Annotated in this window: 55 protein-coding genes (1 of these 55 running past the window's edge); 35 read left to right on the top strand and 20 right to left on the bottom strand. The window is 70.0% G+C overall.

Going from position 1 to position 57,671, the window contains the following annotated elements:
- Window positions 1-497: the 5' portion of an NADPH-dependent FMN reductase gene (locus C4V41_RS51025; protein ID WP_103963324.1), read on the bottom strand. Its footprint begins 94 nt before the window's first position; only the first 497 of its 591 coding nucleotides appear in the window; its start codon is at window positions 495-497; its stop codon lies off the left edge, out of view.
- Window positions 498-607: 110 nt separating this feature from the next.
- Here C4V41_RS51025 and C4V41_RS51020 point away from each other — a divergent pair, with 110 nt between their 5' ends.
- From C4V41_RS51020 to C4V41_RS50995, 6 genes are all read left to right on the top strand, one after another.
- Entirely contained in the window at window positions 608-1,327 is a 720-nt protein-coding gene (locus tag C4V41_RS51020) for a TetR/AcrR family transcriptional regulator (protein ID WP_103963323.1), read from the top strand.
- An 88-nt stretch (window positions 1,328-1,415) separates the two neighbouring features.
- The gene (locus tag C4V41_RS51015) at window positions 1,416-1,853 is read left to right on the top strand and encodes a YciI family protein (protein WP_103963322.1); all 438 of its coding nucleotides are present in this window, start codon (window positions 1,416-1,418) and stop codon (window positions 1,851-1,853) included.
- Between the two features lie 37 nt (window positions 1,854-1,890).
- A complete protein-coding gene (locus C4V41_RS51010) occupies window positions 1,891-3,126 on the top strand; it encodes an RNA polymerase sigma factor (protein WP_200824817.1) in 1,236 nt (411 codons plus the stop codon).
- A 453-nt stretch (window positions 3,127-3,579) separates the two neighbouring features.
- Window positions 3,580-5,178, top strand: a complete 1,599-nt coding sequence (locus C4V41_RS51005; RefSeq protein ID WP_200824816.1) for a phospholipase A2 — start codon at window positions 3,580-3,582, stop codon at window positions 5,176-5,178.
- A 101-nt stretch (window positions 5,179-5,279) separates the two neighbouring features.
- Window positions 5,280-7,322, top strand: a complete 2,043-nt coding sequence (locus C4V41_RS51000) for a S8 family serine peptidase (RefSeq protein ID WP_103963320.1) — start codon at window positions 5,280-5,282, stop codon at window positions 7,320-7,322.
- Window positions 7,323-7,375: 53 nt separating this feature from the next.
- Window positions 7,376-7,867, top strand: a complete 492-nt coding sequence (locus C4V41_RS50995; RefSeq protein WP_235030900.1) for a hypothetical protein — start codon at window positions 7,376-7,378, stop codon at window positions 7,865-7,867.
- On the opposite strand, the gene C4V41_RS50990 is transcribed toward C4V41_RS50995, so the two are convergent.
- On the bottom strand, window positions 7,848-9,074 hold the full coding sequence (locus C4V41_RS50990; RefSeq protein ID WP_103963319.1) for an MFS transporter: 1,227 nt from the start codon (window positions 9,072-9,074) through the stop codon (window positions 7,848-7,850). The two genes, C4V41_RS50995 and C4V41_RS50990, sit on opposite strands and share 20 nt — an antisense overlap.
- Window positions 9,075-9,103: 29 nt before the next feature.
- A complete protein-coding gene (locus C4V41_RS50985; protein ID WP_103963318.1) occupies window positions 9,104-9,658 on the bottom strand; it encodes a TetR/AcrR family transcriptional regulator in 555 nt (184 codons plus the stop codon).
- Window positions 9,659-9,726: 68 nt separating this feature from the next.
- Here C4V41_RS50985 and C4V41_RS50980 point away from each other — a divergent pair, with 68 nt between their 5' ends.
- Both C4V41_RS50980 and C4V41_RS50975 read left to right on the top strand, forming a co-directional pair.
- A complete protein-coding gene (locus C4V41_RS50980) occupies window positions 9,727-10,635 on the top strand; it encodes a DMT family transporter (RefSeq protein ID WP_103963317.1) in 909 nt (302 codons plus the stop codon).
- A gap of 806 nt (window positions 10,636-11,441) precedes the next feature.
- Window positions 11,442-13,151, top strand: coding sequence for a hypothetical protein (locus C4V41_RS50975; RefSeq protein WP_103963316.1), 1,710 nt, complete (start codon window positions 11,442-11,444; stop codon window positions 13,149-13,151).
- Between the two features lie 47 nt (window positions 13,152-13,198).
- On the opposite strand, the gene C4V41_RS50970 is transcribed toward C4V41_RS50975, so the two are convergent.
- On the bottom strand, window positions 13,199-13,909 hold the full coding sequence (locus C4V41_RS50970) for a cytidylate kinase family protein (protein ID WP_103963315.1): 711 nt from the start codon (window positions 13,907-13,909) through the stop codon (window positions 13,199-13,201).
- 106 nt (window positions 13,910-14,015) lie between these two features.
- Window positions 14,016-15,011, bottom strand: a complete 996-nt coding sequence (locus C4V41_RS50965) for a WD40 repeat domain-containing protein (RefSeq protein ID WP_146104108.1) — start codon at window positions 15,009-15,011, stop codon at window positions 14,016-14,018.
- 297 nt (window positions 15,012-15,308) lie between these two features.
- Here C4V41_RS50965 and C4V41_RS50960 point away from each other — a divergent pair, with 297 nt between their 5' ends.
- From C4V41_RS50960 to C4V41_RS50910, 12 genes are all read left to right on the top strand, one after another.
- Window positions 15,309-15,509, top strand: a complete 201-nt coding sequence (locus tag C4V41_RS50960; protein WP_103963391.1) for a hypothetical protein — start codon at window positions 15,309-15,311, stop codon at window positions 15,507-15,509.
- Window positions 15,506-16,054 (top strand): DUF6879 family protein, encoded by a 549-nt coding sequence (locus C4V41_RS50955; RefSeq protein ID WP_103963313.1) that lies wholly within the window; start codon window positions 15,506-15,508, stop codon window positions 16,052-16,054. The genes C4V41_RS50960 and C4V41_RS50955 overlap by 4 nt, the downstream gene beginning before the upstream one ends.
- Window positions 16,029-16,877, top strand: a complete 849-nt coding sequence (locus C4V41_RS50950; protein ID WP_103963312.1) for a DUF5753 domain-containing protein — start codon at window positions 16,029-16,031, stop codon at window positions 16,875-16,877. The genes C4V41_RS50955 and C4V41_RS50950 overlap by 26 nt, the downstream gene beginning before the upstream one ends.
- A 363-nt stretch (window positions 16,878-17,240) precedes the next feature.
- Window positions 17,241-17,492 (top strand): hypothetical protein, encoded by a 252-nt coding sequence (locus C4V41_RS50945; protein WP_103963311.1) that lies wholly within the window; start codon window positions 17,241-17,243, stop codon window positions 17,490-17,492.
- On the top strand, window positions 17,489-18,169 hold the full coding sequence (locus tag C4V41_RS50940; RefSeq protein ID WP_103963310.1) for a hypothetical protein: 681 nt from the start codon (window positions 17,489-17,491) through the stop codon (window positions 18,167-18,169). Before C4V41_RS50945 ends, C4V41_RS50940 begins: the two co-directional genes overlap by 4 nt.
- A gap of 518 nt (window positions 18,170-18,687) precedes the next feature.
- On the top strand, window positions 18,688-20,025 hold the full coding sequence (locus tag C4V41_RS50935; protein ID WP_103963309.1) for an ABC transporter substrate-binding protein: 1,338 nt from the start codon (window positions 18,688-18,690) through the stop codon (window positions 20,023-20,025).
- Between the two features lie 57 nt (window positions 20,026-20,082).
- Window positions 20,083-21,039, top strand: a complete 957-nt coding sequence (locus tag C4V41_RS50930; RefSeq protein ID WP_103963308.1) for a carbohydrate ABC transporter permease — start codon at window positions 20,083-20,085, stop codon at window positions 21,037-21,039.
- A complete protein-coding gene (locus C4V41_RS50925) occupies window positions 21,036-21,866 on the top strand; it encodes a carbohydrate ABC transporter permease (RefSeq protein WP_103963307.1) in 831 nt (276 codons plus the stop codon). The genes C4V41_RS50930 and C4V41_RS50925 overlap by 4 nt, the downstream gene beginning before the upstream one ends.
- Window positions 21,863-23,272: a GH1 family beta-glucosidase gene (locus C4V41_RS50920; RefSeq protein ID WP_103963306.1), complete on the top strand. Its 1,410-nt coding sequence runs from the start codon at window positions 21,863-21,865 to the stop codon at window positions 23,270-23,272. The genes C4V41_RS50925 and C4V41_RS50920 overlap by 4 nt, the downstream gene beginning before the upstream one ends.
- Entirely contained in the window at window positions 23,253-24,251 is a 999-nt protein-coding gene (locus tag C4V41_RS50915) for a LacI family DNA-binding transcriptional regulator (protein ID WP_103963305.1), read from the top strand. The genes C4V41_RS50920 and C4V41_RS50915 overlap by 20 nt, the downstream gene beginning before the upstream one ends.
- A 68-nt stretch (window positions 24,252-24,319) precedes the next feature.
- Window positions 24,320-24,466, top strand: coding sequence for a hypothetical protein (locus tag C4V41_RS62450; RefSeq protein WP_160150678.1), 147 nt, complete (start codon window positions 24,320-24,322; stop codon window positions 24,464-24,466).
- Between the two features lie 11 nt (window positions 24,467-24,477).
- On the top strand, window positions 24,478-25,473 hold the full coding sequence (locus tag C4V41_RS50910; protein ID WP_103963304.1) for a phosphotransferase family protein: 996 nt from the start codon (window positions 24,478-24,480) through the stop codon (window positions 25,471-25,473).
- On the opposite strand, the gene C4V41_RS50905 is transcribed toward C4V41_RS50910, so the two are convergent.
- Window positions 25,417-27,651: a M64 family metallopeptidase gene (locus tag C4V41_RS50905; protein WP_103963390.1), complete on the bottom strand. Its 2,235-nt coding sequence runs from the start codon at window positions 27,649-27,651 to the stop codon at window positions 25,417-25,419. The genes C4V41_RS50910 and C4V41_RS50905 overlap by 57 nt on opposite strands.
- Window positions 27,652-27,698: 47 nt before the next feature.
- Window positions 27,699-28,604, bottom strand: coding sequence for an anti-sigma factor (locus C4V41_RS50900; RefSeq protein WP_103963303.1), 906 nt, complete (start codon window positions 28,602-28,604; stop codon window positions 27,699-27,701).
- Window positions 28,605-28,724: 120 nt separating this feature from the next.
- On the opposite strand from C4V41_RS50900, the gene C4V41_RS50895 reads away from it, so the two are divergent.
- The 3 genes from C4V41_RS50895 to C4V41_RS50885 all read left to right on the top strand — a co-directional run bounded on the left by C4V41_RS50895 (window position 28,725) and on the right by C4V41_RS50885 (window position 32,323).
- A complete protein-coding gene (locus C4V41_RS50895) occupies window positions 28,725-29,921 on the top strand; it encodes an FAD-dependent oxidoreductase (protein WP_103963302.1) in 1,197 nt (398 codons plus the stop codon).
- A 91-nt stretch (window positions 29,922-30,012) separates the two neighbouring features.
- Window positions 30,013-31,350, top strand: coding sequence for a class II 3-deoxy-7-phosphoheptulonate synthase (locus C4V41_RS50890; RefSeq protein ID WP_103963301.1), 1,338 nt, complete (start codon window positions 30,013-30,015; stop codon window positions 31,348-31,350).
- Between the two features lie 205 nt (window positions 31,351-31,555).
- Complete coding sequence (locus tag C4V41_RS50885; protein WP_103963300.1) at window positions 31,556-32,323, top strand: SAM-dependent methyltransferase; 768 nt, start codon at window positions 31,556-31,558, stop codon at window positions 32,321-32,323.
- 39 nt (window positions 32,324-32,362) lie between these two features.
- Here the strand turns inward: C4V41_RS50885 and C4V41_RS50880 are convergent, their stop codons facing one another.
- The 3 genes from C4V41_RS50880 to C4V41_RS63570 form a co-directional block, all read right to left on the bottom strand.
- Entirely contained in the window at window positions 32,363-32,737 is a 375-nt protein-coding gene (locus tag C4V41_RS50880) for a thioredoxin family protein (RefSeq protein ID WP_103963299.1), read from the bottom strand.
- A 114-nt stretch (window positions 32,738-32,851) separates the two neighbouring features.
- Window positions 32,852-33,115 carry a hypothetical protein gene (locus tag C4V41_RS63575; protein WP_200824815.1) on the bottom strand — a complete coding sequence of 88 codons (264 nt, stop codon included), beginning with the start codon at window positions 33,113-33,115 and terminating at the stop codon, window positions 32,852-32,854.
- A 19-nt stretch (window positions 33,116-33,134) separates the two neighbouring features.
- Window positions 33,135-33,347, bottom strand: a complete 213-nt coding sequence (locus C4V41_RS63570) for a hypothetical protein (RefSeq protein ID WP_200824814.1) — start codon at window positions 33,345-33,347, stop codon at window positions 33,135-33,137.
- Between the two features lie 287 nt (window positions 33,348-33,634).
- Between C4V41_RS63570 and C4V41_RS50870 the strand changes: the two genes are divergently transcribed.
- Entirely contained in the window at window positions 33,635-34,885 is a 1,251-nt protein-coding gene (locus C4V41_RS50870) for a pentapeptide repeat-containing protein (protein WP_160150677.1), read from the top strand.
- A gap of 339 nt (window positions 34,886-35,224) precedes the next feature.
- On the opposite strand, the gene C4V41_RS50865 is transcribed toward C4V41_RS50870, so the two are convergent.
- From C4V41_RS50865 to C4V41_RS50855, 3 genes are read right to left on the bottom strand one after another with little or no spacing between them, the layout of a single operon-like run.
- Window positions 35,225-35,659 (bottom strand): SRPBCC family protein, encoded by a 435-nt coding sequence (locus tag C4V41_RS50865; RefSeq protein ID WP_103963389.1) that lies wholly within the window; start codon window positions 35,657-35,659, stop codon window positions 35,225-35,227.
- Entirely contained in the window at window positions 35,649-35,978 is a 330-nt protein-coding gene (locus tag C4V41_RS50860; RefSeq protein ID WP_103963297.1) for an ArsR/SmtB family transcription factor, read from the bottom strand. The genes C4V41_RS50865 and C4V41_RS50860 overlap by 11 nt, the downstream gene beginning before the upstream one ends.
- A complete protein-coding gene (locus tag C4V41_RS50855; protein WP_103963296.1) occupies window positions 35,975-36,328 on the bottom strand; it encodes a VOC family protein in 354 nt (117 codons plus the stop codon). The genes C4V41_RS50860 and C4V41_RS50855 overlap by 4 nt, the downstream gene beginning before the upstream one ends.
- 107 nt (window positions 36,329-36,435) lie before the next feature.
- On the opposite strand from C4V41_RS50855, the gene C4V41_RS50850 reads away from it, so the two are divergent.
- On the top strand, window positions 36,436-37,098 hold the full coding sequence (locus C4V41_RS50850; protein WP_103963295.1) for a permease prefix domain 1-containing protein: 663 nt from the start codon (window positions 36,436-36,438) through the stop codon (window positions 37,096-37,098).
- Here C4V41_RS50850 and C4V41_RS50845 read toward each other — a convergent pair.
- Window positions 37,076-37,432 (bottom strand): PadR family transcriptional regulator, encoded by a 357-nt coding sequence (locus C4V41_RS50845; RefSeq protein WP_103963294.1) that lies wholly within the window; start codon window positions 37,430-37,432, stop codon window positions 37,076-37,078. The genes C4V41_RS50850 and C4V41_RS50845 overlap by 23 nt on opposite strands.
- Before the next feature lie 59 nt (window positions 37,433-37,491).
- On the opposite strand from C4V41_RS50845, the gene C4V41_RS50840 reads away from it, so the two are divergent.
- The 8 genes from C4V41_RS50840 to C4V41_RS50805 all read left to right on the top strand — a co-directional run bounded on the left by C4V41_RS50840 (window position 37,492) and on the right by C4V41_RS50805 (window position 45,456).
- Entirely contained in the window at window positions 37,492-38,658 is a 1,167-nt protein-coding gene (locus C4V41_RS50840) for a cytochrome ubiquinol oxidase subunit I (protein ID WP_103963293.1), read from the top strand.
- Between the two features lie 9 nt (window positions 38,659-38,667).
- A complete protein-coding gene (locus C4V41_RS50835) occupies window positions 38,668-39,432 on the top strand; it encodes a cytochrome d ubiquinol oxidase subunit II (RefSeq protein WP_103963292.1) in 765 nt (254 codons plus the stop codon).
- Between the two features lie 6 nt (window positions 39,433-39,438).
- A complete protein-coding gene (gene cydD / locus C4V41_RS50830) occupies window positions 39,439-41,142 on the top strand; it encodes a thiol reductant ABC exporter subunit CydD (protein ID WP_103963291.1) in 1,704 nt (567 codons plus the stop codon).
- A complete protein-coding gene (cydC, locus tag C4V41_RS50825) occupies window positions 41,139-42,815 on the top strand; it encodes a thiol reductant ABC exporter subunit CydC (RefSeq protein WP_235030899.1) in 1,677 nt (558 codons plus the stop codon). The genes cydD and cydC overlap by 4 nt, the downstream gene beginning before the upstream one ends.
- Window positions 42,816-42,898: 83 nt before the next feature.
- On the top strand, window positions 42,899-43,525 hold the full coding sequence (locus tag C4V41_RS50820; RefSeq protein WP_103963289.1) for a transporter: 627 nt from the start codon (window positions 42,899-42,901) through the stop codon (window positions 43,523-43,525).
- Entirely contained in the window at window positions 43,522-43,845 is a 324-nt protein-coding gene (locus C4V41_RS50815) for a winged helix-turn-helix domain-containing protein (RefSeq protein ID WP_235030898.1), read from the top strand. The genes C4V41_RS50820 and C4V41_RS50815 overlap by 4 nt, the downstream gene beginning before the upstream one ends.
- Window positions 43,842-44,723, top strand: coding sequence for an ABC transporter ATP-binding protein (locus C4V41_RS50810; protein WP_103963288.1), 882 nt, complete (start codon window positions 43,842-43,844; stop codon window positions 44,721-44,723). The genes C4V41_RS50815 and C4V41_RS50810 overlap by 4 nt, the downstream gene beginning before the upstream one ends.
- Window positions 44,716-45,456, top strand: coding sequence for an ABC transporter permease (locus C4V41_RS50805; protein WP_103963287.1), 741 nt, complete (start codon window positions 44,716-44,718; stop codon window positions 45,454-45,456). Before C4V41_RS50810 ends, C4V41_RS50805 begins: the two co-directional genes overlap by 8 nt.
- Window positions 45,457-45,558: 102 nt before the next feature.
- Here C4V41_RS50805 and C4V41_RS50800 read toward each other — a convergent pair whose 3' ends face one another.
- The 6 genes from C4V41_RS50800 to lon form a co-directional block, all read right to left on the bottom strand.
- Entirely contained in the window at window positions 45,559-46,809 is a 1,251-nt protein-coding gene (locus C4V41_RS50800; RefSeq protein WP_103963286.1) for a S1C family serine protease, read from the bottom strand.
- Between the two features lie 152 nt (window positions 46,810-46,961).
- Entirely contained in the window at window positions 46,962-48,497 is a 1,536-nt protein-coding gene (locus C4V41_RS50795; RefSeq protein WP_103963285.1) for an AMP-binding protein, read from the bottom strand.
- Window positions 48,498-48,602: 105 nt separating this feature from the next.
- Window positions 48,603-49,430: a MetQ/NlpA family ABC transporter substrate-binding protein gene (locus C4V41_RS50790; RefSeq protein WP_103963284.1), complete on the bottom strand. Its 828-nt coding sequence runs from the start codon at window positions 49,428-49,430 to the stop codon at window positions 48,603-48,605.
- Between the two features lie 9 nt (window positions 49,431-49,439).
- Complete coding sequence (locus tag C4V41_RS50785) at window positions 49,440-50,096, bottom strand: methionine ABC transporter permease (protein ID WP_200824811.1); 657 nt, start codon at window positions 50,094-50,096, stop codon at window positions 49,440-49,442.
- Window positions 50,093-51,046: a methionine ABC transporter ATP-binding protein gene (locus C4V41_RS50780; protein ID WP_103963283.1), complete on the bottom strand. Its 954-nt coding sequence runs from the start codon at window positions 51,044-51,046 to the stop codon at window positions 50,093-50,095. The genes C4V41_RS50785 and C4V41_RS50780 overlap by 4 nt, the downstream gene beginning before the upstream one ends.
- 570 nt (window positions 51,047-51,616) lie before the next feature.
- On the bottom strand, window positions 51,617-53,977 hold the full coding sequence (gene lon, locus C4V41_RS50775; RefSeq protein ID WP_103963282.1) for an endopeptidase La: 2,361 nt from the start codon (window positions 53,975-53,977) through the stop codon (window positions 51,617-51,619).
- Window positions 53,978-54,154: 177 nt separating this feature from the next.
- Here lon and C4V41_RS65975 point away from each other — a divergent pair, with 177 nt between their 5' ends.
- Complete coding sequence (locus C4V41_RS65975) at window positions 54,155-56,623, top strand: histidine kinase (RefSeq protein ID WP_160150676.1); 2,469 nt, start codon at window positions 54,155-54,157, stop codon at window positions 56,621-56,623.
- Complete coding sequence (locus C4V41_RS50760) at window positions 56,620-57,279, top strand: response regulator (protein ID WP_103963280.1); 660 nt, start codon at window positions 56,620-56,622, stop codon at window positions 57,277-57,279. Before C4V41_RS65975 ends, C4V41_RS50760 begins: the two co-directional genes overlap by 4 nt.
- The last annotated feature ends 392 nt before the right edge of the window (window positions 57,280-57,671 follow it).

Here is a 57,671-nt window from a genome sequence, read left to right as displayed (position 1 = left end):
CCGGGGTTGTCCGCGGTGCCGTCCATGCCGATCTGGGCCCACGGCGCCTGCAGGCCGACGGCGTCGCGCATGGTCACGGCGTGCAGCTCGGCCATGACCAGCCGGAGCTGCTCGACCGCCCGCAGCCCCGCCGAGAAACCGCCATAGCCCACGAAACCGACCGGCTTGGCGTGCCATTCGCGGCCGTGCCAGTCGATGGCGTTCTTCAGCGCGGCGGGGAAGCTGCGGTTGTACTCGGGGGTGACGATCACGAACGCGTCGGCCCGGGCCATCCTCGGGGACACGGCCGACAGCAGCTCCAGGGCCTCGGCCGACTCAGGCGGCTGCCCCAGCACCGGGAACACGGTGGGCAGCGGGGTCTCGACCAGGTCGATGAGGTCGGCGGCCATGTCGTCGCGGCGTTCGAGGTGGGCGCGGATCCAGTTCGCCACGACGGGGCCGAAGCGGCCGTCTCTGGTGCTGCCGATCAGGACGGCGACATTCAAGGGGGCATTCATGGAGAGCTCCTTGTGTACAACGTATCGATGCGGAGACAACGTACACATCGCTGTGTACGTTGTCTACTCCTGATACGTTGTATACGACACCGCGCACAGGAGGATGCTTGATGGCCGCTCAGAAGGACGGGGCCCCGCTGTGGGAGCGCCTCGAACGTCCCGCGCCGGCGCCCCGCCAGACCCTGTCCTCCCAGCGGATCGCGGCCGCGGCCGTCGCCATCGCGGACGCGGAGGGGCTCGACGCCATCACCATGCGCCGCCTGGCCACCGAGCTGGGGGTGGCGCCGATGGCCGCGTACCGGTACGTGTCGGGCAAGGACGAGCTGCTGGAGCTGATGGTCGACCACGTCTACACCGAGCTGGAGCTGCCGCCCGGCACGGCGGGGTGGCGGGAGACGCTGCGGGCGATCGCCGTGGAGACGCGGGAGCTGATGCTCCGGCACCTGTGGCTCGGCCAGTTGCCGCCGAGCGCCGTGCTCGCGCTCACGCCGAACCGCACGGCGGTCTCGGAACGCGCGCTGAGCGCCCTGGCCGGGCTGGAGCCGGACACCGCGATGGCCGTGGCCACCACCGTCAGCTCGTACACGCTCGGCATGACCGGCTCGGAGATCGCGATGCGGCAGTTCATGGCCGGTCAGGGGTGGGCGGACGAGCAGCAGGTGTACACGAGCCTGGCGCCGCAGCTCACGTACCTGCTCGACACCGGCCGTTATCCCGCCTTCGAGCGCTACATTCACGAGGGCCGGTGCAAGAACGATCCGGCCTGGCAGTTCGAGACCGGGCTCGAATATGTTCTGGACGGCATCGCCGCCCGGATCGCGGCCGATTGAGGAACCGTGTCGATCCGGGCCGGCGCCGTTCGACGCGTTGACGAGACCGGCCCCCCAGGGCCGGTGAGAGCACCGGAGGAGACGACCGATGAAGTTCATGATCGTGGGCAAGGCCAGCCCGGAGACCGAGGCCGGGACCCTGCCGAGCCAGGAGCTCGTCGACAACATGCACGCCTACAACGAGTCGCTGGCCAAGGCGGGGGTGCTGCTGGCGGGTGAGGGCCTCTATCCCAGCTCGGCGGGGGCCCAGATCGCCTACAGCGGCGGCAAGGCGAGCGTGATCGACGGGCCGTTCGCCGAGGCCAAGGAGCTCATCGCCGGGTTCTGGCTGATCCAGGTCAAGTCGCGCGAGGAGGCCATCGAGTGGGCCCTGCGCGTGCCGGTCCCGCCGGACCACGACGGGATCGGGCTGGACGTGTGGCGGGTGTTCGACGCCACGGACGTACCGGACGAATCGACGCCCGCCGAGGAGCGCGCGTACGAGGAGGGGCTGCGCGAACGGCTCGGCGTGGACGACCCGCGCTGAGGTTGCGGGGCGGGCGCCGTGCTGGTCTCATAAGCCCGTGACGGCTTCCGACACCCATCGCACGATCGAGGCGGTCTGGCGCATCGAGGCGGCCCGGCTCATCGCCGGGCTCGCCGGGATGACGCGCGACGTCGGTCTCGCCGAGGAGCTGGCGCAGGACGCCCTGGTCGCCGCCCTGGAGCAGTGGCCGGAGTCCGGGGTGCCGCGCAATCCGGGCGCCTGGCTGATGACCGTGTCCAAGCGCCGCGCCATCGACCTGTTCCGCAGGAACGAACGCCTCCAGCACAACCTCAACGAGCTCGGCCACCGCCTCGACACCCAGGAGGAGCTGCCCGAGATCGACGAGATCGAGGACGACCTGCTGCGGCTGGTGTTCACGGCCTGCCACCCCGAGCTGTCGGTGGAGGCCAGGGTGGCGCTGACGCTGCGCGTGCTCGGCGGCCTGACCACCGACGAGATCGCGCGGGCGTTCCTGGTCCCGGAGCCGACCGTGGCCCAGCGCATCGTGCGCGCCAAGCGCACCCTGGCCGACAAGAAGGTCCCGTTCGAGGTGCCGCAGGGCGCGGAGCTGGCCGGGCGCCTGTCCTCGGTGCTCGAGGTCATCTACCTGGTCTTCAACGAGGGCTACTCGGCCACGGCGGGCGACGACTGGATGCGCCCGGGGCTGTGCGAGGACGCGCTGCGGCTGGGGCGGGTGCTGGCGGGCCTGATGCCCAAGGAGGCCGAGGTGCACGGCCTGGTCGCCCTCATGGAGATCCAGGCGTCCAGGTCGGCGGCCCGCGTCGGCCCGTCAGGCGAGCCGATCCTGCTGCTGGAGCAGAACCGGGCCCGCTGGGACCGGCTCCTCATCAGCCGCGGCCTGGCCGCGCTCGACCGGGCCGAGTCCCTCGGCGACGCGCCGGGCCCCTACACCCTGCAGGCCGCCATCGCCGCCTGCCACGCCAGGGCCGTCGATCCGCTGGACACCGACTGGGTGCGGATCGCGGGCCTGTACGAGGCACTGGCCAAGATGTCCCGCTCCCCCGTCGTCGAGCTCAACCGGGCCGTGGCCCTGTCGATGGCGTACGGGCCCGCCGTCGGGCTGGAGCTCCTCGACCAGATCGTGGACGAGCCGTCGCTGAAGGGCTATCACCTGCTGCCGAGCGTACGCGGTGACCTGCTGTTCAAGCTGGGACGCCGGGAGGAGGCGCGAGCGGAGTTCGGCCGCGCGGCCGGAATGACCCGCAACGCCCGCGAACGCGCCCTTCTGGAGGAGCGCGCCGCGTCCTGTTGATCCCTCATGCTGCTACGTCAAGCAGCGGATCATGGATGGGAGCGGGATGGACGCCGAGCAGGTCAACGTGTCGGCCGTGGAAGTCCGGTTCGCCGTCAAGGACAAGACCGGCCGGCGCCGCCCGAATTTACGATCCGATCGCGTGCGGAGAGGCGGGCGACCCCGTCCACGGCGTTTTACCCAAGTATTATCGCGAAGCATCATGGTAATTTTAGGCGGACGCTCCACATAATCGCCATAAAGTCACTACATCGCCTCTGACCTGCGAAAACAGCGTGACATAAAGGCGTAATAATATAGCTCCGTGCGCGATTTAAGCACCATTGAGAAACGGCGTCCAGATCTTGTCGCGCGATTTGTCATGACCTACTCTCCAGGTGATCAAATCACTCGACTCCATTCTTTCCGGAGGCCGCCTTGCGCCGATTAGCGCTGCCCCTCGCCGTCACGGCGATGATTGTTCCCCTGCTGTCCGCCCAGGCCTCCGCCGAAGCGGTCGACGAGCCGCCGCTGGCCGAGATCCAGGAGCTCGGTCCCGGCCAGTACGCCACCGACAACGGGACCTTCAAGATCGCCGAGCTGGACGTGTCCGCCGGCCTGATCAGCCGCAAGCACGGTGTCGCCATGGGCGACGGCAACCTGGCCCGGCCGCAGTCCGCCCCCTCCACCCGCCCCGAACTGGGCGTCTTCGGGCCCGGCTGGCTGGCCGAGTTCGCCGGCGGGCAGCTCAACCGGCGGCTGGAGGTCCAGAACGGCGCCATCGTCATCACCGAGCTCGACGACGGGACGTCGGCCCGCTACACCCTGAAGAGCAGCGTCGCCTTCCCCGACGGCGGCGGCATCCAGACGTACGAGACCACCGACGGCGCCAAGCTCACCGAGACCACCCGGTGGGACGCGGCCATCGGAGCGATGCGCACCACGACGTCCGAGACGATCGCGATCGACCAGACGGTCCAGGACCCGGACGACGCCCCCTTCACCAACGACGACGGCACCCCGATCAGCGCCGCCGACCTGGCCTACACCTACACCTGGGCCCGGCAGTCCGGCCTGTCGAGCACCGACACCTGGCGGGTGACCAGCGTCGGCAACACCGCCTTCGGCAAGTCGACGGTGGCCTACGACGGCCAGGGCCGCATCAGCACCATCAAGGAACCGGCCGGCGCGGAGACGCCCGAGTCCGTCCTCCGCTTCACCTACGCCACCACGACCACGGCCACGGGCACGTCGGTCGGAGACTTCGCGGGCCGGCTCAAGAACGTCACGGTCGCGTACGGGACCGAGGCGCCGCAGACACAGGCCAGCTACGGCTACGACACGTCGGGGCTGCTGCGTACGGTGAACGACCCCAGCTCGGGCACCGGCCTGGCCAATTACGCCTACGACCCGGTCGGGCGGCTGACCTCGATCCAGTCGGTCACCAACGGCGGCTGGCAGATGAGCTTCCCGGCCGGCGCCGCGGCTCCCCAGGTGAGCTCCACCGACCTCGACCTGCCGGTCGCCGGCGGGCCGATCGAGGGCGCCACCGGGATCAACGACCCCGCCGCCACGGAGCCGCCGCTGACCGACTTCCTGCCGGAGGGCATCGACCCGCCGCAGGCGTACCCGAAGAAGTGCAGCACCGCCGCGAACTGGATGTGGTACACGAAGATCGGCTGCTCGGCCTGGGCGGCGCACTACGGGTGGCACAAGCCGGGCTGGAAGCGTACCGCCAGCGGCTACAAGGTCATGGGCATCAATCACGACCACTGCACGTCGAGCGCCGACCGTCCGAGCGGCTTCGACTTCCGCCCGGCCTGCGACTCGCACGACTACGGGTACGGCCTGATCGGGAACACGTACAAGGGTTACAAGTACTACCTCGACCGTAGCCGCAAGGCCGACGTGGACAGCCGTTTCTACATCACCATGCGCGACAAGGTGTGCAACGGCTACTTCATCCTGGTGCGCGGGCTCTGCAAGAAGATCGCCGGCGCGTACTGGCTGGGCGTCCGCCTCAAGGGCAAGCCCAAGAACGGCGCGGACGCGACGAAGCGACCGAGGCCGTAAGGACTTCCACCAGTGCCGGATGGCGGGCGGGAGCCGCCATCCGGCAACCCCCTCATGTCGGCGTCGTTCCAGGGATCTCTTACGTAAGGGTGCGATACTTCATGAAATTTTCCGTTTTATCCTGTGTCGCCGCGGTGCTGGCCGCCACGGCGATCGTGAGTGCGCCGGCCCAGGCGACGTCCGCCCAGGCCCAGCAGAGCACGGCGGCGGCCGCCCCGTATGTCGAGCCCGGGTTGCTTTCGCGGGTCACCGCCGCCGGCAAGCTCAGGGTCAACGTGCTCACCAAGGCCAGGACCGACCTGCCGGCCGCGGCCACCAACGGCGAGGTCGTCCAGATGTTGTCCCGCTTCCCCGTGGTCACGCTGCGCGTCGACGCGGCGGCGGTGACCCGGCTGTCCCAGTTGCCGAGTGTGCTGAGCGTGACCGAGGACCGGCCGGTGCCGCCGGTGCTGGCCGAGAGCGTCCCGCTGATCGGCGCGGACAAGACCCGCGCGGCGGGCATGACCGGCGCGGGCAGCGTGGTGGCCGTGCTGGACACCGGCGTCGCAGTCAACCATCCCTTCCTGAAGGACCGGGTGCTCAGCGAGGCCTGCTTCTCCACGATCGACCCCGACTACTCCGCCACCAGCCTGTGCCCCAACGGTGAGTCCGAGCAGGAAGGGCCCGGCTCCGCGGACACCGATCAGGGCCCCTGCGCGGACGTGGCCCTGGACTGCGATCACGGCACGCACGTGGCCGGCATCGCGATCGGCAACGGTACGGGCGTGACCGGCGCGCCGCCCGCCGGCGTCGCCCCCGGCGCGGAGCTCGTCGCCATCCAGGTGTTCAGCAAGTTCACCTCGGAGTACTGGTGCGGCGCGGGATCCTCCCCGTGCCTGCTGAGCTTCACCAGCGACCAGCTCTTCGGCCTGGAGAAGGTCCTCGCGCTGCAGGAGAGCGGCGTGCCGCTGGTGGCCGCCAACATGAGCCTGGGCGGCGGCCAGTACACCGCGGCCTGTGACGAAGATCCGCTCGAACCGGTCATCGAAGACCTCCGCACCGCCGGGATCGCCACCGTCGTGGCGGCGGGCAACAACGGCTTCGGCGCCGCGGTCAGCTCCCCGGCGTGCGTGTCCTCCGCCGTCACCGTGGGCGCGAGCACCGACGAGGACGGCGTGGCCACCTTCAGCAACCGGGGCGCCATGCTCGACGTGTTCGCCCCCGGCGCGGGGATCATCTCCTCGGTGCCCGGCGGCAAGTGGGCCACGATGAGCGGCACCTCGATGGCCGCCCCGCACGTCACCGGCGCCCTGGCGGTGCTGCGCCAGGCCAAGCCGACCGCGACGCTGGCGGAGCTGGAGGCGGCGATCAAGAGCGCCGGCAAACCGATCACCTACTCCGGCGTCACCACCCCGCGCCTGCAGCTCGCCGCCGCCGTGAACGGCGGTGAGGAGCCCCCCGAGGACGGCGAGGCCTGGTCCATCCCCTTCTTCGAGAACGTCAAGGACACCCCCATCCCCGACCACGGCAACGTGACCTCCTCCATCCCGATCAGCGGGATGCTCGGCAGCGCCCCGGCCACCCTGGAGATCTACGTCGACATCCATCACACCTGGCGCGGCGAGCTGAAGATCGACCTGATCGCCCCGGACAACAAGGTGTATCCGCTCCGGGCTCCTGAGGCCACCGACAGCGCCGACGTCCTGCACGAGACCTACACCGTCAACGCCAGCGCCTCGCCCGCCAACGGCACCTGGAAGCTGCGCGTGGAAGACGTCGAATGGGTCGACACCGGATTCCTCGACGCCTGGTCGATCAGCATGCCCTGCTTCGGCAACTGGGACGACGTCGACATTCCGGACCCCGGTGTGGCCGAATCCAGCATCATCCTGGCCTGGCTCGACGGCAACGCGCCCTCCCGTACGCGCGTGCACGTGGAGATCGGGCACACCTGGCGCGGCGACCTGAAGATCGACCTGATCGCCCCGGGCGGCAAGGTCTACCCGCTGCGCGCCGCCGACGCCAAGGACGGCACCGACAACATCAACGAGAGTTATTGGGTCAGCGCGACGGTGTCACCGGCGAGCGGAACCTGGAAACTCCGCGTCGAAGACCTGGCGAAGGGAGACAAGGGCTACATCGACGGCTGGACCCTGACCCTCTGACACCGCTCCTGCCCGGTGCCGTCGGGTGCCGGGCAGGCTGCGATCATCGTCGGATGGATCATCGTTCCCGGATTCGACGACGGCTGCGGTCGCTGGCGTGGGTGGAGTTGCTCAACATCCCGTTGCAGGCGGTGATCTGGTTCGTCGTTGCCGGGTTCCCGGTGACGGTGGCGAACGGCGTGGGTTTCGCGTTGTTCGCGCTGCTCCTGCTGCAGGGATCCGGGTACTGGTTCGCCAAGCTCCGCCAGCTCGCCACCCACGACAGGTTTCTCCCAGGGGCCGGCGCCTTCGCCGCCGCGCGCCGGGCCGACGTCGTCGTGCTGGCCGCCGGCCTGGCGTTCCTCGTCTGGGCGATGGTGGCCGATCCGGGGGCGGGAAGCTGGCCTGGGCTGGGGTTCGGGCTGTTCGCGGCGCTGGAGCTGGTGAACTACTTTCACGTCCAGCTCATGTACGACACCGCCGAGGATCTCCGTTACCTGCGCTCGCACGGCCTGCGCCGCGCCCACCTGGCCCGCGATCTCTCGGTCAGGCGCCGGCGCCCATGAGATCGGCTGCTCGCCCGCTCTCGGCCAGGTGGCGGGCCCGATACAGCGGCACCGCCGCCGCGACCAGCCCGGCCGCGCAGACCAGCACGACGGGCCACGCCTGCACGGTGACCGGCGGCATCGGGTCCGAGGGCGGCTCGGCCAGGTAGCCGAGCACCACCACCTGCAGGTACGACGCCGCCATCGTCGCCAGGCCGGCGAACAGGAGCATCGCGGCCAGCGTACGGCCGAGCAGCCTCGGCGGTGTGATGGCCTGGCGGTGGCTGAGCAGGGCCACCCCGGCGGCCGTCGCGCCGGCCCACGGCACGAACGTGCCCAGCCCGTACCAGAGCACGGCCAGCCGGCCTGAAGCGGCGACGGCGAGAAGGAGCGCGAACGGCTGGGTGGCCAGCAGCGCCGTCCAGGCCAGCCGGAAGGGGTGCACACGCCGCCCGAGCAGCAGCGCCGCCACCGCCCCCACCGGCACCGCCAGGTCGTTGATCCCCGTCGCGACGCTCGCGCGTGACCCGGCGAGCTCTTCGAGCAGCGGTTCCAGCAGGGCGGCCGCGACGACGTACACGGTGATGGCCTTGAGCACGGGATGCGCCCAGACGAACCGCACCCCTTCGGTCATCTCCCGCCACCAGCCCGTACGGGGCGGCGCGGGTTCCTCGGGCACGTCGATGCCCCGGAACAGCAGCGCGCAGCCCGCGAACGCGACGGCCGCCAGCGCCAGCATCAGGTCAGGCCGGGTGAAGGCCAGGGGCAACAGCCACGCGGCCAGCCCGCCGGCGAGCGCCACCACCGCGTTGACCTGCGTCAACCGCCCGCGCTCGACGACCGTCGGCAGATAGACCTGCGCGGCGAGCTGTGCGGCGGTCCACAGGACCGGCACCAGCACGACGGCCGGGAGGAGGTGCGGGAGCGTGATCTGCCCCAGCCAGCCGGCGACGGCGAAGGACGCCAGCGTCACGGCGCTCAGCAGCGCCGTCGTCACCAGCGCCGGACCGCGCCGCACCCGGTCGAGGACCACGCCGATGGGAAGGGCCAGCACCAGCGACAGCAGCACGACCGTCATGGAGGCCAGCCCGGCCTCGGCCAGGGACTCGCGGGCCCGATCGAACAGGAGGTAGATGAGGGTGCTGGGGACGGCGAACATGCCGATCTGCTGGGCGGTGGCACCGGACAGGAACAGCCAGAAGGGGCGCCGGGTGTGGGGGGTGGACACTCCGGCAATCTTGGGACAAAAGACGCCAATCAGCAAACGTTGGAGGCCAGGAGGGCTCGGACCTGTTCGCGCGCATGGCCGATGGGGTCGGCGAAGACGTTCAGGCCGTGGGCGACAAGCGCTCCTTCGTGCAGCAGCATGCACGTGCGGCCCAGATCCCCGGCGAGGCCGGTGAACAGGTCGAGCATCCACTGCTTCTGCCCGATGATGATCGGGTACGCCGGGTGGGACGGATCGCTGATCTCCGCGTGCGCGTTGACCATGCTGCACCCCTTGGAGCCGTTCTCCTCCGACCACGCGCGTGAGGCGTCGAAGACGGCCAGGACGCGCGCCGCCGGCGCCGGCCCCGCGGCGTCGAGGCGCTGGGCGAGGAAGGCCCGCCAGCGTTCGTCCCGATCCGCGAGATACTCCACGACGATCTGCTCCTTGGAGCCGAACCGGTCGTAGAGGGTCTTCTTCGTCACGCCGGCCTCGGCGGCGATCAGGTCGACGCCGACGGCATGGATGCCACGCTCGTAGAACAGCCGCCCGGCGGCCTCCAGGACGCGCCGCGCGCCGGGCGTCCGGCCCTTGGTAGTGCTCACAGCCCAACAGTATACCGATCTGTATAGTAAGTCGTAAGTATACCGATCTGTATAGCTTTGGGAGAGCCATGAACTTCCTGCTCTCGATCGCCTTCGTGCTCTGCTGGAGTTCCGGGTTCATCGGGGCCAAGCTCGGCGCCGGCAGCGCGTCCGCGATCACGATCCTGATGTGGCGGTTCCTGCCGCTGGCCGTCATCCTGATCGCCGTCGCCGCCGTCTCCAGGACGTCGTGGCGGGGCCTCACCGCGCGGGACGTGGTCCGGCAGGCCATGATCGGCGCACTGTCGCAGAGCGGCTATCTGCTCACCGTCTACTACGCGATCCAGCTCGGGGTCTCCAGTGGCACCACCGCCCTGATCGACGGCGTCCAGCCCCTCGTCGCCGGAGCGCTCGCCGGCCCGCTGCTGCGTCAGCACGTCTCGCGCAAGCAGTGGCTCGGCCTGTGCCTGGGTGTGGGCGGCGTCGCCATCGTCACCCTGGCCGACGCCACCGCCGGCGCCGGTGTGGCCTGGTGGGCCTATCTCATCCCCTTCCTCGGCATGTTCTCGCTGGTGGCGGCCACGTTTCTGGAAAGCCGCTCCCGTACGCGGGTCGCGCCCGCCGCGTCGATGACCGTCCACTGCGTCACCAGCGCCGTCATCTTCACGGCACTCGCCGTGAGCACCGGGGCCGCGCTACCGCCCGCCGAGCTCTCGTTCTGGGCCGCGATCACCTGGCTCGTGGCCCTGTCGACCTTCGGCGGGTACGGGCTGTACTGGCTCATTCTGAGGCGTTCCGGAGTGACCAAGGTCAACACGCTCATGTTCCTCATGGCCCCGGTCACGGCGGTCTGGGGAGCCCTCATGTTCGGCGAACCCTTCGGCCCGCAGACCGCCCTCGGCCTGGCCATCGGCCTCGCGGCGGTCGTCATCGTCCACCGCGGCGACCCCTCGCCCACCAGGAACACGGACGAGGCCGCGAGCCACGTACGAGCCTGACGCCCGGCCACCGGGAATTGCCGGTAAATGATCAAAACGGCGCACCGCCCCATTGGTCAATGCCCGCAGTAAATGCTCTAGTCCGAGAAACCATGCGACACGTTGCCGGTGCAGCACTTATCGCAGTCGCCATCGCCGGATGTGGTGCGGCGGGGTCGCCATCCGGAGATCTTTCCCCGGCGACAACATATAGGCCCGCCACCAGTGGCGGCTCCACGGAGTCACCGGCGGTCGGCACGAAGTATCCGTTCGTCCTTTACACGCATTGCGGGCTTCGGTCCGCACATTTCGGTGGACGCCGGTGGCCCCCCAGAACAGCCACATCCCGACGGCAAGGACGAAACCGCCGGGATATCTCGTATGGTTCACCTGGCAAGGCGGATCGGCTGATTTCGTACCGTCACCTTCGGAGCCGATGCCACCCTGCCAATGATCGGCTAGCGATAGATGGAGTAGATCGACGCGAGAAGAACGGGGTTCTCGAAGAAAGAAAACCCCAGCCCCCGGTTGAGAACGAACGACTCAAACGTAGCCAGGGCACACAGAAGCGCCAGGAGATCAAAAGTCGCGGACTTAATCAAAGAATCAATTACGGGCGGATGTCATTGACGACATCCCATGTCATTCGGCAATGGCAACCTTGACCTGGATTGCGATGGGGTGGCGCAGCGGGAACGTCACCTCCTTCGCCTGCGACATTCTGGGCACCCGGCGCCTCACCATCATCGAAACCGCTAAGATCGCGTCTCGTGCTTCCGGATGGTTTATGGCGAATTATCAGGCTTGGAGTCGTAAGCCTGGTTCTTGTGGCGGCGGTCGTGGGCCTGGTGCTCGGCGACGCCTGGCTCTGGGCGGCCGTCGAATGGTCGCCGCCAGGCGATGCGGAGTTCTACTCTCGCGGCGGGTTCGACACCCTGACGGTCGCGGCGCTGCTCGTGGCCGCCCTGGTGAAGGCCGCGCTCCTGTGGCTGATCCTGCGTCCCCCCGCGCCGGGACCGCTGGATCGCCGGGCGAAGGTGCTGCGCCGGCTGCTGTATCTGGCGGTGGCGTACACCCTCGTGCCGTGGTGGCCGATCGCGCTGCTCCCCGACGGGTTCGACACGGCGTTCCGGCTCGCGCAGTGGACCGCGATTCACATCCTCTACCTGCTCGTCATCCGCTGGCGGTCCCGCATGCTGTGCGCCGCGGCCGGGGCGATGTTCGCGGTCGAGCTGGCTGGGACGGCCAACGTCCTGCTCTTCGAACTCGGCCTCCAAGAGCTTGGATCGGGCGGCATCGTCGAAGTGGGCTCGCTGCTGGGCGGAGCGGCGACGATCATCCTCACGGTCGTCGGGCAGAGGCGCGACGGCCGGTGGAGCCGCGGCACACTGGCCGCCGGGTGGTCGTCGGTGGGCGTCTACGCGCTGGTGGTCCTGCTCGGCACGCTCTTCAGCGGCAGTCTGGCGATACTGGTCATGACGAACGCGGCGGGGCTCGTCAGCGCCGTGTGGGCCGCGGCGACCGCCCGTGAACTGCCCATCGAGGAGCGCCCGGCGGACCCGCCGCCCGCGCGGCGGCGCGCGATCCGCGTCGCGGTGGCGGCCGTGACCGTACTGCCGATCATCGCACTGATCCACCCGGAGCAGGCCGCGCACCTCACCTACACCGGCTCGACGACCGACTGCTACGACCGGCCCGCCTCCGGCGATCTGAAACCCGCGGAACGCGACGCCACGTTCCTGTGCCTGGTGCGGAGCAGAGACGGCGGAGTCCCGCCCATGTTCCCGGACAGCCTGTCGGACCAGGCGATCCTCGCGTACGGGCGGGCGCTGTGCCGCACAGAGGACCGCGCCGAGCAGGAGGCGCTTCTGACGCGGGCCGGGAGCGCGCGGCCCGCCTGGGCCGCGGCCCCGTGGAACCTCGTCTACGTGTGCCCGGAGACCATCGGCGAAACCCATCCCGAGCTGCTGCGGTCGGCCACGGAGGCGGAGGCGGCGACCACCGCCTACATCCTCGAGGAGAACGCGCAGTGCCGCGACCCGTGGCCCCGCACGAAGGGTGTCGCCCAGGCCACGGCCAAATACTTCCTGTTCGTCGACGGCGATCCCGGCTATCTGGTCCACGACCCCGAGGACGAAACGGCTGAGAAGGATGCGGAGCAGGCGATGGACAGGGTCTACGACGACAGCGTCCAAATCGGGGTGGCCGGCAGCGCGGCGCTCGTCGGGCACGTCGCAGACGTCACCAACCTGTGCCTGACGGTGAAGGCCTTCCACGCCGCGCCGCCGCGGCGGACGGCCGGGTGGCGTCAGGTCAACGAGGTGCCGATCGTCAGCCGCACCGGCCGGCTCACCGTGCCGGAGAGGGGCGAGGGAGGAGAGGTCGGCGCCGATGCCCCGATACCGAACCTGGCGATCGCGGGGAAGGGCCGCTACCGGCTCCGTGTCTACGTGCGCATCGACGATGCGGGCGACGAGCAGCACCTGGTCGTCGTGTTTCCGGGTACGTCGAGGAAGAGGCTCAAGCTGGAGCCGTGAGCGGCGGTGCTCGGTCAGGCCGGGGGCCGCACCGCCTGGAGCGATCGTCAAATCCCGTGCGGCCGGACTTCCCAGGTCGGCCGCTGGAGCTGGTCGTTGTACACGATGATGTCGGCGTGGTCGGTGGGGCGGGCCGTGGCGAAGTAGAGCTTTTGGGAGGGGATATAGCGATTGCGCCAGGACCGTTCGATGTCGGCGGTGCCGGCGGTGCTCGCGGTGTCGGCGGTGGACCCGGCCGGCGCCGTGCCTCGGTCCCGGGCGCGATCTATCGTCCGCTCGAAGGGGACGGACACGAAGATGCGCAGGTCCCACCGGCCGATGAGTTCTGGGCGCAGGAGGAAGACACCGTCGAAGAGCAGTACGGCGTCCGCGGGGGCGGTCGTGACCGGCGGGGACGATGGAGTGTCGCTGTCTCTGTCGTAGACCGCGTGCCGGAACCTTCGGTCGCCGCCTGGGCCCAGCGGATCGAGCAGGACCCGGCACAGCGCGGCGTGGTCGTGGGCGTCGAAGTAGCAGCCTTCGGCCGAGTACCGGCCGCGTCGGTAGCGCTGTGCACGGGGGACGAGGAAGTCGTCGATGGTCGCGCGGATGACGTCGCGATCCTGCGCGCGCAGGACGACGGCGAGCTCGTCGGCCAGCGTGGTCTTGCCGGCGGCGGGCGGCCCGTCGATGGCGACCCGCAGCGGGTGCGCGACCGTGACGGACCTGATCGCCTCGGCCAGCCGGCTGATGAGCTCGCCGCGGGTGCCTTGGTCCATTGCCGCCTCTCTCAAGTTCAGCACCTCCACGTCAGGCCGGCGTGGACGAGATGGGGTGCGTCGATCGCACGCCGGTGGGCCCGGGCGGACTCGATCGGTTTGAGACCTACGGACGATCACCGGGAAGGTATACCCCTCCCGGCCGATCCGCGGGCAGCCATCGAGCGACCCGGGTCCGTTCGCCGATGCTCTGGCAGACGATGCCGTCGCGCAGGAGAATCGGCTCGTCGCGCTCGGCGCCGGGCAGTTCGAGAAAACCCAGCCATTCGCCGGTCGGGATGTCCAGGAAGACCAGCGCGACGGACCGCCAGTCGAGATCGCCGCCGATCCACCGCTCCCGCTCCACGACGGCGGCGAGCGTCCGGCCCCGGACGAACATCGGCCCACCCAGGCTCAGCTCCTCGTCGTCGGTACCGAGCGCGCGAAGCCCGGCGACGAACGGCCGGCGCGGTTCGACGTCCGCTCGGAGCAGCTCGTAGCCGCCGGCCAGGTCTCGCCTGCTCGGTACGGGGTCTCGCCAGCGAACCGCCGACACGTACGCGTCGGAGTCGAGCACCACCAGCTCACCGGCCGGCGAGAACGCGATCCCCGTCACCCGCTCACCAGGAATGTCGGCGGCCGGCGACGATGAGCGGGAATCGGCGCCGTACACCCGCAGCCGACCCTCCACGACCTCGGCAACGGCCAGGATCACGGTGTCATCACCAGAGCATGCCGCGAACGCGACGGCGGTCGACGGCGCCGGCGCGCAGGCGACCTCGACCCCTTCACCCCAGGTCTCCAGCGGCACGGTGCCGATACGGGTCAATGTCCGGACATCGAGCAGGTTCAGCCGCACGGGGCCGTCCGGCCGCGCCTCCCCGAAGAGGAGGTACGAGCCGTCGGCGGTGAACTGCAGCCAGCCGGCACAACGCCCGTCATCCGCGATCCCTTGGCCCCGGCTCGTCCCATCAGTCCAGCCGTCTCGCTCTGTGCTGCCGCCCGGGTACCTGTACGCCTCACCGCGGGAACACCACAGTTCGACCGTCAGGTCGTCACACAGAATCGCGATGCTCTCACCGGCGGGATGGACGGCCAGCTCGCGGTACGGCCCGGTCGGCACACAGGACATCACCGGGGCGAGCCCGTCATGAGCATCATGGACGGTGACGAGCTCCGGCTGCGCGAGAGCAACGTATCGCCCAGCCGGGTCCACTGAGACCAACCGCCCGGCGGCGTCCCCGACCTCAGCAATGGCTCCGGTCTGCACGCGTCCGTTCTACCGCGTTCCTGATCGGTACGCGGGCCAACGCACGATCTGTCATGCCTGATGCGCTCAATCGAACCCCGCATCTTGACGCACATCGACGCATCGCCGAGCATCAAAATGACCCACCGCTCCCCACGAAGGCGGATGACCATGAGGCTCAAGCTGCTCGGCGTCTCCAGCGGCAAGACCGGCTGTCCCGCACTGTACGAGACCACCCGCGGCACGTTCGTCGTACAGGGCAAGCGGGTCCAGGACGAGGAGGCGATCGCCGACCTGGTCAACCTGCAGGACGACGAGTTCTACGTCGAGATCCCGAAGGAGCTCCTCCGGTACGCACGGGAAGCGGGGTGAGCGACCGGCGCCTGACGGTGCCGGAGTTCGTCGCGTCCCTGCATGGATTCCGGCACACCGCGTTCCGGCTGGAGGTTCGCGACCGGTACAACGAGCCGGACGAGCTGCCGGTGCTTCGCCGATTCCTCGACACCGGCGAGATCGACGGGTCGTACATGCAGGACTGGATCGAGGAGTTCGTTCCGCGGACCGATGCGGGTGAGCGCATGGAGCGCGTCCGTGTCGTCTCCGTGCCGCACTCCGACTACACCCGCTTCGGTCTCGCCCTCGCCCGTTACAACATCCAAGCCGGGGAGGACATCCGCTACCTTCAGCGCGATCAGGCGGCCGAGCTCGAACTGCCGACTCACGACTTTTGGCTGATCGACTCGACTACGCTGCTCATCCTGAGGTTCGGAGACGACGACATTCTCCTCGGCGCCGACCTCGTCACGGATCCCGCCGTCGTGGTGATGCACTGCCACTACCGGGACGTGGCGCAGCACTACGCCGTCCCATGGCAGGAGTACACCGAGCGGGATGTCCACCTACCAGAGAGCCCGTGAGACGCTCGGGCTCCGCCTGCGTGAGCTCCGGCGTGACGCCCGGCTGACCGGCCAGGCCCTCGCCGGGACTCACGGCTGGCACCGCACCAAGGTCTACAAGATTGAAAGCGGCAAGCAGACCCCTTCGGACGCCGACGTCGAGGCATGGGCCACATCCTGTGGAACGCCCGAGCAGGTGCCCGAACTGATCGCGGCCCTCCGATCGCTCGAGGGCCAGTACGTCGAGTTCCGGCGCATGTTCCGGCGCGGCATGGTCGTGCAGCAGCAGACGTTCGCCGAAGCCGAGGCGGAAGCGGAGGTGATCCGCAACTTCGAGTCGTGCTTCGTGCCGGGCCTTCTGCAGACACCTGAGTATGCGGCCCATCGCCTGAGGGAGGCGATCACGGCAGACGGGGCGCACAACGACCTCGCGGCGTCCGTAGCCGCCAGAATGGCCCGTCAGCAAATTCTGTACGCGCCGGGCCGGCGCTTCCACTTCGTGATGACCGAGGCGGTTCTCCGGCTCCGTCTCTGCCCTCCGGATGTTCTGGCCGGCCAGTTGGAGAAGCTGTCGGTCGCGTCGACTCTGCGGACGGTCCGGCTTGGCGTGATCCCCTTCGAGCGGATCTATCCGGTGGCGCCCGTTCATGGGTTCTGGGTCTTCGACGACCGCTGGGTCTCGGTGGAGACACTCACCGCCGCATTGACGATCACTCAGCGACCGGAAGTGAACACCTACCTGTCGGCTTTCACTCAGTTCGCCGAGATAGCCGTCTACGGTCACCAGGCGCGCGAGCTGATCGAGCGCGCCACCGCCGAGGTGGCGTCACCCACCGGCACCTGATTCTCCGATGATGCTCGAAGATGCTTGCACGGCGGCCCTGTCCCGAGATCTGCTGCATCTTGGCGCACAGTGCTTCAAGGTGCTGAGCGCATCGTCCTAGCGTCATCGGCATGAGCGGTCACGAACTCGAACCCCCAGCGCGTACGCCCACCGCCTCGGGCGTTGACGCATGTGCGGGCCGACCAGACGAGGTGCCGTTCTGGGCTGGTGATCGGCCGTGAAGCCGTACCTCCCAGTGCGGGTGGCCGAGCCGGCGGACGGGTTCATGGGGTTCCATGCCAGATCACCCGCCGCCCTCAAGAAGGCGTGCGCACACAACGACTTCCTGATCGAGCGGTGGGCGGTCCGGGCGGGAGGGTCGCGATGACGCAGGAGGAGACGCGCGCCTACTACGACGATCCGATCAACGAGCGGGCCATGTGCGATCTGCTGATGGACGCCCACCCGGGGTGGGTCGTGTGGCGGCTCGGCAGGGATCGCACGCTTCGCCCGGTCCCGTTGTGGTGCGCCCGCCGTGAAGGCTGGTGTGCGGCCCAGGCCCCGCTGATGGACGAGAACGCCGGGCAGTTGAACCGGGCCATGGCCATGGTGGACGCGGGCGCGGTGGCGACGTGAACGGCTACAGCACGATCCCGTACGTGATCGCGTTCAGCAACGAGCTGGTCGAGGATCCGATCTGGTTCGAGCCGTCGGCCGGGAGCGTGCGGCTGGCCTACCGGCCGGCCCGCGACGGTGACTGGGTCGGCCCCGGCGGGGTGCGCCGGTACGCCTCCGGAATCTTGCGCGCCCGGGTGCGGGACCTGCTCGACCGGCCGGACGAGCGCGGTCACGAGCGCATGCGCAAGCTGAACACGCTGCGGCAGTGGCGCTGCATGGACCACCTGTTCTGCCAGGTGTGCGGGCAGCCGGCGATCGACCTCGGCACCGGCCGTACGCCGTGGCTGCTGGTCCGGCCGGTGTTCGAGGCCACCGGCCCGGGAACCGGTCGCACCAACGCGCCGCCGTGCTGCTGGGCATGTGTCCCGAAGGCGCTGGAGGAGTGCAAGATGCTGCGGGCCGAACCCGTCATGCTGTGCACGGTGGGCGATGTGACCTCGGCGGGCGTGCTGGCGGACATCTACCAGCCGATGCCGGACACCGGACAGCCCGTGCCCTGCCTGCGGAACGCGTTCGTCGCCTGGAGCGACCACATCTGGCACGCGGGCGCTCTCGCGGTGGCCCAGGTCGTCGACCTGCACGGGATCGAACCCGTGGGCCCCCGAGATGGCCCGGCCCTCCACGGTCTGAGGTAGAGGACCGGGCGTACGACTTCTCCGAGGCGGCTGGGCTCCCAGCACATCTCGGAGGACCGATCGCCCCCGCTCGAAGAGTGCTGGGCGGGCGGCCCTCTCAGATCAGGACGTCTGAGCGTCGCGAAACCTTCAGGGGTCAGGGCTCTGGCCTGGCTGGAAGAACGTAGCGCACCCTCGCGACGACCTTTCGGGGCGGGGTCCCGTCGGCCCATCGGGCAACCAGGACCCGGGTGGGAGCCTTTGGGCACGCTCTCATGGCGGGGTGACATGCCCGCTATGCGACACAAAAGAGGTCTCTTGTGGTGGGAGCGCTCCCAATCAGCTCTTTGGGGCCTTTATGCACATAAATCCGTATTCATTGTTGCAAACTGCACCATTGGTAACGGTTACGTTTCGCGGGATTGACGTGTTGAGCCGGTAAGTGCACCCTTTGTGGGAGCGCTCCCAAACACTCCCACCGCGGCGGAGCGCGTGCCGCGGTGCACCTCCCCAACCAATAACCCGAGAAGGGGTCCACCATGATGATCAGCAAGCGTCGCGGCGGTCTTGCCGCGGCCTCGGCCCTGGCCGCGGCGGCGCTCGCCGTCGCGTCCTGTGGTTCCGGCGGTACTCCGCAGTCCAGCGCTCCCGCCTCCTCCGCGCCCGCCGAGCCGGTCACGATCCGTGTGCAGACCTTCGGCGGCGGCACCAACTTCGGCTACAAGAACGCCATCACGAAGTGGAACGCCGAGCACAAGGACATCCAGATCAAGGAAGAGCACCTCACCGACCAGTTCGAGCAGCAGTACTGGCCGCAGATGATCCAGTGGCTCCAGGCCGGCAACGGCGCGGGCGACGTGGTCGGCATCGACGAGGGCGGTATGGGCTTGGCCAAGGCGCACCCCGAGTGGTGGGCCGACCTGAAGGAGCAGGGCCTGGAGTCCCGTAAGGCCGACTTCCCCGCCTGGAAGTGGGAGAACGGCGTCACCGCCGACGGCAAGCTGTTCGGCCTGGGGACCGACATCGGCGGCATGAGCATCTGCTACCGCACGGACCTGTTCAAGAAGGCCGGACTGCCCACGGACCGCGAGAAGGTCAGCGCGCTGTGGCCGACGTGGGACGCGTTCATGAAGGTCGGCCAGCAGTTCCAGTCGAAGGTCAAGGACACCAAGTGGGCCGACGGCACGAACACGTTGTACCAGGTGGTGCTGTACCAGGAGGCGGCCAAGAACGGTAACGTCACCTATTTCGACCAGAGCAACAACCTCATCGTCGACAAGAACCCGGCGGTGAAGACGGGCTTCGACTTCGCCTCGAAGATGAGCCAGCAGGGGCTGACCGCCAAGCTGCGCAACTTCACCGACGAGTGGGCGGCGGGCACCCAGAAGGGCGCGTTCGCCACGGTCGGCTGCCCGTCCTGGATGCTCGGCGTGGTCAGCGGCAACGCGGGTGACGCGGGCAAGGGCCAGTGGGACGTGGCCGGGGTTCCGGGCGGCGGCGGCAACTGGGGCGGCTCGTGGCTGGCCGTGCCGAAGCAGTCCAAGCACCCGAAGGAGGCGGCGATGGTCGCCGACTACCTGACGCAGGCGCAGACCGAGGCGAGCATCTTCACCGACTTCGGGAACATGCCGAGCAACACCAAGGCGCAGCAGGACCCGGCGGTGCAGGGCGCGAAGAACGAGTTCTTCAACAACGCCCCCATCGGCGAGATCTTCGCCAAGTCCGCCTCGAGCCTCCAGCCGGTCTTCCTGGGTGTGAAGCACGCCCAGGTCAAGAACGCCATCGAGTCGGTCATTCAGGGCATGGACGACGGCTCGGTCCCCCACGACAAGGCCTGGCAGCAGCTGGTCGACGACGCGGTCAAGGCCGCGGGCTGATCTCCTCGCCCGGCCCGCCGTCCGCGGGCCGGGCACGTTGCCGCTGAAAGGTCTGCTATGAGCCTCGACACCCTTCCGCGGGCGGCGCGCAGCTCCCATCGCCGCGACCGCCCGCCAGGCCGCCGCTGGCGTTCTCGCATGGACGTCAAGGCGATGCCGTACGCCCTGGTGTCCCCGTACTTCCTCCTGTTCGCCGCCTTCGGGCTCTTCCCGTTGGCCTTCACGCTCTACTACTCGCTCTACGACTACGACCTGGCGGGCACCACGGAGTGGGCCGGCCTGGGCAACTACACCGCGCTGCTGGCGGACGACGACTTCTGGCGTGCCGTGGTGAACACCGTGGGCATGTTCATCCTCGCCACCGTCCCCCAGATGCTGCTGGCGTTGTTCCTGGCCAACGCGCTGAACAAGCGCTTCCGGTTCCGCCTGGCGATCCGCATGAGCGTGCTGCTGCCGCTGGTCACGTCGGTGGTCGCGGTCGCGGTGGTGTTCACGCAGCTGTACGCCCGCGACTGGGGCCTGGTGAACTGGATCCTCGGCATGTTCGGCGTCGAGAACACGAACTGGCGAGCCGAGCGCATCCCCTCGTGGATCGCGATCGCCACCATGGTCGACTGGCGCTGGACCGGCTACAACGCGATCATCTTCCTGGCCGGGATGCAGACGATCCCGAAGGATCTGTACGAGGCCGCCGCGATCGACGGCGCGTCCAGGCGCAGGCAGTTCTGGCAGATCACGCTGCCGATGCTGCGCCCCACCATGATCTTCGTGGTGCTCAACTCCACGATCGGCGGCCTGACGCTGTTCTCCGAGCCGACCACGTTCTACAACGGCAACGTCGACGGCGGGTCGCAGGGCCAGTTCCAGACGGTGGCCATGTTCATCGTCAAGCAGGGCTTCCGCGAGTTCGACTACGGCTACGCCGCCGCGGCCGCCTGGCTGCTGTTCCTGCTCATTCTCATCGGTGCCGCGATCAACTTCCTGTTCGTGCGCAGGATCGGAGGCACGAAGTGACCAACTGGTCTCCGACCATCATCACCAGGGTCATGCTGGGCCTGGCGGTCTTCCTGTCGGCGTTCCCGCTGTACTGGATGCTGGTCATCGCCTCGCGCACGAACGCCGACGCGGTGGCGGTGCCGCCGCCGTTCCTGCCGGGCGGGAACCTGGGCGAGAACATCATCGCGGTGCTCAACAACGAGGACGCCAAGTTCCTGCTGGGCCTGACGAACTCGTTCATCGTGGCGAGCGTCGTCACCGTCTCGGTAGTGATCATCTCGACGCTGGCCGGCTTCTCGTTCGCGAACCTGAACTTCAAGGGCAGGAACCTGCTCCTGGTGCTCGTGCTGCTGACCATGGCGGTGCCGCTGCAGCAGATGGGCGTGGTGCCGCTCTACCGGCTCATGGTGAGCCTGGAGTGGACGGGCACGCTGAAGGCGGTCATTCTGCCGTACCTGCTCAACGGGTTCGGCGTGTTCCTGATGACGCAGTACACGCGGCAGGCCGTGCCGATGGAGCTGGTCGAGGCGGCCCGGGTGGACGGGGCCGCGACGCTGCGCATCTGGTGGAACGTCGTGCTGCCGGCGGTGCGGCCGGGCATGGCCGTGCTCGGCATCAACACGTTCATGCTCATGTGGAACGACTTCATGTGGCCGCTGATCGTGCTGACCCCGGACAACCCCACCGTGCAGATCGCGATCACCTCGCTGAACGCCCGGTTCTCCACGAACTATACGTTGATCTTCGCGGGGACAGCGCTGTCCATCATCCCGCTCATCGCAGTATTCGTCGCTTTCGGCCGCCAGATCGTGGGCGGCCTCATGGAAGGTGCGGTCAAGGCGTGACGACACAAGAGGAACAGACGCGTGCCGGGCTGCGCTTCCCCGCGAGGTTCGCGTGGGGCGCGGCGACCTCGGCGTACCAGATCGAAGGAGCCGTGTCCGAGGACGGGCGCGGTGCCTCCATCTGGGACACGTTCACCAAGACGCCGGGCCGGATCGTCAACGGGCATCACGCGGACGTGGCCATCGACCACTACCACCGCTACCGGGAGGACGTCGCCGTCATGGCGGAGCTGGGCCTGTCGGCCTACCGCTTCTCGGTGTCGTGGCCGCGCATCCAGCCGACCGGTTCCGGCAAGGTCAACCAGAAGGGACTCGACTTCTACAAGCGGCTCACGGACGAGCTGCGCGGGCACGGCATCGACCCGTGGCTGACCCTCTACCACTGGGATCTGCCCCAGGAGCTGGAGGACAAGGGCGGCTGGCCCAACCGCGACGTGGCCTACTGCTTCGCCGACTACGCCGCGACCGTCCACGAGGCGCTGAAGGATCACGTGCACACCTTCAGCACCGTCAACGAGCCATGGTGCGCCGCGTTCCTCGGCTACGCCTCGGGCGAGCACGCCCCCGGCAGGCGTGAGCCGCAGAACGCGATCAGGGGCGCGCATCACCTCAACCTGGCGCACGGGCTGGCCGTGCAGGCGATGGGCGCCCGCCGCGTCGGCGGCTGCGTGAACCTGTACGCGGTCACCCCCGCCACCGACAGCGTCGAGGACCTGGACGCGGCCCGGCGCATCGACGGCCTGCAGAACCGGTTCTTCCTGGACGCGCTGCTGCTGGGCCGCTACCCGCAGGACGTGCTCGACGACCTGCCGATGGAGATCGACTTCATCAGGCCGGACGACATGAAGATCATCAATGCGCCGCTCGACCTGCTTCTCGTCAACTACTACAGCCGCTTCACGGTCTCGGGAGCACCGGGAGGCAAGAAGTCCGCGGCGGCCGCCCCCACGGACTCGGGTTCGCCGTGGGTGGGCAGCGAGCACGTGTCGTTCGTCAACGCGGGCCGCCCGATGACGGCGATGGGCTGGGAGATCGACGAGGACGGCCTGGTGGAGGTCCTCACCAGGGTGGCGCGCGACTACCCGCGGATCCCGATGGTGGTCTCCGAGAACGGCGCCGCCTTCGACGACGTCCTGAACGACGGGCGCGTGCACGACCGGGAGCGGGCGGCGTACTTCGAGGCGCACCTCGGCGCCTGCAAGACGGCCATCGACGCGGGTGTGCCCCTCGAAGGGTATTTCGCCTGGTCACTGATGGACAACTTCGAGTGGGCCTGGGGTTACGGCAAGCGATTCGGCCTGGTTCGGGTGGACTTCGAGACACAGGAACGGCTGCTCAAGGACAGCGCGCTCTGGTACTCGGAGATCATCCGGCAGAATAGGCGCCATGAACCGACCGACTCTTGAGGCAGTCGCAGCTCGGGCCGGGGTGGGCCGGGGCACGGTGTCGAGAGTCATCAATGGCTCGCCGAACGTCAGCGCCAAGGCCCGCGAGGCCGTTGAGCTGGCCATCAGCGAGCTGGGCTACGTGCCCAACCGTGCGGCGCGGGCCCTGGTCACGCGCCGCACGGACACCGTGGCGCTGGTGGTGTCCGAGTCCCAGCTCCGGGTCTTCGACGAGCCGTATTTCGCGGGCACGATCCGCGGCATCGGCTCGGCGCTGGCCGAGACGGGGTTGCAGCTCATCCTCGCGATGGCGCGCACCCCTGAGGAGCACGCGCGGCTCGAACACTACCTGACGGGGCAGCACGTCGACGGCGTGCTGCTGCTGTCACTCCACGGTGCGGACCCGCTGCCGGGCAGGCTGGAGGCGATGGGCGTGCCGACCGTGCTGGGCGGCCGTCCCGTCGGCCTCGACCCCTACAGCTACGTCGACATGGACAACAGGGCCGGGGCCCGGCAGGCGGTCAAGCACCTGCTGGCCCAGGGCCGCACGGGGATCGCCGCGATCGCCGGGTCCCAGGACATGGGCGTGGGTGTCGACCGTCTGTCCGGCTACCGCGACGCGCTGCTGCCTTCGGGCCTGCCGGAGCTGGTGGCCTACGGTGACTTCTCGGAACACAGCGGCGCCGCGGCCATGACCGAGCTGCTGCGGACGCATCCCGATCTCGACGCGGTCTTCGCGGCGTCCGATCCGATGGCCTTGGGCGCGATGCGCGTGCTCAAGGCCGAGGGCCGGTCGATCCCGCGCGACGTGGCGGTGATCGGGTTCGACGACTCCAAGGCGGCCCTGCACGCCGATCCGCCGCTGACCACCGTGCACCAGCCGACCGAGTCCATGGGCCGGCAGATGGCGCAGTTGCTGGTGGCCCGCATCAACGGCGAGGAGCTGCGTCAGCCGGTCGTGATCCTCGACACCCATCTGGTGCGCCGGGAATCCGCCTGACCAGGCGTAACCTGGCGCGGGCGCGTTACGAGTTCGCGAGGCGCACGCCGCGGCTGCCGTCGGTGCGGGTGTGCACCGGTCGCCGGCTCGGCCACGAGGGCCGGGCGGCCGAGCCGATGACGTGCCCGCCCGACGCGTACGACTCCGGCGTCGGCCTGATGATCCTGGGCGTCGGCCACGAACACGTGGCAAGCTGGACGATCAGCGCAGTGTGAAAGGATTTTCCGTGGACAGCAGAACCAAGCGCCGCTTATCCGCCGCCGAGCTCGACGCGCTGGCCAGGCGCGCGCTGGGCGCGGGCGTCACGGCGTCGACCGAGCTGACCGACGGCTACGCCAACGCCGTGTGGCGGCTGACGCTCGACGACGGGCGCGAGGTGGTGCTCAAGCTGTCGCCGCCGCCCGACCTCGACCAGCTCAGCTACGAGCGCAACCTGCTGCGCATGGAGGCCGCCGCCTACGAGCTGGCGCTGGAGGCGGGCGTGCCGATGGCGACGCTGCTGGGGGCCGGTTTCGACGATCCGGTGCTGGGCGGCGACTATCTGCTGCTGAGCGCGCTGGACGGGGTGTCGTGGAACGACGTCAAGCCCGAGGGCGAGGCGGCGCTGCGGCGGGAGCTGGGGCGGCTGCTGGCCCGGTTCAACACGGTGACGGGCGAGGTGTTCGGTTATCCGCACGCCGGGATCGTGGGCGCGACGTGGCGGGAGGCATTCCTGGCCATGGTGGCGGCGCTGCTGGGCGACACCGAGCGCTATCCGACGCCGCTGCCGAGGCCGGCCGCGGAGATCATGGCGGTGTTCGAGGCGGCCTCCTCCGCGCTGGCGGAGGTGACCACGCCGCGGCTGGTGCACTTCGACGTGTGGGCGGGCAACGTCTTCCTCGATCTGAGCGGCCCGCCGCGGATCCAGGCCATCATCGACCACGAGCGGGCCTTCTGGGGCGACCCGATCGCCGAGTTCGTCACGCCGACGATCTTCGGTGAGCTGAGCGAGGACGATCCGCTGCTGGCGGGCTACCGCGAGGTGACGCCGCTGGAGCTCACCCCGTCGGCGCTGACCAGGCTCGACCTCTACCGCGCCTATCTCTACCTGATCCTGCTGGTCGAGAACGGACCCCGGCAGTACCCGGAGGACGAGTACGCCAGGGTCCGCGATCGTGCGATCAGCTCACTGGGCGACGTGCTGGACCGCCTCGTAGGCGCGGCCTCGGGGGCCCGGGGCTAGGCCGGCGCACTGGCCCGCGCCCTTGATCGTGTTCGGCACGCCGAGGTCGACCGGCGCGGGCGTGTTCCCGGCGCAGGCGAGCGCGCCCTTGACGGTGCTGCCGGCCAGGATCGGCGCCGTGTTGCCGGTCAGCAGCGCGGCGCCGCGTACCTCCGTGCCGACGACGGTGAGGGACCCGGCGCCGTTGACGGCGAGCGCGCCGGTGACGCGGGCGCCGAGCAGGTGGATCTCGGCGGGCCTCACCGCGTTCAGCGCGCCGGTGATCCGGCCGCCGTCGACCACCAGAGAGGCGCCGGGCCGTACCGTGACCGCGCCCGTGACCTGGGCGTCGTCGAGGCAGGTGACGCCACCGGCGACGGTGAGCGGGCCGCGGTGCACGCCCGTGACGGTGCGGGTGCAGGCGGGCGGCGGGGCGATCGTCGTGACGGTGAAGCGGCCCGCCCTGCCGTAGTTGCCGGCGGCGTCGATCGAGCGGTACTCGATCTCGTGGCGGCCGCGCGGCAGCTTGCCGTAGGTCAGGGAGTCGATCACCGTGCCCTGCTCGGTGAACGTCCACGGCAGCGCGGAGGAGGTGGGCCAGCCGAAGTAGTTGAACCAGCCGTCGCCGTCCACCCTCGACTCCGAGACCACGTAGCCGTCGCGGTCGTCGGAGCCGGTGAGCCGCATCGAGAACGGGCCGTTGTAGACGTAGGTGTCGCCGTGCCTGGCCAGCGGCGCGGACAGCTCGTACCGCGTTCCCGGTCCGGTGGCGTCGATCGTCCAGGTCAGCGTGCGGCCGCCGAGGGCCGCGGTGAGGGTGTGGGTGCCCGCCGCCAGGTTCAGGGCGCCGAGGTCGAGGTCGGTGCCCGTGTACCGCTCGCCGTTCAGCGTCCAGGTGACCTCGGGGACGGCCTTCGCCGGGTGGGTGGTCTCGACGTACACGACGTCGTCGCGGCCGAGCGGCCGGTCGGTGGGCGTGGAGGAGACGATGGCGGGCTCGGCGCCGTCCGGCGGGGTGGTGATCGCGGTGTCCACCGTCCAGGTGCGGGTCCTGCTGATGGCGGCCTTGATCGCCGGGTCCCTGACGAACTCGGTCGGGTCCGCGACGGTGGCCGTGACCGTGTGCGTGCCGGGGGCCAGGCCGAGGGTGCGCAGGTCGAGGGTGTCGCGGTCGCCGGGCAGGTTGGCGCCGTCGACGTTCCAGGTGGTGGTCAGCGCGTGGCCGACGGGGCGCATCGGCTCGACCCACAGGACGCGGTCGGCGCCGACGGGCGCGCCGGTGGGCGTGGAGTCCTGGATGACCATGGTCTTGGCGGTGATGCGCTGCACCATGACCTCGCGGCTGACCTGGTCGAAGTAGTAGCCCAGGGTCTTCATCATGGAGTGCGCGCTGGGCCGCCAGACGCCGGTGGTCGCGTAGAGGCCGCCCTCGTAGCGGGCGATCGGGCCGCCCGACTCGCTGGGCTCGCCGAGCCAGCGCCACCACTTCCTGCGCTGGTCGCGCATCTGCTGCTCGGTCAGCAGGGTGTGGTGCGCGCTCGACGGCTCGGGGCCCGTGTAGGGGCCGCCGGGGACGCCGCGCTGATAGTAGTCGTACTCGTCCTGCAGGCCGCCCAGCGAGTGGCCCAGCTCGTGCGGGCTGATCAGGGCGGACATGCTGTTGCTGCCGGACGCGGTGGCGTACGTGCCGCCGGCTCCCCCGTACGTGGTGCTGTTGCCCAGGGCGAGGATCTGCCGGTTGCCGGAGGTGGTGCCGGTGACCAGGTCGGCGTAGCGGATGGCAGCGGCGTTGTCCATGGTGATCAGGCGCTGGACGCTCGCCGGGTTGCACCGGCCCCAGAAGCCCATGCTGAGCGGGGTGATCCTGCGCGGCGCGTCGAGGCCGGGGTCGCAGCTGATGCCGGACTCCCCCGACACGATGTCGACGCGGTAGACGTTGATGTAGTTCCGGTACGACTTGAACGGCTCGATCGACCACATCACGTTGAGGTGCCGGTCGGCGTCGGACTGGAACCGGGCCTGCTCGGCCTCGGTGTAGCCGTCGCCCATGAGGATGAGGTTGAACCGCTTGGCGGGATCGCCGGTGACCTGGACGGGCACGACGGTGGCGGATCCCGGCTCGGCGGCGGCCCCGTGGGCCGCCGCCGGGGACAGGGGTAACAGGACGGCGGCAATGGCCAGTGCCGCGAAGATACGCATGATCTGCACTATCGGCCCGCCCGGGCCGCGCGTCCATCCCGGTTCGATCACGCCTTGGGCAGCTCCGCCAGCATGATCGGCTGGGTCGTGGGCGTGTCCGAGCCGTTCTTCGGCTCGACGGTGATCGCCACGTGCCCGTCGCGGTCCAGCGGCTCCATCACCATGGGCGTGGTCAGGCCGTCGGGCCGCTGGTCGAGCAGGCCGGCGGGGCGCGGCCCGTCCTCGTCCATCAGCCACAGCTCGTACGCCTCCGTGTCGGGCAGGTCGGGCAGGCCCGAGGAGGTGAACACCATGCGGCGCTGGGCACGTGAGATCACGATGGTGCCGGTGCCACCGGAGGTGACGGGCTGGCGTACCGTCTCGGCGTCGGGCGCGGCCAGCACCGCGACCAGGTCCTCGTTCTTGCCGGCCAGGTCGCCCAGGTCGCGGCGGGCGTCGAAGGCGACGACGCCGAGCACGACGGCGGCCGCGGCGGCCACGGCGGTCATCCCCGCCAGCAGCTTCGAACGGCCGCGCCGCAGCGGCACCACCTGGGCACCGTCCTCGGGGGTGACCGAAATGCCGGGAGCCATCCGATAGGAGGCTTGTGGTGGCAGGCTGAGCGTCGCGGGCTGCTCGGGCCGATCAGGCGTGATGCCGAGCGTGGGGGCGTCCGGCGGCGGGGCCACGGGCGGGCGGGCCTGCGGCGGGCGCCAGATGGTCGGGCTGTCGTCCCGTACCTGATCCTCGGGACAGCGCCGCTGGTGGGCGGCGGCGAGCAGGCGCCCGCGCAGCCGGGCGGGCGGCGCCTCGGCCACCGCTTCGGCCAGCTTGGCGGCGGTCTCGCGCAGGCGCCGGACCTCGATCCAGCAGCCGGGGCAGGCGAGGAGGTGCTCCTCGAACAGCACCCACTCGGCGTACGGCAGTGCGTGCACGGCGTAGGCGCCAGAGAGGGTGTGGAGTTCTTCGTTCATCTTCCACTCCCTAGTGTGAGAGGCGGCTCACGCATGTAATACGGCCGCTCGGGCACCCCGGATGGCTGGGACCCATGTGCATTTATGCACATACGAGAGAATCTCATTGGGTGATGAATTATGGGATGCGTAATAGCGGGCGGAGGGCCCGCCGGAGCGACCCTCGCACTGGTCCTGGCCAGGGCGGGAGTCGAAGTGACGCTGCTGGAGAAGCACGGCGATTTCCTGCGCGACTTCCGGGGTGACACGATCCACCCCTCGACGCTGCGGGTGCTCGACGAGCTGGGACTGGCCGGGGAGTTCCTGAAGCTCCCGCACCGCAAGGCGCACCAGCTCAAGCTGGTCACCGACGACGGCGACATCACGGTGGCGAGCCTGCGCGGGCTGCCGGGGAAATACGGTTACATCGCGTTCGTCCCGCAGTGGGACTTCCTCAAGCTCATCACGACCGCCGCCGGCCGCTACCCCGGTTTCCGGCTGCTGATGAACGCCGAGGCGTACGACCTGATCCGCGAGGGCGGAGCCGTACGCGGGCTGCGCTACCGGGACGCGACCGGCGAGCACGAGATCAGGGCGGACCTGACGGTGGCCGCCGACGGCCGGCACTCCGCCCTGCGCGATCGCGCGGGCCTCGTGCCGCGCGACCTGCGCGCGCCGATGGACGTGGTGTGGTTCCGGCTGCCCCGCCACGACACCGACCGGGACGACACCTTCCTGCGGATCTCCTCGGGCGACATGATGGTCGCGATCAACCGGGAGAGCTACTGGCAGCTCGCGTACCTGATCCCCAAGGGCGGATACCAGGGGCTGACCCAGGGCGGCATCGACGCCCTGCGCGGCCCGGTGGCGCGGCTGCTGCCGTGGCTGGCCGACCGGACCGGCCAGATCCGGAGCTTCGACGACGTGAGCGTGCTCACGGTCGCCCTCAACCGGCTGCGCCGCTGGTACCGGCCCGGATTCCTGTGCGTCGGGGACGCCGCGCACGCCATGTCGCCGGTGTTCGGAGTGGGCATCAACCTGGCCGTGCAGGACGCGGTGGCCGCCGCCAACCTGCTGGCCGGGCCGCTCAGGTCGGGCGCCCCGATCCCGGTGTCGGCGCTGGAGCGGGTGCAGCGCCGGCGGATGCCGCCGACCGTGATCACCCAGACGGCGCAGCGGGTGGTCCAGAACCGGGTGATCGGCCCGGCCCTGACACGCCGTTTCGACCCCTCGGGGCTGCCGCGCGACCTGACCAGAATTCCGGTGCTGAACCGGCTGACCCGGCGTTTCATCGGCTTCGGTGTCCGCCCTGAACACGTGCGGGTAAAGGAACTTTGACCGGCTCCTGGTTCGTACGCGTATAACCGCATTCTCACAACGTGGACAAGGGGGTCGGTGCGGCCTAGTCAGTGGAATACCCTCGTATCTCGTGAGCAGCAATCTCCTGGATCTCGATACCTGGCGAGCACTCCCCGCCGCACAACAGCCCGACTGGCCGGATCGTGGCGAGCTCGACAAGGTCGTCACCGAGCTCGGCGGCCTGCCTCCTCTGGTCTTCGCCGGCGAGTGCGACCAGCTCAAGGAGCAGCTGGCCGCGGTCAGCCGCGGCGAGGCGTTCGTCCTGCAGGGCGGCGACTGCGCCGAGACCTTCGCCGGTGCCACCGCCGACAACGTACGGCAGAAGCTGAAAACGTTGCTGCAGATGGCCATCGTGCTGACCTATGCGGGCCGCGTGCCGGTGGTGAAGATCGGCCGCGTCGCCGGCCAGTTCGCCAAGCCGCGCTCCAAGGGCACCGAGGTGCGTGACGGCGTGGAGCTGCCCGCCTACCGGGGCGACATGGTCAACGGGTTCGATTTCACGCCCGAGGCGCGCAGGCCCGACCCGTGGCGGCTGCTCAAGGCGTACCACTCCTCGGCCGTGACGCTCAACCTGGCGCGCGCGTTCACCAAGGGTGGTTACGCCGACCTGCGCCAGGTGCACGCCTGGAACCAGGACTTCGTGCGCGACTCCCCCGCCGGTCGCCGCTACGAGCACCTGGCCAGGGAGATCGACCAGGCGCTGGCGTTCATGCGAGCCTGTGGGGCCGATCCGGAGGAGTTCCACACGGTCGAGTTCTACTCCTCGCACGAGGCGCTCATCCTCGACTACGACCGGGCGCTCACCCGCATCGACTCGCGTACCGGCCTGCCCTACGACGTGTCGGCGCACATGGTCTGGATCGGTGAGCGCACCCGGCAGCTCGACGGCGCGCACGTCGACTTCTTCGCCCGGATCCGCAACCCGATCGGGGTCAAGCTCGGCCCGACGACCACGCCGCAGGAGGCGCTGGCGCTGGTCGAGAGGCTCAACCCGACCAACGAGGCGGGGCGGCTCACGTTCATCACCCGCATGGGCGCCTCCAAGATCCGCGAGCATCTGCCCGCGCTGGTCAAGGAGGTCACGGCCTCCGGCGCCCGGGTGGCGTGGATCTGCGACCCGATGCACGGCAACACCTTCGAGGCGCCCAGCGGGCACAAGACGCGGCGGCTCGACGACGTGCTGGACGAGGTGGCGGGCTTCTTCGAGGTGCACCGCGCGCTCGGCACGCACCCCGGCGGCATCCACATCGAGTTCACCGGCGACGACGTGACCGAGTGCGTGGGCGGCGGGCACGAGATCGGCGAGATGGACCTCGCCACCCGCTACGAGACGGCGTGCGACCCCCGGCTCAACCGCGGCCAGTCGCTCGATCTGGCCTTCCGGGTGGCCGAGCTCTACCGGGGCTGATCCACCGGGCCTGATCTATCGGGCCTGATCTATCGGGCTGATCTCGGGCCTGGATCTTTCCGGGCTGAACCGTAATGCGCCGCCCCTGAGTGGGCGGCGCGTTACGTGATTTACGTCTCATTGTGGGGCGGAAGTGAATCCCGATATTTCCGACCTTTTCCCCGATAGGATCGCCGAAAAGCGGCCTTTTTCGGGAGTGTGAAACGTGGATAGTGCTCCGGAGGGCGTGGACCCCAACGTCCCCAACGTCGCGCGCATGTACGACTACTTCCTCGACGGCAAGGACAACTTCGCGGCCGATCGAGCGGCGGCGGAGCAGATCCTCGGCACGTTTCCCAACACCAAGGAGGGCGCGCGGGCGAACCGGGCGTTCCTGCGCCGCGCCGTCCGGCACGTCGTCGACTCGGGTGTACGCCAGATCGTGGACCTGGGCGCCGGGCTGCCGACGCAGGGCAACACGCACGAGATCGCCCCTGAGGCCCGCGTCGTCTACGTCGACTACGACCCCGTGGTGTGCGTGCACGGCAGGGCACTGCTGGCCAGGCGGGACGACGTCGACTTCCTGCAGGCCGACGTACGCGAGCCGGACGCGCTGCTGGCCAAGCTCGACGGCCTGGTCGACTTCAAGCAGCCGGTCGCGTTCCTGATGCTGGCGATCCTGCACTTCATCCCCGACGCCGCCGCCTACGACGTGGTCGGCAGGCTGCGCGAGACGAGCGTGCCGGGCAGCCACCTGGTGATCAGCCACGCCGTCGACAGCACGCCGGACACCACTCCGCAGGCGCTGGAGATCTACCGGAAGGCCACGGCCTCGCTCAACCTCAGGACGAGGGAGCAGATCGAGCGCTTCTTCGACGGATACGAGCTGGCCGAGCCGGGGCTGACCTATCCGAACGGCTGGCGGCCCGACGACCCGGACGCGCCGGGCAACGGCATCACCTTCGGATACGTGGGCGTCGGCCGCACGCTCTGAATTCGACGGCCCCGCCGGGGCGGGGCCTGCCGGGGGACGTCAGTTCTTCTGCGCGTTCTTGAGCTCTTCGCTCAGCTCGGCCCTGATGCCGTCCATGTCGAGCTCGCGCACCTGGCGGATCAGATCGTCCAGCGCGGGCCCGGGAATGGCGCCGGCCTGGGCGAACACCACGATGCCATCGCGAATGGCCATCAACGTGGGGATCGAGGTGATGTCGAAACCCTGGGCCAGGCCCTGCTCGGCATCAGTGTCGATCTTGCCGAAAGTGATGTCGTCGTGCTTGTCGGACGCCTGCTCGAAGATCGGCCCGAACTTCTTGCACGGCGGGCACCACTCGGCCCAGAAGTCGAGCAGCACGATCCCCTTGTCGGCGATGTCGTTGAAGTTCTTCTCGGTTACCTCGATGGTCGCCACAAGTGGCTCCTCGCTCGTCGTCTCTTTAGCGTCGATCTGGTGCATCGGTCTCAACCACGTACCCTCCACCAGCATTCCATGCCAGGGCGCCGGGCGCGGCCGCCTGGCGCGCTTTCACCGTCCGCTTGGCACATTCAGCCCGACGACCAGGGGGTCGTGGTCGGAGGAGCGGCAGGCGTCCGGCCGGTAGAGGCCGGGCGGGTTGAACTCGGTGTGGTAGTCGAGGATGCGACGCTCGTCGGAGTTGATGTGCCAGATCGTGGCACCCGTCACCCACGTGCGCAGGTGCCCGCCGGCCAAGGCGTGGTCGAGCTCGCCCGCGAGCCCGTCGAACAGGTAGCCGTAACGCTGCCGCTCCGGCACGAACCTCTTGGTCACGCTGGTCAGGCCGCCCGCCTCAAGGGTGTCGATCGGGTCCTCCTTTGAGGTCGCCGAGCACGATCGGGTTCGGCAGGTCCAGGTCCTGGATGAGGCCGAGCAGCGCCTGGGCCTGGCTGACGCGGGCGGCGTTCCAGCAGCTCTGGCCGTCACCCTGGTCGGCGTCCGGGCCGCCGGCCGGGCAGGTGCCCTTGGACTTCAGGTGGTCGGCCCGCTGGAAGTCGCCGGTCACGACGCCCTCCGCCCGCACGGTCTGACCGGCCAGCGGGGTGGCGTCTTGCTCGGGATAAAGCTCGCATGTCCGGCACTTTAGAAGCTATTTAGCCCGCATATTTCACCGAGAATGTGGTTACAACATTAAATCGTCGAACCTTGACATGGACGGCATGCGGGTATCACCCATGCATGGACTGGGTCACCTGTGCGTACTCGGCTGCCTGCACCGGAATCGCTAGCCGTCCGTCCGGCTTCTGCCTCGCTCATCTCACGCCCGAGCAACTCGGCGAGACGATCGGCGACATGTCCCCCCGCCGCCTGCTCGACCTGCGCGGCACGACCGTCAACACCGATCTGCTCTCCCGGCTGCTCGACGCCACCGGCGGCCGGCTCGGCCGGACCCGGCTCGACCGGGTCAGGTTCACCGGCGACGTCCGGCTGTCCGGCGTGACGTTCACGGGCGACGTCTCGCTCGACGGCGCCAGGTTCGACCGGCTGGCCTCGTTCTTCGGCGCGCGCTTCGAGGGCAACGTGTCGCTGGCCGGTGTCCGGTTCATCCGCGAACTGTCCTTCCACGGCGTCACCGTACGCGGGCACGTCTCGCTCGACCGGGCCATCATGTCCAGGGACGCGCTGTTCGACCAGGCCGTGTTCGGGCACGGGCTGTCGTGCGAGCGGGCCAGGTTCGACGGCTACGCCACCTTCGACGGGGCCCGGCTCGGCGACGGGGCCGCCTTCAGGGGGGCGCGCTTCGGCCGTACTCTGTCGTTCCGCAAGGTCAGCGGGCATGCCGGGTTCGAGGCGGCGCACTTCGCGGCGGACGCGTACCTGTCGGCCACGGGCCGGCTCTCGGCGGCCAGGGCGCGCGCCGACGGGCTGCTCGACGTGGCGGTCGCCCGGTGCGGCGTGGACCTGCGCGGGGTGGAGGTGGCGGGCGCCACGACGCTGCGGCTGACCGACTCGCAGGCCGACCTGGAGGGCGCGGTCCTGCGCGGCCCGGCCACCGTGACCGGGCGGGGCAACTCCATGCTGACGTCGCTGCGGCAGGTGGAGGCGGCCAGCCTGGCGCTGTTCGGGCTGGACCTTTCCGGGTGCAGGTTCGCGGGGCTGACGTATCCGTCCGGGGTGCGGGTCAAGGACTGCACGTTCGCGCTGACGCCGCGCGGGGTGCGGATGAGCCTGCGGTGGCCGCTGCTGCGCTGGTTCTCCCGCCGGCGGGTGCTGGCCGACGAGCACACCCTGCACGACCGGTCGGGCTGCGGGGATCCGGCGGCCTCGGCGGACGGGCTGGCCACGCTCTACGCCGGGCTGCGGCCCAGCGACCAGGCGACGTCGGCCGACTTCGCGTTCGCGGCCATGCAGATGCGCCGCCAGGCCGGGCATCGGTGGTGGTTGTCGCTGTCGTGGCTGCTGTGCGGGTACGGCATGCGGATGGGGCGGGCGGCGGGCTGGTTCGCCCTGCTGGCGGCGATCGTCACGGCGGCCGTCCTGTGGAGCACGGCCTCCCACGCCGACCACGCCGCCGAACCCACCCCACCGGCCATCCACCCCTGACCGCCTTTTGCTCCCACCGCACTTCGGCACAGGTCCTTCAAGGGGGAGGGGGTACGGCGGTCAGCCCACGGCCGCAGGACAGGAGGGCCCGCAGACCGATCAGTCCACCGCCGCCGGACGGGAGGGGCACCGGCCGGCCGACCCACCGCTCCCGGACGGGAGGAGGCACGACCCGGCCGGGCCACCACTGCCGGACGGAACGGAGGCACGAGCCGGCCGGGCCACTGCCGCCGGACGCAGGGCCGTCTCACGGCTGCCGGATGGGATGACGGTGACGCCGAGAGGCGCATGTCGGAGGGAAGTCCGTTCTTCGAAGGGACCCGGGCCGGACGCCGGTGGTCAGAATTCGGCGGCGATCTCCGTGATGACGTCGAAGTGGCGGGGCCAGCCTCCGCCCATGATGCGCCGGGACAACTGCTGGACCTCGTCGTCCGGGTCGAACCCCTCGTGGTCCAGGAACAACCGGGTGCCCCGGCCCTCGGGTTCGAGGCGCCAGGTGACCGTCCAGTCGGCCCGCTTGCCATCGCTCCAGCTGATCCGCAGCAGCTCCTCCGGTTCGATCCGCAGCACCTCACAGTGCACCACCCCGTCGAAGCCCACCTTCTTCTTGGGCGTGGTGGTGAAGGTGAAGCGGTGCCCCACCTCCGCCTTGAAATCGTTGGGCATCAGCCACCGGGCCACCAGCTCAGGCTCCGTCAGCGCCCGCCACACCTTCGCGGGCGGATGCGGGATGAACTGGTCGAGCCGGATCGCCCGCAGGTCTTCAGGAGCCATCGTCATCGTCCATTTCGTTCAGCAGGGTCGTCAGGTCGGCGAGCTTCTCGCGCCAGAACCGCTCGTACGGCGTGAGCCAGTCGAGGATCTCCATGAGCGGCGCCGGCTCCAGCCGGTAGTGCCGTTCGCGGCCCTTGCGGCTCTCGGCCACCAGCCCCGCGTCCCTGAGCACCTTGAGATGCTCCGACACGCTGGGCCTGCTCATGTCGAACCGCTCGGCGAGCCGCCCGGCGGGCTGGGCCCCCTCGTCGAGCAGCAGGCGCAGCAGCTCGCGCCTGGCCGGGCTGGCCAGCGCGGTGAAGACGTGGTCGGCCGTCAAACGGAGCTCACCACGAACCCGTTGCCGAAGGGGTCACGGAACAGGAGCTGACGGCCCCACGCCTCTTCGGTCGGCCCCGTGCAGCCGACCTCGTGCTCGCGCAGCCGGACGGCCAGCGCGTCGAGGTCGGGCGAGCCCACGACCAGGCCGCCGATCGGCGCCATGTCCGGGAACCAGGAGGCCAGCAGCAGCGTGGTCTCGGCGCCCTTGGGCGCGACGGTGAGCCAGCGGCCCATCGGGAACGGATTGTCGGAGCGCACCTCGAAGCCGAGCACGCCGGTGTAGAAGTCGAGCGCCCGCGCCTGGTCGGCGACGGGCACGGTGACGGTGAGAAGGGAGGAGACGAGCATGTCAGCCACTATATGTAGGTTTTTTCCTACGTGACAACCCAGGCCCCCGAAATATCGGGGAGTTCCCTGATGGGACCCCTAGGGCTCCCCCTTCTAAACTTGATCCCATGCGCATCGACGACTACGTGGCCGAGCTCAGCGGCGCGCTGGCCGGCCCGCAGGGGCCCAAGCGGGATCTGGTCGTCGAAGCGCGCGACAGCCTGACCGACACGGCCGACGCGCTGGAGGCCGAAGGGCTGGACCGGGCCGAGGCGGAGCGGGTGGCGGTGGCGGAGTTCGGGCCGGTCGCCGAGATCGCGCCCGGCTACCAGGCCGAGCTGACCGCCTCGTCGGGGCGGCGGCTGGGCGTGCTGCTGTTCGTCAGTGTGCCGCTCACCGTGGTCATGTGGTCGATGCTCTGGCGCGCCTACCCGCCCTCGGGCGAGACGTGGGCGAACGTCCCGGCGTGGTTCGGGCCGGTCTCCCGGCTGCTCGACCTCGTCCAGCTCGGCACCGGCCTGTACGGCGGGCTCGCGCTGTTCGCGCTGAGCAGGGGCGCCCGGTGGATCGGCCACCCGCGACTGGTGACCAGGTCGCTGGGCGTGCTGGTCTGGACCTCGCTGCCGGTCACCGCCGGGCTGAGCCTGCTGCTGTCGTACGGCACCGAGGCGCCCAACACGCTGGCCACCCTGCCGGGCACGCTGGCCAACCTGGTGACCTCGGCCGTGTGGGGCCTGCAGATCTACGCCGCCACGCGCTGCGTGACGATCACGAAGGCGTCCCGCCACTGAGCCCCAGGCCGGCCGTCTCGGCGCGCAGGACGCTGCCGATCACGGTGGTGAACTCCTGCCAGGCCGACCGCTCCCCCTCCAGCCGTTTGCGGCCCGACTCGGTCAGCCGATAGGTGCGCCGCTTGCGCCCGCCCACCGTCGCCCACTCGCTGGAGAGGTAGCCGATGCGCTCCAGCCTGCGCAGCGCCGGATAGACGGTGCCCGTGGGCACGTTGAGCGCGCCACCGCTGCGCTCGAGCAGCGCCTCGATGATGGCGTAGCCGTGCAGCGGCTCCCGTTCCAGCACTGAGAGCAGCAGCGCGTCCATGTGCCCGCGCAGCGCGTCCGGATTCATGACCTCGATCCTAGACACCCGTCCGTCATATAGACAGCCTACATGTAGACTGTCTACTTATGGACGTACTCGACCTGGCACGTACGCAGTTCGCGGTGACGAGCAGCCTGCACTTCCTGTTCGTCGTGCTCACGCTCGGCCTGGCGCCCCTGGTGGCGATCATGCACACCCGCTGGACGCGGTCCGGCGACCCGGTGCACGAGAGGATGACGCGGTTCTGGGGGCAGATCTACGTCATCAACTACGCGCTGGGCATCGTCACCGGGCTGGTGATGGAGTTCCAGTTCGGGCTGTCGTGGAGCGGTCTGTCCCACTACGCGGGCGACGTGTTCGGCGCGCCGCTGGCGATGGAGACGCTGGTGGCCTTCTTCCTGGAGTCCACGTTCCTGGGCCTGTGGATCTTCGGCTGGGGCCGGCTGCCCAGGAGGCTGCACCTGGCGTGCATCTGGCTCGTGACGCTGACCGCGTACGGGAGCGCGTTCTTCATCATGGTGGCCAATTCCTTCCTGCAGAACCCGGCCGGCGCCGTCCTGCGCGACGGCCGGCTGGAGCTGGCCGACGCCGGTGCCCTGTTCACGAACAAGGCGCTGATCTTCGCCCTCCCCCACGTGCTCGGGGCCGGGCTGTTCACCGCCGGGATGGTCCTGGTGGGGGCCAGCGCGTACCGGCTGCGGCGGCGCGCCCCCGAGGTGGAGTTCTTCACCCGGTCGCTGCGGATGGGCGTGGTCACGGCGGCCATCGGGATCTTCCTGACCATGGGCTTCGGGTACGCGCAGTTCGCCGTCGTCGACACGGACAAGTACAGCACCAACGTCGGGTCGGCGATCTCGCTCGCGATCATGATGGAGTTCGGGCAGTTGCTGGGCCTGATCACGCTCTTCGTGATGCTGCCGATGATCCGCTCCCTGCACCGGCGCCGCTGGACGCACCCGATCCTGATCGCGATGACGCCGCTGCCGTTCGTGCTGGCGATCGCGGGCTGGGCCTCCAGGGAGGTCGGCCGGCAGCCGTGGATGATCAACGACCGGCTCACCGTGGCCGACGCCATGTCGCCCGGCCTGACCTCCGGCATGGTCACGGCCTCGCTCATCGGCTTCGTCGCCGTGCTGGGGCTGCTGGCGGTGGTCGACTACGTCCTCATCGCCCGGATCGTCAGGCGCGGGCCCGGCGGCCTCGATCTCGGGGCGACGGCCGGCGAGCCGCGTCCCGCCGCACTGAGCTACTGAGGGGTACTCATGGAACTGCTGTGGTTCGTCTTCTTCGCCGTGCTGCTGACCGGCTATTTCGCGCTCGAAGGGTTCGATCTGGGCGTCGGGTTGCTGCTGCCGCTGCTGGGCAGGACGCGCGAGGACCGGGATCGGATGGTGGCCGCCGTGGCGCCGTACGTGCTGGCCAACGAGGTGTGGCTGGTCGCGGTGGCGGGGACGCTGTTCGGGGTCTACCCGCTGCTCGAAGGCGAGGTGCTGTTCACGCTGTATCCGCTGGTGGTGGCCATGCTGCTGTGCTGGGTGCTGCGCGACGCCGGGCTGTGGTTCCGCCGCAGGCTCGACGGCCGCGCGTGGCGGGGCTTCTGGGATGGAACGATCGCGTTCGGGTCGTTAGGGCTGTCGGCCGGGTGGGGAATGACCCTGTACGCGGCCGCGACCGGATTCACCGCCTCGCCCGTGCACCCGGTCGGGCTGATGCTGGGCCTGGTGGTGACGCTGCTGTTCGCCTTCCACGGATGGACGTTCCTGGGCTGGCGGACGCCGGGGACGTTCGGTGCCACCCGGTCCGGGCGGATGCTCGTGCTGTCGGGGCTGGTGGCCGCGCTGCCGGCGGCGGGGGTGCTGGCGGGGGCGCTGCCGTACCTGCTGGAGCACAGCGCGCCCCCGGCGTCGCTGAATGTGCTCAGTGTCATGGTGTTGCCGTTCGCGCCGATCATGCTCGGCGCGCAAATATGGGTATGGCGCACTTTCCGGCCAGGGAAGGACGCCTTCCGGGTCCCGTCGTTCTTCTGAGGTCACGTGCACAAGGATCTCCTCGCGCTGATGCGGGCCGAGCGCTCCGTCCGCCGCCACCTGGGCGTCACCATGGCCGCCGCGATGCTGGCCGGGCTACTCGTGCTGGTGCAGGCGGAGTTGCTGGCCGGGGTGCTGTCCGGCAGGTTCGCCACGGTCGCCCTGGCCGGGCTGGCGGTCGTGGTCGGCGTGCGCGCGCTGCTGGCGTGGACGCAGGGCGTGTTCGCCGGGCGTACCGCGACCGGGGTGAAGTCGGCGCTGCGCCACCGGCTGCTGGAGCGGCTGCGCGAGCTGGGGCCCGGCAGGCTCACCGAGCACCGCTCGGGCGAGCTGGTCACGCTGACCGGGCGCGGCCTGGACGGGCTCGACGCCTACCTGACCGGCTATCTTCCGGCGATCGCGGTGGCCGCGGTGGTGCCGGTGGCGGTGCTGGCCCGGCTGTTCGCCGCCGACCTCGCCAGCGCCGTCATCGTGCTGTTCACGCTGCCGCTGATCCCGATCTTCGGGGCGCTGGTCGGGATGACGACCAAGGCCGTCACCGAGCGGCAGTTCGTGGCGCTGTCGCGGCTCGGCGGGCACTTCCTCGACGTGGTGCGCGGGCTGCCCACCCTGCGGGCGTTCGGGCGGGCCCGCCACCAGGCCACCGTCATCCGGGAGGTCGCCGACGCGCACCGGGGCGCCACCATGCGGACGTTGCGGGTGGCGTTCCTGTCGTCGCTGGTGCTGGAGCTGTGCGCGTCGCTGTCGCTGGCGCTGGTGGCGGTGCCGATCGGGCTGCGGCAGCTCGGGGGGTCGCTGGATCTGACCACGGCGCTGCTGGTGCTGCTGCTGGCGCCGGAGGCGTACCTGCCGCTGCGGGCCATGGGGACGCGCTTCCACGCCTCCATGGAGGGCGTGGCGGCCGCCGACGCGGCCTTCGCCGTCCTGGACCGCTCGGCCGACCCGGCCGGCCGGCCCCGCTCCACGGCTCGGAAGAGCGCGGGCGCGGCGGCTCCGGAGATCCGGCTGGAGAACGTGACCGTCCGCTACCCCGGCCGCGACGGCGCCGCGCTGGAGGACGTGTCGCTCACCATCGCGCCCGGCGAGCGGGTCGCCCTGGTGGGTGAGAGCGGCGGGGGCAAGAGCACGCTGCTCCACCTCGTCCTCGGCTTCGTGCGGCCGTCGGCGGGCCGGGTCCTGATCGACGGTACGGACCTGCGCGACCTCGACCTCGCGAGCTGGCGGGCCCGGCTGGCGTTCGTCGCCCAGCGCCCGCACCTGTTCGCCACGTCGGTCGCCGGCAACATCCGCCTGGGCTCGCCCGCGGCCTCCCTGGAGGAGGTCCGGCGGGCGGCCACGGCGGCGCACGCGGACTTCGTGAACGACCTGCCGCAGGGGTTCGACACCGTGGTGGGCGAGCGCGGCACGAACCTGTCGGCCGGCCAGCGGCAGCGGATCGCGCTGGCGCGGGCGTTCTGCCGCCCGGACGCCGCCGTGCTGCTGCTGGACGAGCCCACGGCCCGCCTCGACGGGCGCAGCGAGGCGGCGGTGGTCGCGGGCACGTCCGACCTGGCCCGGGGCCGCACTGCCGTCATCGTGGCGCACCGGCCCGCCATGATCGACCTCGCCGACCGCGTCATCCGCGTCCACGAGGGACACGTCGTCTCGGACACCACCCGCGATCTCATGGACCAACGACAGGTGACGGGGCACGAAGGGGGACGGCGATGAACCGGCGGATGAGGGTACGGCTGCTGTGGGCCGTCCTGGCCGGGGCGGCGGCCGATCTGGCCGGGCTGGGCCTCATCGCGGCGGCGGCCTGGCTGATCACCCGCGCCGCCGAACAGCCGCCGCTGGCCGCGCTGAGCGTGGCGATCGTGGCGACCAGGGCGTTCGCCACGAGCAAGGGCGTGTTCCGCTACGCCGAGCGCCTCACCGGCCACGACGTCGCGCTGCGGGCCCAGGCCGGCACCCGGGAGCGGCTCTTCGAGGCCCTGATCCCGCCCCAGCGGCCCCGCCACGGCGGCGCCGACCTGCTCTCCCGCATGGTGGACGACACCGAGGCCGTCCAGGACCTGCTGGTCCGCTGCCTTCTGCCCGCCACGGCGGCGGGCATCGCCGGGCTGGCCGCCGTGATCGTCGGGCTGACGATCCTGCCCGTGGCCGCGCTGGCGCTGGTGGCGGGGCTGGTGGTGGCCGGGGTGCTGCTGCCCGCCGGTACGGCCGCCGCGGCCCGCCGCTGGTCGGCCAGGATCGCCCCGGCGCGGGCGGCGCTGGCGGGCCGGGTGGCCGACCTGGTGCACGGCTCGGCGGACCTGGCCGCGTACGGCGCCGACGACGAGGCCCTGGCCAAGGCCCTGGCGGCCGACGAAGCCCTGGCCGCGCTCGAACGCCGTCAGGCCCGCGTGCACGCCGCCGCCCTGGCCGGCGGCACCCTCGTGCAGGGGCTGACGGTGGCGGGGGTCGTCCTGCTCGCCCTGGGGGCGGGCACCGGCTCGGTGGGCACGGCCGTGCTCGCGCTGACCTCGCTGGTCGCGTTCGAACCGGTGCTGCCGCTGGCGGCGGCCGGCGAGCGGATGGCGGGCATCACGGCCGCGCTCAGGCGGCTGCGCGAGGTCCGCTCGGCCACCCCGGCGATCGCCGAGCCGCCCGCGCCCGCCGCCCTCCCCGAGGGCCCGCTGACCATCGAGATCGACGACCTCGTGGTCCGCCACGCCTCCGATCACAAGGCGCTGGACGGCGTGTCGCTGCGGCTGACCCCCGGTAAGCGGGTGGCGATCGTCGGGCCGAGCGGGGCCGGCAAGAGCACGTTGCTGGCCGTCCTCATGCGCCTCGTCGAGCCCGAGTCGGGCAGCGTCAAGGTCAACGGCGTCGACCTCACCGACCTGGCGGGCGACGACGTACGGACGCTGATGACCGGCCTCACCCAGGACCCCTACATCTTCCGCGCCAGCCTCCGCGACAACCTGCGCCTGGCCGGGCCCGACGTCGGCGACGAGCGGCTGACGCGCGCGGTGCGGGACGCCCGGCTGGACACGTGGGTCGAGCGGACCGGCTGGGACGCCGAGCTGGGCGAGGACGGCAAGACCGTGTCCGGCGGCCAGTTGCAGCGGCTGGCGCTGGCCAGGGCGCTGCTGTACGACCCGCCGGTGCTGCTGCTGGACGAGCCCGCCGAGGCGCTCGACGAGGAGACGGCCGACCGGCTGATGAACGACCTGCTCGACGTCACCCGCGACCGCACCACCCTGCTCGTGACGCACCGCCTCAAGGGGCTGGAGCCGGTCGACGAGGTGGTCGTGCTCGAAGAGGGGCGCGTCGTCCAGCGCGGCCGTCATGACGAGCTGGTCGCCGTCCCCGGCTACTACCGCGACCTGTGGGAGTCCGAGGTCCTCACCAGGCGGTAAGCCCTTCCCCCGTGCACACGGCTTGAGTTGGCGACGCAATCTGGTTTACATTACAAACCAGTTTGCAGCGACGAGGAGTTTGCATGGTGGAAGACGACCGGCCCGCCTCTCCCGAGGAGATACTGCGCGTCATCGAGGAGCAGAGCGTCGCCACGACGAAGCAGCTGCACGGAGACCCGCTGCTCCTCTACGTGCCCTGGGGCATCTCCTGGGTGCTCGGCTTCACCGCGATCTTCCTCCACTACGGCCTCGACGGCCGGTCCCTGGCGCCGATCGCCCAGATGCAGGGCGTGGCCGTGCTGCTGAGCGCCCAGATGGTGGCGGGGGCGGCGGCCGCGTACGGGATCGTGAAGATGAACAGGCTGGTGCGCGGCGACAGCTCCGCGCGGGGAGCGATGTTCGGCTACGCCTGGTTTCTCGGGATGATGCTGATGGTCATCCTCTGCGTCAGGCTGAGCCCCCTGCTGCCGGTCGACGAGCGAGGGCTGCTCTGGGCGGGCACGTCACTCCTGGTGGTGGCCGTGCTGCAGATGGCCGGCGGCGCCATCTGGCTCAACTGGCCGATGTTCTTCAGCGGCGCCTGGGCGGCGGGCGTCAACGCGCTGGGCGTGCTGCTCGGCCCCGGCTGGCACGCCCTGCTGGTGGCCGTACTGCTCGGGGGCGGGTTCATCGCCCTGGGGCTGTGGTTGCGGCTGCGGCGCCAGACGTGACGGCCGACAACGCGCTGCCCGATCTCGACCCGGTGATCCACGCGCAGGCGCGGCTGCGGGTGGTCGCGGCGCTCAACGTCCTCGGCGACGGGGACGAGATGCCCTTCAACGCGATGAGGAAAATGCTCGGCATGACCGCCGGCAACCTGTCGGTGCACCTGACCAAGCTGGAAGACGCCGGTTACGTGCGGATCACCAAGACGCACAAGGGCCGCACGCCCGTCACGTTCGTGGCACTCACCAAACGTGGACGGCTGGCCTTCGAGGACTACACCAAGGCGATTCGCGCCCTGCTGGACAACGCCGGAGGACATCAATGACGATTCTCGCCAGAGCGATCGAGGTCAGCCGCCGCTACGGCGGCGTGCAGGCGCTCGACCGCGTCTCGCTCGACATCCGGGCGGGCGAGCTGGTCGGGCTGCTCGGGCCCAACGGCGCCGGGAAGTCCACTCTGATCAACCTGTTCGCGGGGCTGCGCCGGCCGACGTCCGGCACGGTCGAGCTGCTGGGCGGCTCGCCGCACGACCCGGTCATGCGCCGCGGCATCGGCGTGACCCCGCAGGACACAGGGATGCCCGAGACGTTACGGGTCGGCGAGATCGTCGACTTCGTGTCGGCGCACTTCCCCGACCGGGCCGACAAGGGTGAGCTGCTGGAGCGCTTCGGCCTCAGCGACCTGATCAGACGCCAGGTCGGCGGCCTGTCCGGCGGGCAGAAGCGGCGGCTGGCCGTGGCGCTGGCGTTCGTGGGCAACCCGCGACTGGTGTTCCTCGACGAGCCCACGACCGGCCTGGACGTCGAGGCCAGGCGCACGCTGTGGGAGGGCATCAGGTCCTTCCACGAGGGCGGCGGCACGGTGCTGCTCACCAGCCACTACCTGGAGGAGATCGAGGCCCTGGCCCAGCGGGTCGTGGTGGTGGGGTCCGGCCGGGTGCTGGCCGACGACACCGTCAGGGCCGTACGCGACATCGTGGGCGTGCGCCGTGTCTCCCTCGCCGCCGCGAACCTGCCCGAGCTGCCCGGCGTGCTCGGCGAGGAGCGCGAGGACGGCCGGATCCACCTGGTGACCACCGACCCCGACCGGCTGGTCGTCGAGCTCGTACGCAGTGGCGCGCCGTTCTCCGGCCTGGAGATCAGGCCGACCACCCTGGAGGAGGCCTTCCTGGCCCTGACCGCCAAGGAGTCCGCGAATGTCTAGCCTGGTCGCCGCCCACACCCGCTATCTCCTGATCGAACAGATCAGGGTGCCCATCGGCCTCCTGGCGAGCGCGTTCTTCCCCGCCGTCACGCTGGTGGCGTTCGTGATCCCGTTCTCGGCCGACAAGCCCCAGGACGCGACCATGTCGACGGCCTCGCTGATGTTCTTCGGCGCGATGTCGGGGGCGCTGATGACACTCAGCATCAACGTGGCCCAGGACCGCGAGCTGCCGTGGAACCCCTACGTACGCACGCTGCCGGCCGGCGCGTTCCCCCGTTTCACCGGGCGGATGCTGGCCACCGTCGCCACCACCCTGGTCTCGGTGATCCCCGTGCTGCTGGTGGCGGAGTTCTTCACCGAGGCCACCATCACGCCGGTCAAGTTGCTGCTGGGGCTGGGCGTGATCCTCGTGGGCATCGTCCCGTTCGTCCTGATGGCGCTGTTCCTCGGCTTCACGCTGACGTCCAAGGCCGCGATCGCGGTGTCGCAGATCCTGCTCTTCCCGATGGCGATCTTCGGCGGGCTGCTGCTGCCGCCGCAGATCCTGCCCGGCTTCATCGAGGCCATCTCCCCCTACACCCCGGCCAGGGGTGTGGCGGAGCTGCTGTGGGCGGTGACCGCGGGGACCACTCCGAACACGGTGGCCCTCGTCATGCTGGCGGTGTGGACCGTGGTCGCGGCGATCGCCGCGACCTGGGCCTACCGCCGGGACGAGGGCCGGCGATTCTCCTGAGGTCTCCTGAGGTCTCCTGAGGTCTCCTGAGGAGAAATGGGGGGGTGTGCCGCCGAGTCCGCAGCGATCTCGACGGCACACCCGTCCATGAGGGGGTCCTGTTTACTTCTTCTCAGCGAGGGTGACATCGACCGTGGCGGCCTTGCCGTCCCTCATATATGTGATCTTGACCTGTTGGCCCGGTTTGAAACCTCTGACCTGCCCGACAACCGTATCGCCCGCGTCAACCGCCTTGTCGCCGATCTTCGTGATCAGGTCGCCCTGCTGCAGCCCGGCCTTCTCGGCCGGGCTTCCCTGCGTCACCTGGCTGATGAGAGCGCCGGGCACGTCGCCGGTCGCGTCCGTGACGCTCACGCCCAGGAAGGCGTGGCTGACCTTGCCGCTGCTGATGAGCTGCTCGGCCACCTGCTTGGCCATGTTGACCGGGATGGCGAAGCCGACGCCGCCACCGGCGGCCTCCGAGGCGATCGCGGTGTTGATGCCGACGAGCTGGCCCGCGGCGTTCACCAGCGCGCCGCCGGAGTTGCCCGGGTTGATCGAGGCGTCGGTCTGGATGGCGCCGCCGATCGTGGTGGGGGCGCTGCTCTGCTCCTGCTGCTGGCCCCAGCCCGGCGGGATCTGCTGCCGCTGCTCGTTGCCGAGGGTCAGCGTGCGGTCGAGCGCGCTGATGATGCCGGCGGTGACGGATCCGTCGAGGCCGAGCGGGCTGCCGATGGCCAGTACGGCGTCGCCGACCTTGAGCTGGTCGCTGTCGCCGAGCGTGGCCTTGGTCAGCCCGGAGACGCCCTCCGCCCTGATGACGGCGAGGTCGGTGGTGGGGTCGGTGCCGACGACGGCGGCCTTGGCGGTCTTGCCGTCGCTGAACTTGACGGTCATCCCACCGCCCTGCCCGGTCGCGCCCACGGCCACGTGGTTGTTGGTGAGGATGAGGCCGTCCTCCGACAGGACGACGCCGGAGCCCTCTCCCGTCTGGCCCTGGATCATCACGACCGTCGGCTGCACCTTGGCCGCGACTTCGGAGACGGTGAGCTGGTCGGAGGCCGGCTTGAAGGCGGGGCTGGGCGCGCTGGCGCTGGTGAGGACGGGGGTGGGCTGGAGCGAGGTGGCGACCACGGCTCCCACGGTGCCGCCGCCGATGGCCATGGCGGCCAGGGCGAGCCCGGCGATGGCCTTCTGACCTGCGGTGAAGCGCGCCTTCTTGGGTTCGGCGGGCGGTGGGGGCGGCAGTTGCGGCATGATGTGGGTGTCTCGTCGGGGGAAGCCCCCGGCGGCCGGCGGGGTGGTGCCGAACTGGCTCCACCCACCGGTGCCCTGCTCCTCAGGGCCCTGCTCGCGAGGCTCGTTCGCGTTCATCTGTCATCTCCTCAAGTCCCGATGACCCAAGAGTGCCAAGAGGCGCGTAAGACCTGGTTAAGCAGGTGATCCGATGGGTGGGCGGCCCCTGACGCCGGCCTTATCGATCGAGGTCGGGGCGGGGTCGGAAGCCATGAAAAGATACGGAAAAGTTATCTACCGGCTGGCCAGTATTCGTCCCTGAGCAGCCTCTTGTAGAGCTTGCCCGTGGGATGGCGGGGCAGCTCGTCGCGGAAGTCGACCGACTTGGGGCACTTGTAGTGGGCCAGGCGCTCCCGGCAGTACGCGATCAGCTCCGCCTCCAGCCCCGGCCCCGCCTCGGTCGCGGACACCGGCTGGACCACGGCCTTGACCTGCTCGCCCATCTCCTCGTCCGGCACTCCGAACACCGCCACGTCGGCCACCTTGGGGTGCACCGACAGCACGTTCTCGGCCTCCTGGGGGTAGATGTTCACACCACCAGAGATGATCATGTACGAGCGGCGGTCGGTGAGGTAGAGGAAGCCGTCGGCGTCGAGGTAACCGATGTCCCCCAGCGTGGTCCAGCCCCGGCCCTGCGGGTCCTGGGCGGAGCGGGTCTTGCCGGGGTCGCCGTGATACTCGAAGCGGCCGCCGTTCTCGAAGTAGATCGTGCCGTGCTCGCCCGGTGGCAGGTCGTCGCCGTCCTCGTCGCAGATGTGCACGATGCCGAGCAGAGAGCGGCCGACCGTGCCCCTGTGCCGCAGCCAGTCCTCGGGGCCGACGTAGAGGAAGCCGTTGCCCTCGGTGCCCGCGTAGTATTCGTGGATGATCGGGCCCCACCAGTCGATCATCTGTTCCTTGACGGGGACGGGGCAGGGGGCGGCGGCGTGGATGGCGTGCGTGAGCGACGAGATGTCGTACTTTTTCCGGATTTCTGGTGACAGCTTGAGCATCTTGATGAACATCGTGGGGACGAGCTGCGAGTGCGTCACCGCATACCGCTCGACCAGCGCCAGATACCGCTCCGGATCGAAGCGCTCCATGACCACCACCGTGGCGCCGAGCCGCTGGAACGTCAGGCTGTAGCGCAGCGGGGCGGCGTGGTAGAGCGGCGCGGGCGACAGGTAGACGCTGTCGGCCGACGGCGCGAAGAGCCCCTGGATGAGCTTGAACAGCAGGCCGGGATCGTCCAGCGGCCCGTGCTCCGAGGCCAGCTTGACACCCTTCGGGCGGCCGGTGGTGCCGGAGGAGTAGAGCATGTCCATGCCCTGGCACTCGTCGGCGATCGGGGTGACCGGCCGGCCCGCGACCGCCTCCTCGTACGACTCGAAGCCCTCGGCGACGCCGTCCAGCATCAGCCGCAGCTCGACGCCGGGCGTGGCGTCGGTGATCGAGGTGGCGACCTCGGCCAGGTCCGCGCTCGACAGGAACACCCGGGCGCCGCAGTTGCCGACGATGTAGGCCAGCTCGTCGGTCTGGAGCCGCGAGCTGACCGGCGTGTAGTACAGGCCCGAGCGGTGCGCGGCCCAGGCCACGGCCAGGAAGAGAGGGTGGTTGGCGAGCATGAAGGCGATGTGGTCGCCGGGCCGCAGGCCGGCCGCGCGGAAGAGGTGGGCCAGCCGGTTGGACTCCTCGTCCAGCTCGCGGTAGGTGATGATCCGTCCGGAGCCCGCCATGATCACAGCGGGCTTGTCGGGGGTGACTGCTGCGATGGCTCCCGGATGCATGATCAGAACACTATTCTGTCGCTCGGCCGCCACGCCAGCGAGCCGCGACCCCGCTGCCGGGGTCGCGGCTTTCGAGTTTTCCTACTGCTTTCGCACTGGGCCTTCCTACTGGGCCGGGATGACCGACCCCGCGTACTTCTGCTGGATGAAGTCCTTGACCTTCTGGTCCTGCAGGAGCTTGCCCAGGGTCACGATGTTCGCGTCCTTCTCGTGGCCTGCCGGGACGACGAGGCCGTTGACGTACGGGTTGCCCTCGGTCTTCTCCAGCACCAGCGCCTGCGAGGCGGGCTTGAGCCCGGCCTCGATGGCGTAGTTGCCGTTGATCACGGCGGCGTCGACGTCCTCGAGCGAACGCGGCAGCTGGGCCGCCTCAAGCGGCTTGAACTGCAGGTTCTTCGGGTTGTCCGTCACGTCGCGCTCGGTGGCGGCGGTGCCGACGCCGTCCTTGAGCTTGACGACGCCGTTGTCGGCGAGCAGCTTGAGCGCGCGGCCCAGGTTCGTGGCGTCGTTGGGGACGGCCACCGTCGCGCCGGAGGCGAGCGCGGAGACGTTCGTGAGCTTCTTGGAGTACAGGCCCAGCGGCTCCAGGTGCACCGGCGCGACGAAGGTCAGCTTCGTGCCCTTGGAGGCGTTGAAGTCGTCCAGGTACGGCCTGTGCTGGAAGTAGTTGGCCGTGAGCTGGCCCTCCTGGAGCTGCACGTTCGGCTGCACGTAGTCGGTGAACTCCACGACCTCCAGCTTGAGCCCGGCGGCGGGGGCCAGGTTCTGCTTGACGAAGTTCAGGATCTCCGCGTGCGGTACGGGGTTCACGCCGACCTTCAGCACCGTGTCGGCCGACTCGGCACTCTTGGTTTCGGTCGCGGGCTGCGACGTACCGCATGCGGCGAGCGACAGAGCCAGCGCGGCAGCACCTACAAGGCGGTGAAATTTCATGATTTTTCCTTACTTATGCGATAGGCGCCGAGCGACCCAGTCGCCCAGGCTCTGCAGGAGTTGCACGAGCACGATCAGCAGCACGACGGTCACGATCATCAGCAGCGTCTCGAACCGCTGGTAGCCGTACCGGACGGCCAGGTCGCCCAGCCCGCCCCCGCCGAGCGTGCCGGCCATGGCCGAGTAGCCGATGAGCGCGACCACCGTCACGGTGAGCCCGGCCACCAGGCCGGGCAGGGCTTCGGGCAGCAGGACCTTGCGCACGATGGTGGTCCGGCTCGCGCCCATGGCCTGGGCGGCCTGCACCACGTCGGCGCCGACCTCCCTGAGCGCGGTCTCGACCAGCCGGGCGAAGAACGGCACCGCTCCGACGGTCAGCGGCACCACGAACGCGGCGGTGCCGATGGTGGTCCCGACGACGAGCCGGGTGAACGGGATGATCGCGATCATCAGCACGATGAACGGCAGCGACCGGCCGATGTTGACCACGAACCCGAGCACCGACTTCAGCGCGGGCAGCGGCCGCAGGCCGTCCCGGTCGAACGCCACGAGCGCCACGCCCAGCGGCAGGCCGAGCAGCACGGTGAACAGCGTCGCCCAGCCGACCATCTGCGCCGTCTCCAGCGTCGCCGGCCAGAGCAACGGCAGCATCTCTTCCCAGGTCACGCGGCCTCCTCGACGATCAGACCGGATTCACGCAGGTACGTCAGCGCCGCGGGGGCCTCGTCGCCGGCCAGCGCGACCCGCAGGCGGCCGACGGAGCCCCCCGCCAGGTCCTCGATGGAGCCGCCGAGGATGCTGAGGTCCACGTCGAACTTGCGCACCACCTCGGACACGACCGGCTGCCGCGGGTCCCCCGTGAACGTCAGCGTCACCGACCCGGCGGGCGCGGGCTCGGGCAGCGGGAAGATCTCCCTGGTCAGGCGGGATCCAGGGGTCCTGATGAGGTCGCCGATGGCGCCGGACTCCTCGATGCGGCCGCCGGACATGATGGCGACCGAGTCGCAGACGGCCTTGACGACGTTCATCTCGTGGGTGATGAGCAGGATCGTCAGGCCGAGTTCGGTGTTGAGGCGCTTGAGCAGCGCCAGGATCGACTGGGTGGTGGCCGGGTCCAGCGCGGAGGTGGCCTCGTCGGACAGCAGCACGTCCGGGTTGCCGGCCAGCGCTCGGGCGATGCCCACGCGCTGCTTCTGGCCGCCCGAGAGCTGATGCGGGCGATCCTTGCCGCGCCCGTCCAGGCCGACGAGGTCGAGCAGTTCGGCGACGCGACGCTCGCGCTCGGCCCTGGGCACGCCCATGACCTCCAGCGGGAAGGCCACGTTGCCCGCGACGGTGCGCGAGGAGAGCAGGGCGAAGTGCTGGTGGATCATGCCGATGCGCTGCCTGGCGCGGTTCAGCGCGCCGCTGCCCAGCGCGGTCAGGTCCTGCCCCGCGACGGTGACGGTGCCGGCCGTCGGGCGTTCGAGCAGGTTGACGCAGCGCAGGAGCGTACTCTTGCCGGCGCCGCTCTGGCCGAGCACGCCGTAGATCTCGCCTTGGCGCACGTGCAGGTCGACGCCGTCGAGTGCGACGGTCGTGCCGTACTGCTTGCGCAGGCCTGAAGCCTGGATCACGGAATTTCCCCACGACTGAGAGCGGCCGGGGCCGCGGAAACTTACATCACCGGAAGCGAAGGCCAGGGGTCAGCGGGTGCCGGGGTGGAAGGGCAGGTGGGTCAGCCTGCGCAGCACGAAACCAGGTGCGATCATGACGGCCTTCGAGGAGAACGGGCGGGACGGGGTGCGCTCAACGGGCAGGCATTCGCCCCATACACATGCGTCGACACGCGGCGTCCTTGGGGACGCGGTGGAGTGTCGGGTGTGCCTCGTTCACGCCGTTGTTAACGACGGGAGAAGATCCCCCTATTCCCCGTCGGGATCGTGATCTGCGTCACGACCTGGGGAAAGCTGGGGTGGCGGTGGCTTGAGCAGGCGCAGACGACGGCACCGGGGGCCAGGTGTTCACCACGCGGGGGGCCCACTGCGCGCGCGTGACGGCGCCCGGCCCTGTGGCGGTCAGAGGGCGTATTCCTGGAGGTCGCCGGCCATGTGCGGCGGGTGGCGGTGCCGGTGGCAGCGCGTACAGGATGAAGGGTTTTGAGCATGAAACCGCCCCGCCGCGGAACTGCGGCGGGGCGGCAGGGATCAAGCGGCGACCGAAGAAGTCACCTGGGCGGGCGCGAGGGCGAGGTCGAGGACCTCGCGGACGTCGCTCACCGCGTGGATGGTGAGCTCCTTGCGGACCTCCTCGGGCACGTCGTCCAGGTCCGGCTCATTGCGGGCCGGGATGAGGACGGTGGTGATGCCCGCCCGGTGCGCCGCCAGCAGCTTCTGCTTGACGCCGCCGATCGGCAGCACCCGCCCGGTCAGCGAGATCTCACCCGTCATGGCCACGTCGCCGCGGACGAGCCGGCCCGACAGGAGCGAGGCCAGCGCGGTCGTCAGCGTCACACCCGCCGAGGGGCCGTCCTTCGGCACCGCGCCCGCCGGGAAGTGCACGTGCACCGACCGGTCCTTCAGCGCCGTAACCGGCAGCTCCAGCTCCGCGCCGTGCGAACGCAGGTAGGACAGCGCGATCCGCGCCGACTCCTTCATCACGTCGCCGAGCTGACCGGTCAGCGTGAGCCCGGTCTCGCCTGTCTCAGGGTCGGCCAGCGACGCCTCCACGTAGAGCACGTCACCCCCGGCCCCGGTGACCGCCAGGCCCGTCGCCACGCCCGGCACCGAGGTGCGCTGCTTGGCCTCGGGCAGGGACGACTCCGGCACGAACCTCGGCCGTCCGATGTAGCCCACCAGATCCTCGTCGCCGACGGTGACGGGCAGTTCGTCCTTGGCCGTCACCTTGCGCAGGATCCGGGCGACCGCCCGCTCCAGGGAGCGGACGCCGGCCTCGCGGGTGTATTCGGCGGCCAGCCTGCGCAGCGCGGAGTCCTCGACCTTGACCTCGTCGGCCGTCAGCCCGGCCAGTTCGAGCTGCCTGGGCAGCAGGTGGTCGCGGGCGATCGAGACCTTCTCGTCCTCGGTGTAGCCGTCGAGGGTGACGACCTCCATGCGGTCGAGCAGCGGGCCGGGGATGGCTTCGAGGACGTTGGCCGTGGCCAGGAACAGCACGTCGGACAGGTCGAGCTCGACCTCGAGGTAGTGGTCGCGGAACGTGTGGTTCTGCGCCGGGTCGAGCACTTCGAGCAGGGCGGCCGTCGGGTCGCCGCGGTAGTCGGCGCCGACCTTGTCGACCTCGTCGAGCAGGACGACCGGGTTCATCGAGCCGGCCTCGCGGATGGCGCGGACGACCCGGCCGGGCAGCGCGCCGACGTAGGTGCGCCGGTGGCCGCGGATCTCGGCCTCGTCGCGTACGCCGCCGAGCGCGACGCGTACGAACTTGCGGCCCATCGCGCGGGCCACGGACTCGCCCAGGGACGTCTTGCCGACTCCGGGAGGGCCGGCCAGCGCCAGCACGGCGCCGCTGCGGCGGCCGCCCACCACGCCGAGGCCCTTGTCCTGGCGGCGCTTGCGCACGGCCAGGTGCTCGATGATGCGGTCCTTCACATCGTCGAGGCCGGTGTGGTCGGCGTCGAGCACGGCCCGCGCGCCCGCGATGTCGTAGTTGTCCTCGGTGCGGTCGTTCCACGGGATGTCGAGGACGGTGTCGAGCCAGGTGCGGATCCAACCGGTCTCAGGGGACTGGTCGGAGGTCCGCTCCAGCTTGTCGACCTCCTTGATCGCGGCCTCGCGCACCTTCTCCGGCAGGTCGGCGGCCTCCACGCGGGCGCGGTAGTCCTCCTCCTCGGTCTCGGCGGAGTCACCGTTGAGCTCCTTGAGCTCCTTGCGCACGGCGGCCAGCTGCTGGCGCAGCAGGAACTCCCGCTGCTGCTTCTCCATGCCCTCCTGGACGTCCTTGCGGATCGTCTCGGCGACGTCGAGCTCGGCGAGGTGCTCGCGGGACCACTCGATCAGCCTGGCCAGCCGCTCGGCCGGGTCGGCGGCCTCCAGCAGCTCGACCTTCTGCGCCGTGCTCAGCCAAGGGGTGTAGCCGGAGCTGTCGGCCAGCACCGACGGGTCGTCGATCTGGTTGACCTGGTCGACCACCTGCCAGGCGCCACGCTTCTGCAGGATGGTGGTGGCCAGGGCCTTGTACTCCTTGGCCAGCTCCTGGGCGCGCTCACCGGCCGCGACGGTGTCGATCGTGTGTGCCTCGACCCACAGTGCGGCGCCGGGCCCGGTCGTGCCGGTGCCCACGCGGACGCGGTTGACGCCACGCACCACGGCGGCGGGCTCACCGCCCGGCAGCCTCCCGACCTGCTCCACAACGGCCTGTACGCCGATGGCGCCGTAACGACCGTCAATCCGGGGAACGAGGAGGACCTGCGGCTTGTTGCCACCAGATGCACGGGCCGCGTCTATGGCGGCGCGCACCTCGGAGTCGGACAGGTCCAGCGGAACCACCATGCCCGGCAGGACGACCTCGTCGTCGAGCGGCAGGACCGGGAGGATCAAGCTCTCACTCATGCGAACTCCAAAGGGTTGAGTTATACCGGCTCAACTCATCGGAGCCTGGCGGTGTTCCCTTCATTGCCGATGTTCGCTCACGGCGATCGTAATCATGTAAGCGACACCTTCGAGTGACCCCGCGAATCAAACCTTGGGGTGATGTGAACGGGGCCCTCCGCTCGTAACCTTGGCCGGGTGATCCTCGTCCAGCGCGCCCGCCGACTCGGCCAGGCGCTCTCCCGCCGGCGCCCTTGGCGCAGCGCCCGGCAGTCCTCTGCCGGGGCCGGGGACACGCATGGCGAGACGGCGGTCGGCGAGGTCCTCGACGGTGGCGAGCCGGCTCGCGGGGCCGGGGCATCGGACGGCAAAGGCACCTCCGGGGCCGGTTCCGGAAGGCGACGCGACGAGAGCGGAGCCGAACGGCCAGGCAACGAGATCTCCGACGCGGGGAAGGCCGAAAGGCCAGGCGACGAGATCCCCAGCAGGATCGGACCCGGCCGGCCAGGCGACGAGATCCCTGACACGACCGGCCCCGGAAGGTCACCCGACGAACTCCTCTACAGAACCGGATCCGGGAGGCCGGGCGAGAAGATTCCTGACACGACCGCGTTCGGCGAGCCGGGCGACGAGATCCCCGGCGGGGTCAGGTCTTCGGAGCCGGGTGGCAGGGACACCGACAGGGGCCCTCACAGGATCGGGGCCGACAAATCCGAGACCGACGGGATCAGGGCCAACGGGACCCGGACCGACGCAACCTCGACCGACGGGACCCCGACCGACGGAGCCCGAACCAACGCAACCCCGACCAACGGGACTCCGACCGACAGGACCCGGGCTAGAGGGTCGAGGCGGTGGGGTGGGCTGGTCGAGGGGGCCGGGCGGGCGATCCTGCTGCCGTTCAGGCTGGCGTTGCTGCAAGGGGACGCCGATCCACCGCCCGCCTCGCGCCGGTTGACGTTCGCGGTGCCTCGGTGGCTCGGAGCGCTGGTCCCGTTCAGGACCTACAACGTGACCCAGGTCGCCGACGTCGTCCTGGCCTTCGTCATGTACGGGCTCACGATCTCCATGATGCTCGACTGGAACCTGCGGGCCGCCGTCGCCTACGACCTCACCCGCACCGTTCCGGGCCCTGTCCCCCTCATCTTCCCCTACCTGGCCGCGCTGGGCGTCTCGGCGCCCATCGCCCTGCGCGACCGCTGGCCGCTGGCCGCCTGGCGGGTCGCGCTCGTGATGCTGCCGGTCGTCATCTGGGTGGCGAGCAGGCTCGAAATGGGGTCACCGCCCTACCCCATACCGGCGATCATCATGTACCTGATGGTCCTCTACTCGGTCGCCGTCCGCTGTGACCGCAGGATCACGCTGGCCGTCTGGATCATCACGGTCCTCATTCTCTGGATCGTCCATCCCAACTCGATGCCCCTCAGCACCGTCGTCGTGTCGGTGGCGGTGCTGTTCGGCTACAACGTCCGGGTACGCCGTACCGCCACCGACCGGCTGGTCCAGGAGGAGCTGCGTACTCAGCAGGCCGAGAGCGCCCAGGCGGTGCTGGCGGAGCGGGCCCGCATCGCCAGGGAACTGCACGACGTGGTAGCCCACCACATGTCGGTGATCGCCATTCAGGCGGAGGCGGTGCCGCTCAAGGCGGCGGGCGATCCGGCGCAGCTGGAGGCGGGCTTGGCCGAGATCCGGGGCCTGTCACTGGAGGCGATCGCCGAGCTGCGCCAGGTTCTCGGCGTGCTGCGCGACCACGAGGGCCGTACGGACACCGCGCCCCAGCCGGGACTGGACCGGATCGACGAACTGGTCACCAACGCCCGCGCCGCCGGGCTCTCCGTGCTGGTCGAAAGGTCGGGCTCGCTCGACGGGCTGCCACCGGCGGTGGGGCTGTCGGCGTACCGGATCGTGCAGGAGTCGCTGTCGAACGCGATGCGTCACGCACCCGGCGCGACCGTCACCGTGGACATCACACGCAAAGAGAACGAACTCCGACTACACATCACCAACGGCCCCGCCACAAACCAACCTGTGCCTTCCACAGGCACAGGACGGCGTCCCACACCCACCGGAACAGGGCCGGGTGCGACACCCACCCGGGCAGGACGCGCCTCAACGTCGAGCGGCACGGGGCGGGCGACCGGTTCTGCCGGGACCGGCCGAACCGGGGGTCCCTCCGGGGGCGGACAAGTCGGCGGTTACTCCAGTGGCGGCCGAACCAGCGGTCCCTCTAGCGGTGAAGGCCGAATCGGCGACCCCTCCAGCGGTGGGCGAATCGGGGAGTTCTCCAGTAGCGGCCGAGCCGGCGATCCCTCCACCGGCGGCCGCGTCGGCGATTCCTCCGGTGGCGGGCGAGGCGGCGATTCCTTGGCTTCCGGATGGGGGGCGGGTTCTGTTGGCGCCGGGCGAGCCGGGAGCGCCGTCGGTGGCGGGCGAAGCGGGGATTCCCTGGCCGCCCGGCGGGAGGCCGGTTCTGCTGGCGTCGGGGGCTTCATCAGTCATGGGCGGGCGGCAGGGGCTTCCGGTGTGGGGCATGGGAGCGGGCAGGGGCTGGTGGGGATGCGGGAACGGGCCGCTCTGCTGGGTGGGACGCTGGACGCCGGGCCCGCTGCGGATGGAGGGTTCGAGGTACGCGCCACACTGCCGATCACCGAGAGGGAGAGTAGTTGATCCGGGTTCTGATCGCCGACGACCAGGGAATGGTGCGTACGGGCTTCACGGTGTTCCTCAGCGCTCAGCCGGACATCGAGGTCGTGGGCGAGGCCGCCGACGGGCGGGAGGCCGTGGAGCGGTCGGCGGAGCTGGCTCCCGACGTGGTGCTCATGGACGTGCGGATGCCGGTCATGAACGGCCTTGAAGCGACCAGGGAACTCCTGGCCCAGGGCGGCGGGGCGCCGAAGGTGCTCATTCTGACGACGTTCGACCTCGACGACTACGTTTACGAGGCGTTACGGGCGGGGGCCAGCGGGTTCCTGCTCAAGGACGCCTCCGCCACGCAACTCGCCGAGGCGGTCCGGGTGGTGGCGGCCGGGGAGGCGCTCATCGCGCCGGCCATCACCAAGCGGCTGATCACCGAGTTCGCCCGGCTCGGCGGTCCCAGGGCCGCATCGGGCAGGCGGCTCGACGAGCTGACCGACCGGGAGTCGGAGGTGCTCTCCCTCGTCGCTCAGGCGCTGTCGAACCAGGAGATCGCGGAGAAGCTGTTCGTGGCGGAACAGACGGTCAAGACCCACGTGGGGCGGGTGCTGACGAAACTCGGCCTGCGCGACCGGGCCCAGGCGATCGTCTTCGCCTACGAAACGGGCTTGGTCCGGCCAGGCGAGTGACCGCCTGCCGAACTCGGGTAAGCGAACGCCTGCCAGGCTCGGGTCAGAGGACGCCTGCCGGGCTCCGGTAAGCAAACGCCTGCCAGGCTCCGGCAAACGAACACGTGCCGGGCTCCGGTGAGCGAACACCCGCTGGACTCGGGTAAGCGAACGCCTGCCAGGCTCCGGCAAACGAACGCCTGCCAGGCTCGGGTAAGCAAACGCCTGCCGAGCTCGGGTCAGTGCACGTCTGCTGGACTCGGGTGAACGAACGCATGACCGGAGGGCGCCCCCGCAGTCGGGGGGTGGCCAAGTGGCCAGGCAGCGCCCGGTGGCCTGGGCGGCGCCGAAGCCGGGTGGCCGGTGGCTGGGGTGGCATAGGTGGGTGGGTGGTTCGGGGGTGGGTGGTTCGG

This window comes from Nonomuraea solani, from assembly GCF_900108335.1.
In the GTDB taxonomy this organism is placed as follows: Bacteria; Actinomycetota; Actinomycetes; order Streptosporangiales; family Streptosporangiaceae; genus Nonomuraea; species Nonomuraea solani.
This window is presented reverse-complemented; position numbering and strand designations above follow the sequence as displayed.

Coding starts and splice junctions, on each gene's coding strand:
- C4V41_RS51020 (WP_103963323.1), top strand. CDS start 608: ATGGCCGCTCAGAAGGACGGGGCCCCGCTGTGGGAGCGCCTCGAACGT.
- C4V41_RS51015 (WP_103963322.1), top strand. CDS start 1,416: ATGAAGTTCATGATCGTGGGCAAGGCCAGCCCGGAGACCGAGGCCGGG.
- C4V41_RS51005 (WP_200824816.1), top strand. CDS start 3,580: ATGATTGTTCCCCTGCTGTCCGCCCAGGCCTCCGCCGAAGCGGTCGAC.
- C4V41_RS51000 (WP_103963320.1), top strand. CDS start 5,280: ATGAAATTTTCCGTTTTATCCTGTGTCGCCGCGGTGCTGGCCGCCACG.
- C4V41_RS50995 (WP_235030900.1), top strand. CDS start 7,376: ATGGATCATCGTTCCCGGATTCGACGACGGCTGCGGTCGCTGGCGTGG.
- C4V41_RS50980 (WP_103963317.1), top strand. CDS start 9,727: ATGAACTTCCTGCTCTCGATCGCCTTCGTGCTCTGCTGGAGTTCCGGG.
- C4V41_RS50970 (WP_103963315.1), bottom strand. CDS start 13,909: ATGGACCAAGGCACCCGCGGCGAGCTCATCAGCCGGCTGGCCGAGGCG.
- C4V41_RS50960 (WP_103963391.1), top strand. CDS start 15,309: ATGAGGCTCAAGCTGCTCGGCGTCTCCAGCGGCAAGACCGGCTGTCCC.
- C4V41_RS50950 (WP_103963312.1), top strand. CDS start 16,029: ATGTCCACCTACCAGAGAGCCCGTGAGACGCTCGGGCTCCGCCTGCGT.
- C4V41_RS50945 (WP_103963311.1), top strand. CDS start 17,241: ATGACGCAGGAGGAGACGCGCGCCTACTACGACGATCCGATCAACGAG.
- C4V41_RS50935 (WP_103963309.1), top strand. CDS start 18,688: ATGATGATCAGCAAGCGTCGCGGCGGTCTTGCCGCGGCCTCGGCCCTG.
- C4V41_RS50930 (WP_103963308.1), top strand. CDS start 20,083: ATGAGCCTCGACACCCTTCCGCGGGCGGCGCGCAGCTCCCATCGCCGC.
- C4V41_RS50915 (WP_103963305.1), top strand. CDS start 23,253: ATGAACCGACCGACTCTTGAGGCAGTCGCAGCTCGGGCCGGGGTGGGC.
- C4V41_RS50905 (WP_103963390.1), bottom strand. CDS start 27,651: ATGCGTATCTTCGCGGCACTGGCCATTGCCGCCGTCCTGTTACCCCTG.
- C4V41_RS50900 (WP_103963303.1), bottom strand. CDS start 28,604: ATGAACGAAGAACTCCACACCCTCTCTGGCGCCTACGCCGTGCACGCA.
- C4V41_RS50895 (WP_103963302.1), top strand. CDS start 28,725: ATGGGATGCGTAATAGCGGGCGGAGGGCCCGCCGGAGCGACCCTCGCA.
- C4V41_RS50870 (WP_160150677.1), top strand. CDS start 33,635: ATGTCCCCCCGCCGCCTGCTCGACCTGCGCGGCACGACCGTCAACACC.
- C4V41_RS50865 (WP_103963389.1), bottom strand. CDS start 35,659: ATGGCTCCTGAAGACCTGCGGGCGATCCGGCTCGACCAGTTCATCCCG.
- C4V41_RS50855 (WP_103963296.1), bottom strand. CDS start 36,328: ATGCTCGTCTCCTCCCTTCTCACCGTCACCGTGCCCGTCGCCGACCAG.
- C4V41_RS50850 (WP_103963295.1), top strand. CDS start 36,436: ATGCGCATCGACGACTACGTGGCCGAGCTCAGCGGCGCGCTGGCCGGC.
- C4V41_RS50845 (WP_103963294.1), bottom strand. CDS start 37,432: ATGAATCCGGACGCGCTGCGCGGGCACATGGACGCGCTGCTGCTCTCA.
- C4V41_RS50840 (WP_103963293.1), top strand. CDS start 37,492: ATGGACGTACTCGACCTGGCACGTACGCAGTTCGCGGTGACGAGCAGC.
- C4V41_RS50835 (WP_103963292.1), top strand. CDS start 38,668: ATGGAACTGCTGTGGTTCGTCTTCTTCGCCGTGCTGCTGACCGGCTAT.
- cydC (WP_235030899.1), top strand. CDS start 41,139: ATGAACCGGCGGATGAGGGTACGGCTGCTGTGGGCCGTCCTGGCCGGG.
- C4V41_RS50820 (WP_103963289.1), top strand. CDS start 42,899: ATGGTGGAAGACGACCGGCCCGCCTCTCCCGAGGAGATACTGCGCGTC.
- C4V41_RS50810 (WP_103963288.1), top strand. CDS start 43,842: ATGACGATTCTCGCCAGAGCGATCGAGGTCAGCCGCCGCTACGGCGGC.
- C4V41_RS50805 (WP_103963287.1), top strand. CDS start 44,716: ATGTCTAGCCTGGTCGCCGCCCACACCCGCTATCTCCTGATCGAACAG.
- C4V41_RS50800 (WP_103963286.1), bottom strand. CDS start 46,809: ATGAACGCGAACGAGCCTCGCGAGCAGGGCCCTGAGGAGCAGGGCACC.
- C4V41_RS50795 (WP_103963285.1), bottom strand. CDS start 48,497: ATGCATCCGGGAGCCATCGCAGCAGTCACCCCCGACAAGCCCGCTGTG.
- C4V41_RS50790 (WP_103963284.1), bottom strand. CDS start 49,430: ATGAAATTTCACCGCCTTGTAGGTGCTGCCGCGCTGGCTCTGTCGCTC.
- lon (WP_103963282.1), bottom strand. CDS start 53,977: ATGAGTGAGAGCTTGATCCTCCCGGTCCTGCCGCTCGACGACGAGGTC.